The organism is Pseudogracilibacillus auburnensis, assembly GCF_003201975.1.
Classification (GTDB): Bacteria; Bacillota; Bacilli; order Bacillales; family Amphibacillaceae; genus Pseudogracilibacillus; species Pseudogracilibacillus auburnensis.
The window spans coordinates 1-57671 of the sequence record NZ_QJJQ01000003.1 but is presented as its reverse complement, the minus strand read 5'-3'; the positions used below and the strand labels follow the sequence as shown (position 1 = coordinate 57671).

Sequence of the window (57671 nt, the reverse complement as noted above, 5' to 3'; positions counted from 1 at the left end):
TGGCAAAATCGCCATCCCTAATCCACGCATCATAAACTGTTTACACGTCTCAATTTGGTCGACACTTATTTTTTGAATCGGATTTATCTCATCTTGATGATAAAATAACCAATGGTTCATTAAATCATGGAGGTCATCATCACTTTTAAAAGAGATAAGCGGTCTTTCTTTTATCTCACCTTTTTCAAATGGTTCCGTATCAAAAATATATAACGGATCTTTAAACAACAGGATAGATGTATTATCTTTCATTTTTTCTCCACGAACGATCGTAATATGGTATTTATTATTTTCGCGTTTAATGTTTTCACTCATTCCTGTTACTAAGTCGATCGAAACGAGCGGAAATCGTTTCGTGAATTTTGCTAAAATAGATGGTAAATAGCGCTGACTAATGACAGAAGAACATGCGATTGATAATGTCCCACGAACTTCGATACTGGATGCTGCAAGCGTATTTTTAATATCAATTTCCCGTTCGACTACTTCTTTTGCATGTTTTAAAATAATTTCCCCACTTGGTGTTAATTTAAGTCGTTTTGATGTTCGAATAAAAATTTGTTCACCAAAATATTCTTCAATAAATTTTAATCGTTGAGAAACAGCTGGTTGCGAGATTAAAACTGCTTTCGCTGTCCCGCGTACCGTACCAATTTTTTCTAACTGGAGTAATAATTCATAATCTTCAATTTTCATAGTAAATCCCTTTGCCTTATAAGTATTTTTAATCACTATTTATTATATAATAAAATCTTACTTATTTCATTAAATAATAATGATTGCAAGATATTATCTTTATAATTGATTCACTATTTACTATTTCTCTACAGTTTTTTAATGTGTTATGTTAATTTCTATTTACTCAGCAAAATTGACCTGCGTAGAATTAAGTGGGATGAAGATACAGCGTTCAAGTTGACTTTGGATTAACTGATTGCTCTATGCATTCTGATCACATCTAGACTCCATTTCTCTTTTTGTTAAGTTTGTTGCTATTATCACGCATTTGAAATAAACTGCGACATAACATTTTAGCCGGCCGCTACGGAAATACACTCCGCCTTTTGAGACCACTGAAAAGGTTATAAAAAAAATTGGGGATAGATTCGTATACTACCGCATCCTGAATATGCTTCGCTTTCCGTGGGCGGCTGTTGAGCCTCCTCACTCGCTTTTCTCGTTGTGGGGTCTCATCTAGGCCTTTCCTCCCACAGGAGTCTACGCATATTCAGGCTGCTATAAATGTGCTTAATCATTATTTTTCCGATAAATCACTTCTCAGTTGCCCCCGTTATCCGATGGGAGTCTCCGTGTATTTCCTTCGCTGGGATGTGTTAATAGTACGAGACATTTGTTTTCACTATTCTGGTGGTTGTTTGGAGCGAAGGACCATTGACTCCTGTGGGAAAAGCGCGTGTCCGAAGACCCCGCAGAGTGATTTTCTCGAGGAGGCTGAGGCCGTGCCACGGAAAGCAATGGTCTGTAGCGGAAAACAACTTAGCAGTTACTGCGCAGTTTATATCTTATATGCAAAAAACAAAAAAATATTTGGTAGGAGAAGTATTCGCGGTCCCAATCTTTTGGAAAATGGTTTATAGTACCAAGATTGTCAAGGATGTAACGGGGGTCTGTAAAGTGCAGATCGATATTAATTAGAAATTGATCATTTTGATATATATATTTTAAGACTAAAGGTACCAGTCAAGTGCAGCACTTTTATACTCTTAGGGGAAATAAATCCTTCTTAAAACATTGGCATAAGAGCGAAGAACATGAAATCATTTGGATATAGAGGATTTAATGATTATCTTAACCCTGTAATGCTTATAGGAACTTTACTCCTAAACACCATGAGAAAAGTAGAGATGAATTTAATCATTTTATACTCTACTTTACTATTGGTTGCCCACGAAAAAGAGATACTTGGGATCATAATTGTAATCGAGTCATCTACACCGAAAGTGAAAAAACTTTATCCAACTCCTAAAAGAAGAGTTTTTATTGCATGCTTTGCGAACTTTTAAGACAGATCCCTTTCATCACCTTTAGAAAAAATGTAACAACAAACTCGAGTCCATCATTTTACAATTGATTGCGCCATGCAAGCAATGTTTCACGTTCTTTCTCGGTAATTTCTTTATCGTGTACGAGCACATCTAATAAATTGTCAAAGCTTGTAATTGTTTGTAAAGCAATATTTTCATTGTGAAAACGTTCAAAAGCTTTTTCCAAGCCATATGTAAATATTGCAAATACGGCAACTACTTCAATACCCTCTTCCTCCAAAACTTTTGCTGTTTCTAAAGAAGACCCTCCTGTTGAAATCAAATCTTCGATGACGAGTACTTTTTGATCTTTTTCAATTAGTCCTTCAATTTGGTTGCCTTTTCCATGCCCCTTAGGTTTAGAGCGCACATAAATCATCGGAATATCTAATTCACTAGCAAGCCAAGCTGCATGTGGAATTCCAGCTGTTGCACATCCAGCTATGACATCTGGTTTTATTTGTAGTTCTTTTACCTTTTGCGCGAACGATTTCGTTATTTTTTTTCGTAAATTTGGATAAGACATCGTGAGCCGGTTATCACAATAAATGGGAGACTGAATACCCGATGTCCAAGTAAAATATCCGTCTGTTTTAATTTGAACTGCTTTAATGTTTAATAAGTCTCTTGCTATTTCATTTTGAAGTTCCATTTTTCCACTCCTCCTGCGCTTGTTGATATGCTTCTAACGGGTTGTTTGCTTTCGTAATACTTCTGCCGATTACGATCGAATCTGTCCCTATTCGTCGTGCTAAAGATGGAGTAGCAACTCTTTTTTGATCATTTTCTTTGCTTGATGGTAAACGAATTCCAGGTGTTACCGTTAAAAAAGAGGTTCCACAATGTTGCTTAATCATTTCTACTTCATGAACAGAGCAAACAACTCCGTCTGCTCCACCATTTTTAGCTACTTTTGCTAAATGGGTCACATGTTGTTCGATCGAACCTTGTAGTTGTAAATCATTATTCATCGTCTGCTCATCCATTGAAGTTAAAATAGTCACAGCAATTAATTTCGTTTCATGTTGCTTGTTTATCGAAGCTAATCCTTCTTTCGCCCTTTTAATCATTTCGCTTCCACCTAATGCATGGACATTGACAATATCTACTTCTAAAGTAGCTAAATTTCGCATCGCCCGCATAACGGTTGTTGGAATATCATGAAGTTTTAAATCTAAAAATATCGGATGATTTCTATTTTTCAGCTGCTCAATGACATAGGCCCCTTCACGATAAAATAATTCCATACCAACTTTCACTGGAACTTCTTTTAATTGATGATCGTCTAAAAACTGTTTAGACTCTTCCCACGTTGGAAAATCAAGTGCTAAATAAATATGATTCATTGATGTGCGCCTCCTGTTGCTTCTTTCACAGATGTAAACCCATATTTTTTGAGTACTGCTGGTAATTGTTCAATAATGTCGGGACAAACAAAAGGATTGAGAAAGTTCGCAGTTCCGATAGCAACGGCATCTGCTCCAGCAAGTAAAAATTCAAGTACATCTTCTGCCGTTTCAATACCTCCCATTCCGATAATCGGAATGGTAACATGTTGTTTTACTTCATAAATCATCCGAATTGCAATTGGTTTAATGGCTGGTCCTGATAGTCCACCCGTTTTGTTGGCGATCAATGGAGCTTTACTAGGTAAATGGATTTGCATACCAGTTAATGTATTAATCATGGATAAACCATCCGCACCGGCTGCTTCGATCGCTTTAGCCATATCAACGATATTCGTTACATTTGGGGACAATTTCACATAAACAGGAACACGGGTCCTCTTTTTCACTTTTTCCGTCACCGTTGCAGCCATTTCAGGGTCGATTCCAAATTGAATACCACCCTCTTTCACATTCGGACAAGATATATTTAATTCAATTGCAGCCAAGTCGGTTGACTCATTTAAAACGGTAACGACTTTTTCATATTCTTCGATCGTGCTCCCTGCGACATTAGCGATAATTGGAATATGGAATTGACTTAAAAACGGAATTTCTGTTTCCACAATTTTTTCGACACCTGGATTTTGTAGCCCAATTGCATTAAGCATTCCAGAAGCAGTTTCCGCAACACGTGGCGTTTTGTTTCCAAGTCTTGCTTCCCCAGTTGCTGCCTTCATAATGACTGCTCCTAGCTTTCCTAAATCATAAAACTGACTATATTCGCGACCAAACCCAAAGCAACCTGAAGCAGGCATAATTGGATTTTGTAAGTTCAAACCTGGTAAGGTAACAGACAAATCGATCATAGAATCACCTCATTTGCCCGAAACACAGGCCCATCTTGACATATTTTCTTATATCCTGCCTCATCCTCTGTTGGAATCACACATGCATAACAAGCTCCAACCCCACAGCCCATTCGTTCTTCAAACGATAAATACCCCTCGTTACCTCGTAAATTGTCGCTTACTGCCCGTAGCATCGGTAATGGTCCACAAGAATAATAGCGATCAAATCGGGAAGTTTTATCTAACACATCTGTCACAAATCCTTTATATCCATAAGATCCATCGTTTGTGACGACAAACGTTTCGCCTAAAGCTTGAAATTCATTTTCATAAAAAACATAGTCCCTTGACTGGAATCCGATAATTGATTGCACTTGGATACCGAACTTTTTTAGTTGGGTACCTAAAAAATAGATCGGCGGGACCCCGATACCTCCACCGATTAACAGGACAGTAGCCGGCTTTTGTCCAGTTTGAACGGGAAAGCCATTCCCGTTTGGTCCTAACACATCAATCGTCTCTCCAACTTGATACGTAGCTAATGTCTCTGTTCCTGAACCTATTATTTTAAAAAGGATGGTAACCGTCCTTGCCTTCGAGTCAACTGCTGCGATCGAAAGTGGTCTTCTTAAAGTATGTCCCGTTATAGCGATATGCAAAAATTGACCAGGTGTCGCATGATTACTTATATACTCATTTTCCAGCACCATTTCAACCGTATCTGTGGCAATTTGTTTGGATGAGATGATTTTCATCGCTTCTTTTTTTATCATGCTCGTAATGCTCCTTTATTTATCATCGCATTTGCACTAAACGTTGTTGAATCAATTACATTAACGATCGCTTCGGCAGTATCTAAATTTGTTAAACTAATGATGCCATGTTCGACCGCTTCCCTGCGAATTCTAAACCCATCGGAACGTGGTTGTTTACCAGAAGTTAATGTATTAATAACGAATTGAACTTCTCCATTCGTTATTAATGACAGGACATTTTGTTCATTTTCTCCTCTGCCGATTTTTCCTACTGCCGTAACAGGTAACTCTTTTTTCGCTAAATAATTGGCAGTTCCTTCTGTTGCATATAATTGAAATCCTAATGTAACAAACCGTTCTGCTATTTTAGATGCTTCTTCTTTATCTTTATCCGCGACCGTAAGTAATACAGAACCTTCATAAGGGATCGTAATTCCTGATGCGATTAACCCTTTATATAATGCCTTCTCAAGCGTTTGATCATAACCGATCGCTTCCCCAGTCGATTTCATTTCTGGTCCTAATGTCGTGTCAACACTTCGTAGTTTTTCAAAAGAAAAAACAGGTAATTTCACATACACATTTTCACATTCTTCGTAAATCTCTGTTTTAAACCCTTTATGCGCTAATTTTTCTCCTAAAATACATTTCGTTGCAATATTCGCCATCGTAATACCCGTTATTTTACTTAAAAAAGGAATTGTCCTACTCGCTCTTGGATTGACTTCGATCACATACACATCGTCATGTTGAATGATAAATTGAATATTGATTAGACCAATTACTTCTAAAGCTTTGGCAATCTTATCCGTTGCGTGTAAGCATTTTTGTTTTACTGCTTCACTTAGGCGTTGTGGCGGATAAACAGCGATGGAATCACCTGAATGGACTCCGGCTCGTTCAATATGTTCCATTATTCCAGGGACAAAAGTTGTCTCCCCATCACTGATCGCATCGATATCAACCTCTATTCCGGTAATATATTGATCGATTAATAACGGTTTTTCTGGATTAATGGATGATATTTTCTGTAAGTAGATCGATAATTCCTGTTCATGATGAACAATCTCCATTTGACTGCCACCAATTACGTACGATGGACGAACTAATACAGGATAGCCAATTTTTTCAGCGGCTGGAAGTACATCTTCTTTTTTTGATACTGCTTTTCCATTCGGTCTTTTTAAATCAAGCTGTTCCAACAATTGTTCAAATTTATGTCGATCCTCTGCCCGGTCAATTGCTGCTAAACTCGTCCCTAAAATAGATACTCCACGTTTTTCTAATCCTGCTGCTAAATTAATCGCAGTTTGTCCTCCAAATTGAACGATAACGCCAATTGGTTTTTCTAATTGAACGACGTGCATGACATCCTCGAGCGTTAGCGGCTCAAAATATAATTTATCGGAAATAGAAAAATCAGTTGAAACTGTTTCAGGGTTATTATTCATAATGATTGCTTCATAGCCCATTTCTTTGATCGCTAAAACAGAATGTACAGTCGCATAATCAAATTCAATTCCTTGGCCTATTCGAATGGGCCCAGATCCTAATACAAGTACTTTTTTGCGGTCGGAAGTGATCGATTCATTTTCTTGTTCATACGTACTGTAAAAATATGGTGCAGTTGAATCATAAACCCCCGCACAAGTATCAACCATTTTATACACTGGAAACATTGCCTCTTTCATACGAAGCTCATATATTTCTTCTTCCGACATTTCCCATAAACGAGCAATTTGCGTATCTGAAATGCCGAATTGCTTTCCTACTTGTAACATTTCGATATTCAATCGATTTTCGGCAATATCTTTTTCCAGTTCGATGATATGTTGTATTTTTCTTAAGAAAAGTAGATCGATTTTTGTATAGTGATGAATGTCATCGATCATCATTCCCCGCCTGAACAATTCAGCAAGGACAAAAATTCGTTCATCATCTGCTTTCACTAACCTTTCGATTAGTTTTTCTTTCTCTATCGATACTAAACTAGGTAAATAAAAATCTCCATTGCCAATTTCAAGAGATCGAATGCCTTTTAGTAGCGACTCTTCTACATTTCTCCCAATTGCCATTATTTCTCCGGTCGCCTTCATTTGTGTGCCTAAAGTGCGGTCTCCCGATGTAAATTTATCAAATGGAAAACGTGGAAATTTTGTCACAACATAGTCTAAGGCAGGCTCAAAACAGGCATAGGTCGTTTCAGTAATTGGGTTCCTGATTTCATCTAATGTTAAGCCAACAGCAATTTTAGCAGCAATTTTGGCGATCGGAAACCCTGTCGCTTTTGATGCAAGTGCTGATGAGCGACTTACCCGTGGATTTACTTCAATAATATAATAATTAAAACTATCCGGATCAAGGGCTAACTGGACATTACAACCACCTTCAATTTGAAGAGCACGAATAAGTTTTAACGATACTCGCCGAAGCAATTGATATTCTCTATCTGATAATGTGACAGATGGTGCAACAACGATCGAATCACCTGTATGAATCCCAACTGGATCAATGTTTTCCATATTACAAACGACGATCGCTTGGTCTTTTTTATCTCGAATCACTTCGTATTCGATTTCTTTATACCCTGCAATACTTTTTTCGATCAAACATTGATGAACTGGTGAAAGAGCTAAACCATTTTTTACGATATGTTCAAGTTCTTCTTTCGTCTCGCACATTCCTCCACCCGTTCCTCCTAATGTGAAGGCAGGTCGGACAATGACAGGATACCCTATATCTTCAGCGAAATGAACGGCATCTTTTACAGTCGTGACGATCTCACTTGGAGGCACTGGCTCATTTAATTCATCCATTAAAACCCGAAATTTTTCCCGATCCTCCGCTTTTTCAATTGCATCTAACGATGTACCAAGTAATTGTACATTACATTCTTTTAAAATGCCTGATTGATCTAATGCAACTGCAAGGTTTAAACCTGTTTGTCCTCCTAATGTTGGCAGGATGGCACACGGTCTTTCTTTACGAATGATTTTACTTAAAAATTCAACCGTTAAAGGCTCCATATATACTTTATCCGCTACAGTATGGTCAGTCATAATGGTTGCTGGATTGGAGTTCGCTAAGATAACAGTATAACCTTCTTCTTTTAAAGAATGACAAGCTTGTGTGCCAGAATAATCAAATTCAGCTGCTTGCCCAATAACAATTGGACCAGAACCGATCACTAAAATTTTTTCAATCTCTTTATTTTTTGGCATGGTGATTCACTCCATTTTTGTCCCTTTTTTCTTCAATCATTTGCAAAAAAGTACGAAAAACATAATTTGTTTCATTCGATCCTGGTGCACCTTCGGGATGAAACTGTACAGTGAAGGCCGGGTATTTATTATGTTGGAGGCCTTCAATCGTTCCATCATTTAAAGAACGGAACGATATGTGTAAATCAGTGTTTTGAACAGATGTTTCTTCAACACAGTACTGACAACTTTTCGTCGTGATCCATGTTTTATCTGTTTGTACATCTTTAACGGGAAAGTTGTTTCCATAATTACCCACATGCATTTTCTTTGTTTTCCCTCCACAAGCGAGCGCAAACAGTTGATGCCCAAGTCCAATTCCAAATAACGGTATTTTTCCGAGTAGATGTTTAATGGTGTTAATTGTTTCAGTAATTTCCTCTGGATTTCCCGGTCCATTTGAAATGAGGACACCATCTGGTTTAAATCGTAAAATATCTTCTACAGAGTAATTGTAAGGAACGACCGTTATATGACATTGTAGTCTCGTTAATTCATGTAAAATACTTTGCTTCATGCCGAGGTCAACAACGACGATTCTCAGACCCCGTCCTGGAACGATGTACGCTTTCGTAATCGAGGTTGCTTGCACAGGAAGTGTCATGTTATCTGTCTTTAATTCTTCCAGCACATGATGAGGCGCCTCCGTCATATTCGTCATCATTGCACGCATCGTTCCTTTTTTTCGGAGTAGACGGGTTAACATTCTTGTATCGATTCCCGAAATGCCTGGGATACCAGATTTTTTTAAAAAATCATCTAATGTCTCTTCCCTTCTAAAATTAGATGGTTCATGACATACTTCTTTGACGACAATTCCGTGAAGAAATGGAGTGATCGCCTCCATATCATCTCGATTTATTCCATACGTGCCAATCGAAGGATAAGTCATCACTGCAATTTTTCCAGCGTAAGTTGGATCAGAAATTACTTCTTGATAGCCAGTCATTCCAGTATGAAAAATGATTTCACCAGTCTTTTTTTCTTCACTTCCAAATGCTTTCCCGATAAATACAGTTCCATCCTCTAATACGAGCTGTCTATTATTCATGGTCATCATCCCTATATGCAACTTTTCCAGCGGCAATAGTCAGTACAGGTATTCCTGATACGTTCCATCCATGAAAAGGTGTGTTTTTTCCTTTTGAGTAAAAGGTATGTTTATCAATGTTCATTTCTTTTTCTAAATCGACAAGCGTTATATCGGCAATTTCACCTTCTGCTAAAACACCATACGGTAATTGGAATGTTTCGGCAGGCTTTATCGTAAACACATCGACTAATTGTTGTAAGGTCATTTTCTTTGTCAATACGAGATGTGTATAAAGTAACGGAAAGGCTGTTTCTAATCCAACAATCCCAAATGGCGCTTTTACTATTCCAAGCGCTTTTTCCACTTGCGCATGTGGAGCATGATCAGTTGCAACAAAATCAATCGTTCCGTCTAATAATCCTTCTAATAATGCTTCACGATCTGCTCTACTTCTGAGTGGTGGATTCATTTTAAAATCCGCATCATCATCGACAATATCATCTTCGGTTAAAAGTAAATGATGTGGGCTCACTTCCGCTGTGACATGGATTCCAGCTCTTTTGGCATCACGAATGACACGAACAGATTCTTTCGTACTTACATGACAAACATGGTAATGACAATTCGCTTCCTCGGCTAATAGCACATCACGAGCAATTTGGACGGACTCGCATGCACTTAAAATTCCTGGCAATCCAAGACGATCACTAACATTTCCTTGATGAACGACTCCACCGTATAAAATCGAATTATCTTCACAGTGTGCGACAATTGCTTTCCCGTTTGCTGCTGCTTCTTTCATCGCTTCAAGCATTTGGCCTGCTGTTTGAATCCCAACGCCATCATCAGTAAAAGCAAATATATTTGTTTTACTTAATTCAGTAATATTGGTTCTTTCTTCTCCTTGTAACCCTTTTGTAATAGCAGCATATGGTAGCACTCTTACAACTGCATCTTCCTTTATTTTTTGCAGTAACTTTTCGACTTCTTCTACATGATCTGGTACTGGGTTCGTATTCGGCATCGAACAAACTGTCGTGAACCCTCCACGTGCAGCTGCTTCTGTACCTGTTTTAATCGTTTCTTTATGCTCTCCTCCTGGTTCACGTAAATGAATATGGACATCAATAAAGCCAGGAAGGACTAATTTACCTTTACAATCAATTACTTGATCTGCTTGCTCTTCGATTGATGGAGCGATTTTTTGAATCTTTTCCTCATTAATTAACAAATCGCATGTTTCTAATTCGTTGTTCTGGATAAGTCTCTGTGCATTTTTTAATATGATTTTCATTGATAATCCCCCAGTTTAATAATTGTGTTGTTAAAACAGCCATTCTGACATATACTCCATTAGACATTTGCTCAAAGATTCTTGAACGTTCACATTCGACAAGGGTGGAGTCAATTTCAACACCACGGTTTACAGGTCCTGGATGGAGAATGATCGCTCGATCCTTCATTTTCTTTTCTCTTGCTACGGTTAAGCCGAAATGATCATTATAATGAACAGTTGCACTTGAAAACTGATCATGACGTTCATGTTGAATGCGTAACAGCATAAGCACATCACAAATTTCTACCGCTTCATCGATTGATATATGTGGAAATGGAAGTGTTTCATCCATAAACTCTGGGGCACCAGAAAAATAGACATTTGCTCCAAGTTTACTTAACATTTCAGCGTTAGAGCGAGCAACTCGGCTATGTTTTATGTCTCCAGCGATAACGATATTTAATCCATTAAAGGTAGTAAACTCTTGATAAATCGTATAGGCATCTAACAAGCTTTGGGTTGGGTGCGCCTTTTTTCCTGCTCCGGCGTTAATAATCGGAATCGACATATGCTCACTCAATTCATTTGCCCATTCATCATGTTCATGACGAATGACAAGTACATTTGCTCCAATTGCTTCAAATGTTTTAGCTGTATCATATAATGACTCTCCTTTTTTCATGCTGGACATTTCCTGATGAAATTCTAATGATTCCATGCCTAATTTTTTCTCCGCGACAATAAAGCTCATTTTCGTTCTCGTACTCGGTTCAAAAAATAAATTGGCACTAAATAGTTGTTTTGTTAATTTATACTCATCAAGATGAAATTTGTTGGCCATTTCTAGTAATGCGACCATGTCATTTACAGCCATATCTTGGACAGTTAAAAAATGTTTCATGATTTGACACCTCTCCATCTCTTCTCTATTAGTTTAATCACTACTTGAAGGTGTTTCTAGACGAAGCATCCAATAAAAAAACCTCTTTGCAAAAGGTCGCAAAGAGGCATACGTATCCTAAAAAAACGTATGGTTCTAATCTTAGCTACCTTTTAAACCTCTCTGGATTTAATTAAAGGAACTAACTTCTTTTTTCAAATATACTAACTTCATCCAAATCATCTTGTTCCGTTAATTCAACTACGATTAACTCTTCATTTGAGGTCGGAATATTTTTACCGACATAATCTGCACGAATCGGTAATTCTCGGTGACCACGATCAATTAATACTGCTAATTGAATTTGCGCAGGTCGTTCAATATCCATCACTGCATCCATTGCTGCTCGGACTGTTCTACCAGTATATAATACATCGTCAACGAGTATCACTGTTTTGTTCTTAATTTCTACTTCAATATTTGTTGCGATTAATTCTGGCTCCGGTGATTTCTTTTGTAAATCATCCCGGTATAACGTAATATCTAATTCACCGATTGGGACAGTGACTTCTTCAATTCTCTTTATCTTTTCTTGTAGTCGTTTAGCAAGTGGGACTCCTCTTGTTTTAATCCCTACTAAGATGAGGTCATCTCCACCTTTGTTTCTTTCTACTATTTCATGAGCAATTCTAGTTAAAGCCCGGTTCATTGCTGAATGATCAAGTACAATTGTTTTCTTTTTCACTCCCCAACCTCCTACCATATTAGAAACTTGACATTCGCCAACCATTTAGCGAATGCTATAGTTGCGCTTATGTAGAAAGAAAGGATTTATTCTTTCTTATCTACCAAAAAAACCTTCTACACTCCGAGAGGTAAAAGGTTTTTGGACAGACGTCTCTAAATTTCCGTTCCCTTTTTAGCCTCACGGGACTATGTTAAAGGATTACTTATTTAACTATCCATTATTATTCCAAAAACGTCTTTCAAAGTCAAGACATATTCTGAAGTTTTTTTAATAGATGCTTAAATTGTGGCGGTTGTTCGACAGTAAATGTCATCCATTCGTTTGTTTTAGGATGAATGAACCTTAATTGTTTAGCAAAAAGTGCCTGCCCCTTTATGAGCGGAGATTTTTTTCGGCAGTATACTTCATCCCCAACAATTGGATGTTGAATATATTTCATATGCACTCTAATTTGATGGGTTCTCCCTGTTTTTAATTCACATTGTACATGTGTATATTGCTGAAATCGTTTTATCACTCGAAAATGTGTTTCTGCCTCTTTACCACCGGAAACAACAGCCATTTCTAATCTATTTTTCGGATTTCTTCCAATAGGTGCTTTGATTACTCCTTTATCATGTGCCATGACGCCAAAGACAACTGCTTCATAAATACGAATAACCGATTTATTTTTAAATTGATTTTTTAAATGTGCATGTGTTTCATTGTCTTTTGCAATAACGAGAGCTCCACTCGTATCTTGATCAAGTCGATGAACGATACCAGGTCTTTCTTCCCCACCCAAATCAGATAAATGGGTCGTATGAAATTTTAATGCATTTACTAACGTATTGGACTTAACGGTTTGTGTTGGATGTACTAACATCCCTTTTGGCTTATTAATAACGATTACATCATCATCTTCATACAAAATATCAAGTGGTATTTTTTCAGGTTCTACCTTTTCTTGCTTCACTTCTTGTATATGCCACTCGATGAGATCATTTTGTTTACAACGATAATTTGCTTTTTGAGGTTGATTGTTCACTGTTACATCTTTATTTTTTATCCATGTTTGTACTTGATGCCTTGAATAAGATTCATTCACACTAGCTAACAGTTTATCTAACCGAACACCTTCATCTTCTTCGGTAATCTTGTATTGGTTCTTATTCATGAAGCTTTCCCTTTCTTCTTTCTTTCATCGATAATCGTAGCAATTAAGAAAAGAAATACGCCAACACAAAGGCTAGAGTCTGCCACATTAAAAATAGGGAAATCATATGTAAAAATAATAAAATCTAAAAAATCGACAACTTCTTTTCGAAAAAGTCGATCAATAAAATTACCGATTGCTCCACCTAAGATCAAGCTTAATGCGATTGCAACTAACATACTATCTCTTGCATGTTTTTGCATAAAATAAATAATCCCAATGACGACGATGACGGTAATAATATAGAAAAACATCATTTGGTCTGGTAAAATTCCCCAAGCTGCACCTTTATTCCGGTGTGACGTAATCGCAAAGAAACGATCGATGATTGGGATACTTTCATATAGCTCCATTTTTTTAACAATAAGCCATTTTGTCCATTGGTCTAGTATAATGACGAGAAATGCTAATCCATAATAGCGATACATACTTATTCCCTCCGAAATACATAAGCGTTTTATAAACATCTATTTAAGAATACCATTATTATCATTTTTGTACACGAATAAACGTATGCATTTTAAAAAAAGATGAGCTCAACCTTCGCACCAATAAAATGCGTATAAATACTTCGCATAGTTAAGATTAGTATACTAATATTCCTTGACAATTTAGCAACAAAGCCATTTTTAAAAGACTGGGCTACTAGCTGGGATACTGCCCTTATAAAAAAGATAAACTGTGCAGTAAAATAGTGAATATACCATCGCTACAGAAATGCACTCCGCTTTCACCACAGGGCATAAGAGCGACATCTATTCAACCTGCGCTATCGCTTGCTTTCACAGTGTCTCCTTTACCGTGGGCGGCTGTTAAGCCTCCTCACTCGTAATTAAAGGAAGGCCAACTAAAACCGGCCTTTGCGGCCAACGTCGGCATACCCCTTGCCGGGGCAGGGTCTTATCTAGGCCTATCCTCCCACAGGAGTCTCCGTGCATTTCCTTCGCTGGTAGTGTGCTAATAAACAGTACGATACACGTACTTCTACTATTTCGGTGGTTGTTTGGAGCGAAGGACCATTATTGACTCCTGTGGGAAAAGCGCGTGTCCGAAGACCCCGCAGAATGATTTTCTCGAGGAGGCTGAGGCCGTGCCCACGGAAAGCAATGGTCTGTAGCGGAAAACAACTTAGCAGTTACTGCACAGTATTGTTCAACTGCACGATAATAGAAACAATCTAAATGAAAATAGTAGGTGGAGTCTAGATGATACATACTGCTCCTAACCAAGCAGTTAATGCATTGTCAACCCAGGTAGATCTCCATGCTACTTCATTGTACAAAGATTGTTATATCAAATTTATTATATGAAAGTTGAGCTGATTAACTCTCCGTTTATGTTAGTAGTGCAAAACTCATTGCAATACATTAGCGAATGGGCATCATATTTTCATCAGCCATAAAATAAAACCCTCCAAAAGAGGGTTTTATTTTATACTAAATCACTATAGTGCTCTTCGACAACTTCGGCACAACGTGTACAAATGGTCGGATGTTTTTCGTTTTCACCGACTGTGTCGGAATGAATCCAACAACGTTCACATTTTTCACCTGGATGTTTTTCCACATGAATGTTAACGTATTTATATTCTTTCGCTTGACTATGCTTTTCGTTAATAATTGCTTCTGAGACAATTAATAGTTGATGAATATGTGGGATCGATTGTAAAACTTCTTTTGTATAATCATCTTTTGCCTCAATTGTTATTTTTGCTTCTAAAGGTTTACCGATTATTTTTTCATTACGAGCTTCTTCAAGTGCTTTTAATACGTCAGTTCTCACTTTCATAAAGTGATCCCATTTTTCCTGGTCTTCCTTCGTAAAGTTAGCAATTTCTCGTACATTCGGCATATCTGTTAATTGAACATATTCTGCTTCTACTCCATTAATATATTCCCAAACTTCTTCCGTCGTATGAGGAATAATTGGACTTAATAACTGGACAATAGAAACCAATGTTTCATAATAAACCGTTTGGATACTGCGACGTCGATGATTATCTTCGGCCTCAATATATAAAATATCTTTAGCGAAGTCTAAATAAAATGAACTTAAGTCAATCGCAATATAATTATGGATATTTTGTGAAACGCTTGAAAAATCATATTCGTCATAACTAGCTTTTACATTTGTAATTAGTTGTTGTAAACGGTGCAACATATAGCGGTCTACTTCTTCTAACTTGTCTTCCGCTATTCTATCCTCATTCGGATTAAAGTCAGCTAAATTTGCGAGCATAAACCGGAATGTGTTTCTAATTTTACGATAGTTTTCCGATACTTGCTTTAAAATATCTTGAGAAATTCTAAAATCTGCTTGATAATCAACAGATGAAACCCAAAGTCTTAAAATGTCGGCTCCAAGTTGCTTTAAAATATTTGCTGGATCAATGGAATTTCCTAATGACTTACTCATTTTTCGACCTTCTCCATCAAGAGAAAACCCGTGACTGATTACGCTTTTATATGGGGATTTACCAGTAATTGCAACAGATGTCGATAATGATGAGTTAAACCAACCACGATATTGGTCACTACCTTCTAAATAAACATCTGCTGGACGTTGGTGATCTTCGCGCTGCATTAACACTGCTTCATGTGATGAACCAGAGTCAAACCAGACGTCCATTATATCTGTTTCTTTTGTAAAATTGCCATTTGGACTATGTTCAGAAGTAAATCCTTCAGGTAATAAATCCTTCGCTTCCCACTCAAACCAAATATTTGATCCATGTTCGCGGAATAAATCGGAAACATGATTGATCGTTTCATTGGTAATAATCGGCTCATTATTTTCCGCATAAAATACAGGAATTGGCACACCCCATGTCCGTTGCCTTGAAATACACCAGTCTTCACGGTCACGAACCATATTATATAGTCTTGTTTCTCCCCAATGTGGGTGCCACTCTACTTCTTTAATTTCTTCTAAAAGAGTATGTCGAAAGTCTTTTATCGATGCGAACCATTGGGCAGTCGCTCTAAAAATAGTTGGCTTTTTCGTACGCCAATCATGCGGATACGAGTGAGTAATAAATTTTAATGAAAGTAAAGCGCCAACCTCTTCCAATTTTTCGGATACGACTTTATTGGCATCATCGTAAAATAACCCTTCAAACCCCGGTGCTTCCGCAGTAAAAAAGCCTTTATCATCTACAGGACATAACGCTTCAATCCCATACTTTTCTGCCACATAAAAGTCATCTTCCCCATGACCTGGCGCAGTATGGACACAACCTGTTCCAGCTTCAGTCGTTACATGTGTTCCTAACATAACGATTACATCGCGATCATAAAACGGATGTTTTGCCACAATTTTATCCGCATGTCGCCCCATAAATGTCTTGATTACTTTGGCATCTTCCCATTTCAGTTCTTCTTCTATTGATTCTAATAAATCATGTGCGACGACATATTTTTCGTCTTCTACTTGGACGACAACATATTCTAAGTCTGGATGTAAACTAATACCAAGGCTAGCTGGGATCGTCCACGGTGTCGTTGTCCAAATGATAAATTTCGTCCCTTTATCTAGTAGTTCGTTGCCATCGACAACTTCATAAGCAACATAAATGGAAGGAGAACGTTTATCTTTGTATTCAATTTCCGCTTCAGCAAGTGCCGATTCGGATGAAGGCGACCAATACACAGGTTTTAACCCTTTGTAAATATAGCCTTTTTTAGCCATTTCACCAAAAACTTTAATTTGCGCTGCTTCATAATCTTTCGTTAATGTTATATAGGGATTATCCCAATCTCCACGTACACCTAGTTGCTTAAACTGTTTTCTTTGATTTTCAATCTGTTCCATTGCATAATCAGCACACATTTGTCTGAATTCAGCAATGGATAATTTTTTACGATCGATCTTTTTTTGTTTTGTTAAAGCTGTTTCAATCGGTAATCCGTGTGTATCCCATCCTGGAACATACGGAGCATTGTAACCATTCATCGATTTATAACGAATAATGAAATCCTTTAAAATCTTATTTAATGCATGCCCGATATGCAAATCCCCATTTGCATACGGTGGACCATCGTGTAAAATAAAGGTCGGTCTTCCTTTCGTGCGTGCTTGAACTTTTTCATATATTTTATTTTCTTCCCATTCCTCTCTGCGAATCGGCTCTTTATTCGGTAAATTACCTCGCATTGGGAATTTTGTTTTCGGCATTCGTAATGTATCTTTATATTCCATTTTAAACATGATCCTCCTCAAGCGATCTTTTTCATCGATCTTCTTTCCATTCAATATAAAAAAATCCTCATATCCCTAAAGGGACGAGGAAACCCGCGGTACCACCCTTATAAATGTTAACTTCACATTACACATTCACTTATGATTCGTAACGTGAATAATCCGTCCAATTCTACTATTTTCAAATGGATACTCCAGAATGATTTTCTAAAAGAATAACTGTATTAGGCTTCCACCATTTCCCAATTCGCTTCGTCAGTTCATATCTTCTATACTATTTCTTTCATCGTATTTATTATAAATATGTAGTTTAATTGTAAGATGTGCCACTATTATAGCACAACACCAACGTTTTCATACAATAAAAAGTATCACAGTTTTGACATTATTCAGCAAGAATTTCTGATTCCTCTTCCGCCGTATCTAAAAAGTCTTCCCAATCTTCGTTATTAACCATATCGAGCTGTGCCTCAATTAACATTTTTAGTCTTGTACGAAATACTTTAGCCTGACGCTTGATTTCTTCCATTTCAATAGCGATTTTACGAGATTGACCAAGTGCCTCATTAATAATCCGATCTGCGTTCTTCTCGGCCTCTTTAATAATTAACTTCGATTCTTTTCTCGCATTGGCTTTCAGTTCTTCTGCCGTTTCTTGTGCGATAACGATCGACTTATTTAATGTATCTTCAATATTGATGAAATGGCTTACTTTTTCATTTAATTTTTCTACTTCTTTTTCCAAATCTTTCTTTTCTCTAATTGTAATTTCATAATCCTTAATAATTTGATCTAAAAATTCATTTACTTCATCTTCATTATATCCTCTAAATCCTCTTGTAAACTCTTTATTATGAATATCAACTGGTGAAAGTACCAAAAAAACACCTCCTAAAATATCGTTGGTTCAATTTTGCTTCATTTTATCATCTATTTCACTATTATAATACATAATGTGAGTTTCAACATCTTTTTTCATCATTTTAAGCTTTTAATCTTGCTGTCATAATTCTAAATTTATCTTTTCTCGTCTTCCCCTTTATTTCCACTAGCTTGCTCCTGCCATGTCCACGGACAGATAGTAAATCATGAGCAAGCAATGGAACAGATGGATCATCAATATCGGTAAAATTTACTTTGACCCGGTTTCCTTTTATGTAATGAACGGCATCTTTTCTCGACATTTGATAAATTTCTTTGACTACTACGTCTAATCGTAGTGATGAAACCGTATGGTGTTGATGAACCCATTCATCTTTCTTTTCCAAAATTCGAGATTTTGGCCTTTCCTTTAATTCAATATGTACATTATTTACTTTCGTGAAATTCATCATGATATATGGAGCAAGCTCGCTTGTGATTACTAGTTGAAACATATCGTCTGTAACGATAATATCGCCAATTTTTTTCCGATCGATTCCAAGTGACATAAATGCTCCCAATATGTCACGATGTTGAATCTTCACAAAACGCTCGGGAAAAGAACCTTCTAATAGTGTAAGATCAAAGTCTTGGTCACGTATATCTTCATAATATGGTGCAATGATTGCTCGTTTTCTTTCTGTATGGTTTCCCCCACCGAAAAAAGAAAATTGAATTTCCTCATTTGTCGTACCAATTAAAGTCGTTACGATTTGTTGTTCCCGTGGATCTAAAAAATCAGTCAAATAATATGAATAAGTTCGCTCTACTTGTTCTTTCCATGATAATACTTGATCGACAAATGGGTGTTCATGTTTTCGGAAATGTTGATATATACTCAAAGTTTTTCTACCAACCAATCATTAAAAATAGCTGATTTAATCCTATGCGAGCAAGCTGTAGTGTAAAAATTGCCGCAATTGGGGAAATATCAATCATTCCAATTGGGGGTATAAATTTTCTAAATTGTTCCAAATAAGGTTCACATAACCGTCCTAAAAAATAACCAAATTGTGATTCCCTAGCACCTGGGAACCAAGACATTAAAATATAAATGATTAGTGCATAACTATAAATCGTAAATGCGCCGTTTAACAAAGTAAAAAGTATACTCATCAGTTGTTACCATCCCTTTTCCAATTCAGCCTCGTCAATAATAGTTTGAGTAATCGTTCCGGAAACATCCACATTATCAGGCGTACATAAAAAGGTAGCTAAACCTAATTTTTGAATATCTCCCTTTATTGCATACACGGTACCACTTAAAAAATCGACAATTCTTTTTGCTTGTGTGTGATCAACCCGTTGTAAATTAATGACGACAGCCCTTTTGTTTAGTAAATTATCAGCTATTTCTTGGACTTCATTATATGATTTTGGTTCACATAAAATAACTTTTGAACTTGGTTGTTGGATAGCTGATAAACTAACGACATTTTGATTGCTTTTCTGCTTCAAATGGGAATTGTCTGGTTCTTCTTTTTGGACTTCTTCAATATACTCATATTCATCATCTGTATTAAAAAAGTTTTTAAATTTTTCTTTTAAACTCATAAGAACCACCTCATTTTTAAGATCCTACTAATTTCGATCCAATTCGGATATGTGTTGCACCTTCTTCAATAGCAATATGATAATCGTTGCTCATTCCCATCGACAAATAGTTGCAAGGGGCATGAGCAAATTTTTGTTCTACAACAGACTCTTTTATTTTTCGTAATTGTCGGAAGATAGATCTTAGTTCCTCTTCATTATCGACATGTGGGGCCATCGTCATTAATCCGACAACATGTACTTTTTCAAATTGTTGCAGTTCGTTAATAAATGGAATAACATCTTCTTCTCTCAGTCCGTGTTTCGTTTCTTCGCCACTAATATTAACTTGGATAAAGCAATCGATTGGTTCGTCTGAGCGATTATTTATTTGTTTCGCAACAGATAAACGGTCTAATGAATGAATTGCAGAAACTTTATCGACAATATCTTTTACTTTTCGTGATTGAAGTGTACCGATAAAATGCCAATTCGCCTTCTTTGCAATTGTTTCATATTTATGTAACAGTTCCTCTGTGCGATTTTCGCCAACATTTGTAATCCCAGCGGCAATTAACTCTTCCGTTCGTTCTATTGTAACATATTTTGTCACTCCTATAACCGTTATTTCATCCAATTGGCGATTTACTTTTCGACATGCTTGTTCCATCTTTTCTCGTATTATTGCTAAATTTTCTGTCACACTCATTATAGCATTCTCTCCTGTTATCTATTTTATAATAAATTATTTGTGATAAAAATGGAAACGACAACATTTCCAACTCTTATTTTACCATAATATAAAAATTCTTCATTAAATCACTCTGAAGTTGGAATTTCAGTCGGTTGTTTTTGCACCTCTTCCCATTCACTTACTAAAATAATATCTGCTCCAATTGTAACAATTTGATCCCAAGAAATACTTCTTTCTGTCGGTTTTTGAAAGAATGATCCTCTCATTTGTCGTTCAACAATAATGATCGCTGTGATGAGTCCACTTTTTTCGTCAATTTCTAAATCATCAATAAATCCGAGTCTTTTCCCGTTATGCATCATAATTACTTCTTTCATTTGCAATTCGGATAATGTTACCATTGTTTTCACCACCTTATTATATATGTATATGTAATGACAATCTATACTTTCTAGAAAAACAAAAAAAGAAACAGGATTAGTTCCCGTCCCTTTTTTAGCAGATAAGAAAGATAAAAACTTTCTTACTGCATAAGTGCAACTTAGTTCTCGCCATAATAGCTTAGTAAATAAGTATATATTTATTTACATAAGTAAAGCATCACCTAGTCACCGCCTTGTCGGCTTGCCGATCGGTGTATTTTCTTTCGTCATAAACTAGCTACCGCTAGTTTTCTTACATAAGCGCAACATCACCTAGTCACCGCCTTGTTGGCTTGCCAATCGGTGTGTTTTCTTTAGCGATAAGCCGAGTTTTCTTATGATAGTAGCATTATTCAAACATATCGCTATTCATTTGTTCAATGGCTGCTTTTTCGAGTCTTGATACTTGCGCTTGGGAGATTCCGATTTCATCAGCCACTTCCATTTGTGTTTTTCCTTGAAAAAAACGTTTATTTAAGATTGATTTTTCTCTTTCATTCAATTGATACAATCCTTCTTTTAATGACAAATGATCGTCCCATTTTTCATCAGACTCTTTATCATCACTAATTTGATCCATCACAAAAATTGGATCCCCACCATCATTATAAATAGGTTCAAATAAAGACACTGGATCTTGAATGGCATCAATTGCAAAAACAACATCTTCGTGAGGAACTCCCATCTCCTTGGCAATCTGAATTGGAGTTGGTTCTTCCTGTGTTTTATTAATTAATTTCTCTCTTACTTGTAAAGCTTTATAAGCAGTATCACGTAATGATCGTGAAACCCTAATTGGATTATTATCTCGTAAGTACCTTTTTATTTCACCGATTATCATCGGTACGGCATATGTTGAAAAACGAACATTATGTTTTAAATCAAAATTATCTATAGATTTCATAAGCCCAATACATCCGACTTGAAATAAATCATCTACGTTTTCACCACGGTTATTAAATCGTTTAATGACACTAAGTACTAACCGTAAATTACCGTTAATTAATGTTTCCCTTGCGGTTGCACTATCTTCATTTCGTTCAATTTGTTTAAAAAGTATCCGCATCTCCTCATTTTTTAGTACTGGTAATTTGGATGTATCGACGCCACAAATTTCTACTTTATGTCTAAGCATTCTCTTTTACCCTCCCAGTTTGTCATACTGCTCAAGAGTCAGTATCTCCTGAAGGGTCATTTTTTATGCAAAGACATTTTAAGTAAAAAAAATATTTCCTTTTACAATAACTAGACCATTTTCTTAAATTCTTTTTGCAATCTTTTTATAATTTTTTTCTCTAAACGGGAAATGTAAGACTGAGAAATTCCTAGCATATCTGCTACATCTTTTTGTGTTTTTTCCTCTTTTCCAATCAACCCAAAGCGAAGTTCCATGATTTTCTTCTCACGCATATTTAAAGTCGATAATGCATTAATCAATAATTGTTTATCGACTTTCGTTTCCAAATTCTTCGTAATAATATCTATTTCTGTTCCAAGAACATCTGATAATAATAATTCATTACCGTCCCAATCAACATTCAATGGTTCATCAAATGAAACTTCTGTTTTAATCCGATTATTTTTTCGTAAATACATTAAAATTTCATTTTCGATACAGCGTGAAGCGTATGTAGCAAGCTTAATATTTTTTTCCGGATTAAATGTATTCACCGCCTTAATTAAGCCAATCGAACCAATACTAACTAAATCCTCTATATTGATACCTGTGTTTTCAAATTTTCTTGCAATATAAACAACAAGTCGTAAATTATGCTCAATTAATGTTGCACGTGCAGTTTTATCCCCTTTAGGTAGACGGTCAAGTAACTGTTTTTCTTCTGTTTTATCTAATGGGGCCGGTAAAGCAGTTTTGCCACCAATATAATATATTTCATCTTTTTTTATTCCTACTTTAATTAATAGTTTATTCCACCATATACGTAATCGAAATTTCCACACAGTAAATTCTCCTTATCAACTTATTATGCAGTTTTTACCGCACTAAAATGAATAATTTGTGGATGTAATAAGCAATGATAACTATTATCTACCGTTAAACTGTTAAGTTGAATCCCAATAAGTACATTTGTCGTTTCAATGAGCTCATTATTATAATGGACGATAAGTTTGTCTGGTTTAATCGTATATAAGTAGTTATTATTTCCTCCAACCCCTTGAAAAGGGACGATAAATAGTCTTTTCTCCATCGATTCAGGAAAGTCAGTTAACTTATTTAGAGCGATACTTTGATACAACTTATTCCAATCAGCCTTTGCAAAAAACTGCTGTAAAAATAGTTCATCACATAAGACAACAGGTCGATTTGTCAGTGGGTCAACTAGATGATTCCCACTATCAATATATCCAATCGTTTGATGGCGGAATCCATTCATTTCAATAGTGACATCATACATTTGGTCATATTTAATTTTATCCTTTACATGCCTGTCCATACGTGATTTAGTAAACAACCAGACGAGAGGAAATCCTACTAAAATAATGAGTAAACTCATTTGATCCCCATACACATTGTTCACATACAAAAGTAGTTTATTTGACTTGGAACTAAATGAGTCTTGAACAAGGTAATGAATCCCGAATAAACCACCTCCTATAGAAAAAGAGATAAAGTAAAACAAAAATAGTTTTTTGAACATTTGCTGCATACTTTTGAAGCCGAATGTACAAAAAATAATGAATAAAGAATATATACCTTTTCCTATAAGTGAATTAAAAAACGAAAATGGAAAATAAACTATTAATGGAACAAGTGCAGTTGCAATAATCGTTCCAAATAATAGACGATGTATATTCACATTGACCTTTGCTAAATATTTCGTTAATGATAAGATAAGCAAATTACAAAACAAGTTGAAAAGTAATATAATATCCAAATAAATAATCATCGGATTCTTTCCTTTTTCAGATATTCGTTTTGTACCATTTGTTAGTACTAGTATAGTGGAAGCCCTAAAAAAACGATGTCAATTCTTGTATGCATAAAAAGGCTAGTTATTAGATATTTTGTCTAAACGAAAACGCAAACACTCCTGCAAATGAAAAGTGGGGTTTGATTCTATCGCTCGCTCGTTGACTACTAGTGAATATAGCTTTTCGCCGCTGTTAAATTACTTTGCATTTTAGGATAATGGGTGAGGGTTTAACGTGACCAATAAGGGGCTTTTTGAAATTTTAATGTAACGAAAAGAGGTTAAGCATCGTTACTTGCACATCATTTATGTATATCAGTTCTCTAAAATGTTGCCCTAGAAGGAAATGATCTTATTGTACAAATAAAAAACGAGTAGGTTATCTCCTACTCGTTTTCTTTAACTCATATTTAGCGATTCTTATTACGGTTTCTTAAAAATGTTGGAATATCAAGTGTGTCTTCATCATGGTTAAATGATTCCTCAATCGGTTGTTCAACACGACGTTGCTCTTTTTCCTGTGTCGCTGCATGTTGTTTAAATGTATTCGTCGGTCTAGGAATAGACTGTTTTTTCTTTTTTTCCGTTTCATCGAATCCTGTTGCAATGACAGTTACAATTACTTCTTCTTTTAGATTTTCATTTATGACATTTCCAAAAATAACATTTACTTCATCGTCAGCAGCTGATGTTACTAAATCAGCCGCTTCTTGTACTTCAAATAAACTTAGAGAAGGACCGCCAGATATGTTCATTAAAATACCTTGTGCTCCATCGATCGATGTTTCAAGTAATGGGGAAGAAATGGCCTTTTTAGCTGCTTCAACCGCACGATTTTCTCCCGTCGCTACACCAATCCCCATTAACGCAGAACCTTTATCATACATAATTGTTTTCACATCAGCAAAGTCAACATTAATAAGACCCGGCTTAGCTATAAGATCAGATATCCCTTGTACCCCTTGACGAAGTACATTATCAGCTTCTCTAAATGCCTCTAACATTGGTGTGTTTTTATCGACTATTTCGAGGATTCGATCATTAGGAATAACGATTAATGTGTCCACACTAGCTTTTAGTGCATCGATCCCTGCATTAGCTTGCTTTTGGCGTCTAATTCCTTCAAAAGAAAATGGTCGTGTAACTACACCAACAGTGAGCGCTCCTAAATCTTTAGCAATTTGCGCAATCACTGGTGCAGCACCTGTCCCAGTTCCGCCTCCTTTACCTGCTGTCACAAAAATCATATCTGCACCTTGTAACACATCTTCAATTTGTTCACGACTTTCTTCCGCCGCTTTTTTACCTACTTCTGGATTTGCTCCAGCACCTAGTCCACGTGTTAATTTTTCACCTATTTGTAATTTAATTTCCGCTTTTGATAAATTTAACGCTTGGGCGTCTGTATTTACTGCGATAAATTCGACACCTTCCACTCCTTGGTCAATCATTCGATTTACTGCATTATTTCCACCACCGCCGACACCAATTACTTTTATAGTCGCGAGTTGGTCCGTATTTGTCTCAAATTCTAACATGGTTTGTCCTCCTAATGTAAAGATCACTAGATTTTAGAAACTTACTAATTTCGAAAGCGATGTAAGCAAAGCTCGAATTTTATTTCTATATGAAAACATCTATTTTATGTATGAACTACATATTTTTTATTCAAAAAAGGATTTGAAAAAGTTAGCCACCTTTGATTGCTTTGGCTCTTCATCTGCAATTTGTTGCTGTTTATTACTTTTTCTTTGCTTAGGTATTTGTTGCTCATTTACAATTAAAGAAGGAAATAAATCTTTTCCTTGTATTTTTGCATTTCGATAAGCGAATTGGATCGTACCTACGCCAACAGTATATTGTGGTTCTCTAACACCAATATAATCGGGTATCGCAATTCTAGCATTTGATTTAAATACGTCTTGAGCTAATTCTAGCACACCTTGCATTTTCATCGTTCCGCCAGTTAGCACGTATCCACCACGTAAATCATGAAATCCTAATCTGTTAATCTCTTTTTCCGTTAATTCAAAAATTTCTTCTAGTCTTGCTTCAATCATATCAGAAATTTGTAACTGATTGTATATTTCTTTATGATTACTTCCAATAATAGTCGCTTCAAATGTTTCATCTTCTAACGCACTTTCAAAATAAGCATGTCCATAATTAAGTTTAATATCTTCTGCCTCTTCTGTCGTCGTGCGCAATCCAATCGAAATATCTTTCGTAATATTGTCGCCACCAAGTGGAATGACAGATGTTGCAAGAAGATGATCATTTTCATAAATGGATATTGTTGTACATCCCCCACCAATATCGATCAGTGCAACACCAAGATTTCTTTCATCTCTTGATAATGCTACTGAGCCAGCAGCGATCGGCTGTAAACAAATATCTGTTATGTTTAAATTTGCTCTCTCTACACATTTTAAAATATTATGTAAGACCGTTTTAGAGCAAGTAATAATGGTTCCTTCCATCTCTAAACGAACACCAATCATCCCCCTAGGATCGGTGATTTCATCGAGACCATCCACAATAAATTGTTTTGGTATGACATCAATAATTTCTCGTTCAGGTGGGATCGACATCACTTGTGCCCCGTCTAAGACTCGTGCAACATCTTCATCGCCTATTTCACGATCTTCACTTTGGACAGCTACTACACCATGACAGGAATGTAATTGAACATGGTTTCCATTTACCGCTACAATAACACGGTCAATACTCATATCAACCATATGTTCAGCTTGTTCAATCGCATTTTTGATTGAATGAACAGTTTCATCAATATCTACGATTGCCCCTTTTCTCATTCCTTGTGATTTTGCGGTACCCACACCTATAATATTTAATGAATCTTTTAGTACTTCCCCTATGATTACTTTTATTTCAGATGTTCCTATATCTAAACTTACTAATACTTCGCCATTACTCATTTATTTAGGCACCTCCACTATCCACAATTCATTTTTCAAGTTTTTCAAAATAAGTTCCTACACCCATATGTACAATACCTTTTTCCCCTTCATCGAGTTGAGCTATTATCGAAGGATAGGTTTTCATTTTACTAGCAAAATTTCTTAATGTTGCATGGACAATAAATCCATCATTCATATATAAAACTACTTTATATTTATTTTTTTCCGTAGGCTCCCAAGAAATTTCCGAAATTAAATTAAAGATATGATCCGGAATCTCCCCCAATTCTTTAGCCATACGTTTTAAATACTCTTCATCATCAAAATTAATGAGTAAAGGACCATCACCCTTGTTCGAAATGTTATGCTTATTTATAATCATACCACTTTCTAAAACAGGATGATATTCTAATTCACTTTTTACATATCCTACAATTTTATGTTCTGATATTTGGATCTGTACGGATTGTGGTAATTTTCTTTTCACTTTAATTTCTTTAATAAGCGGGTTTTTCTCAATGGATTGTTTCAGTTGCTTATGATTTATTACCCAAATATTTGTCTCTGGAGATAAACCGCTTAATTGAATAATTTCTTCGTCAGAGATTATTTTATTACCCGTTACTTCAATATGCTTAATATTACTTAATGGAGATTGTAAATAAATAATTGCCGCTATTAATAAAAAGAATATAGAAAGATAAAATAAGAGTCTTCGATTTGCTTTCTTTTTCCTTGCCTCTTTTAACTTTGGAATTCGATCCTCTATCGAAACAATCTTCTTTTCTTCCATCTTGTTCTTCCTTTACAACATATTAAAGTTGAAATGAGTAGAAATACTTATAATATATGAATTATACCACTTGACGTTTGTAAAGTATAGTATTTAATTATTACAGAATCAATACGAGTAAAGGGTTTGTAATGATTTGTAACGGGAATATTATATAGATGCTTTTTTAAAGAAATATATTTAAAACTATTCATTTGAGGGAGTTTTTTGGGGAAAAGTATTTAAAATAATGTGTGGGTAGTTGTTAAATAATGTTATTTACAGATCGCGTTTACAGCGGTCTTTTTTATTGTTGCCAACTTTTTCTAATACGCTAATAAAGAGCGAACGTTCTATGCGAAAAGGGCAAAACTGTAAAATATGTAATCCTTATCTGTAAATACCATGTAACGTACTGCCGTTTTCTACTCCCTCATCTATTTGCATTTTAACAATACCTTATGTCAAATAGAAAAGATAAACGGGAAGTTATCATGACCATGAATCGAGTTTATTGTATATAAACGGACTTTTCTGAACAAAATGTAAATGAAAAAGTATCATTATTTAGAGGTGTTTTATTACCATGATAGGAAAGAGCGTACCTAGAAAAGAAAGTGAAAATAAAGTCACTGGAACTGCGAAATATACAGATGATTTTACAACTGCGGGGCTGTTGTATGCGAAGATATTAACTAGTCCACATGCCCATGCTAACATTACATCCATTGATAGTACAAAAGCAGAAAAACTACCTGGTGTTCGTACAATAATTACTGGACAGGACTATCCTATTTTGACTGGGTCCGCTATTGAAGACCGTCCAATACTTGCTATTGATAAGATCCGCTATTTCGGTGAACCAATAGCAATAGTAGTTGCTGATAGTGAATACGAAGCACAAGAAGCGTGTAAGTATATTGATGTTCGTTATGAATTATTACCTGTTATTCATACAGTTCATGAAGCGTTAGCTGGCATTAAGCCCTTCATTCACGAAAATTTGCTTCAGTATTATCAAGTAAAGAAAATGGCGCCTAATCCTAAACAGAATACAGCTAATCATATAAAAATTAGAAAAGGGAATATTGACAAAGGAAGAAAGTTGAGTGAAGTTACGGTGAATGTAGATGTATCTTTACCTCCCTCCGATCATGCTGCAATGGAAACCCGTTCTGTACGGGCGGAAATTGTAGCTAACGGGCAGGTACACATTCATTCTTCCAGTCAAGCACCATTTGCAATTAAACAAAATATATGCAAATATTTTATGCTTAATGAATCGGATGTCATTGTTCATTGTCCTTTGGTAGGCGGTGGATTTGGCGGAAAAGCAGCAGTACAACTAGAGCTACTAGCCTATGTGGCATCGAAAGCTGTTGGTGGTAGATTAGTAAGCCTCACCAACACACGAGAAGATGATTTTGTGACATCCCCGGTTCATATAGGTATGAGTGCAAATGTGAAATTAGGTGCAACAAAAACAGGGAAATTTAAAATGTGTGAGATAAAATTCCTATTTGATGCAGGTGCTTACGTTGATGAATCATCTGATATTACAACAACAGCAGCAACAAATTGTACAGGTCCATATAACATTGATCATGTATGGTGTGATTCTTTATGCGTGTACACGAATCATACCTACGCAACTTCTTTTAGGGGTTATGGTCATGGCGAATTAACGTTTGCTATTGAGCGTGCAATAGATACTCTCGCTAATAAATTACAAATAGATTCAATTGAACTTAGGAAATTGAATGCGATTAAGACAGGTGATACAACCCCAACTCAAGCACCACTTACTAAAAGCAATATCGGTAATACATTAAAATGTATACAAAGGGTCAAAGAACTAATAGATTGGAAACAAGGAGAAATTATCCATCTATCAGACAGAATTGTTCGTGCAAAAGGAATAAGTTGTCTATGGAAGACATCTTTATCCCCAACTGATGCAACTTCTGGTGCTATTATAACCTTTAATCAAGATGGAAGCATTAATCTTCATGTCGGATTGGTTGAAATTGGTCAAGGAACGAAAACCGTCTTAGCACAAATCTTGGCGGAGAGTATGAAGGTTGATATTAGTAAAATACATGTGAAAATGGAAGTGGATACATCCGTTAGTCCAAACCATTGGAAAACTGTGGCAAGCACGGGAATCTATATGGTCGGGAATGCAGTATTGGATGCGGCAGAAAATGCGAAAAAACAATTGAAAGTCACTGCTTCTTATGCCTTAAGATGTAGTCCTGACCAGCTGGAAGTTGGAAATTCACAAATTTATGTGAAACACGATCCGAAAAGATTTATAAATCTAGGCACAGCAGCTTTTGGTTATAAATATTCAAATGGAAATGCTATCGGGGGTGAGGTTATCGGACAAGGCAGTTTTATCATGCATCATTTAACCGAGATTGATTCACATACAGGAAAGGGAATAGGTGGCCCTGAATGGACGGTAGGAGCACAAGCAGTAGAAGTGGAATTGGATCGAAAAACGTTCTCTTATAAAATTAAAAAAGCTATTTCTGTTATAGATGCTGGAAAAATACTCAACCCTAAAGCAGCACGTGGACAAGTAACAGGCGCCATGTCGATGGGATTGAGTTGGGCGAGTAGAGAGGGTTTTATTTATGATGATAATGGAAAGGTAGAAAACAATCAATTTCGAACGTATAAGACATTCATTTTTGATGAACAACCAGAGTACATTGTAGAATTCATTTCGACACCTCAACTTGACGCACCGTATGGGGCCAGACCACTTGGGGAACATGGAATTATAGGTATGCCTGCCGCGCTTGCCAATAGTCTATCCAAAGCCGCAGGGGTGTCTCTTAATCAATTACCACTTTTTCCGGAAACCATTTGGAAACATGCACGAGGTGAGGCGATTGATTACAAATAATTTTGAATATCATCAACCATTTACAGCCGCAAAAGCGATAGAATTATTTCAACAATTAGATAAAGAAGGAAAATCGCCTGTTTATTTTAATGGTGGAACTGAAATAATTACGATGCTACGTATAAACGCTTTTTATAATAATACTCAAGCAGTAATAAATATAAGGAATATTCCGGAATGTAATGCCATTGGTTTTCAAGGTGACCACTTTATCATAGGCGGTTCAATTACACTGGCACATTTAGAAGAAAGAGAAGAGTTTCCTTTATTAAGGAAAAATTGCGGACGAATTGCTGATCATACATCAAGGGAGAAAATCACAATTGCCGGAAATATTTGTGGGAGCATTATGTATAAGGAAGCAATATTACCATTATTATTAACGGATGCAACACTTTTAATTATGAGCGAATTAGGAATTAGAGAAGTGCCTATACATGAAATATTTGATAACAAAATAAATTTGGATCATGGAACATTCATTGTACAAATTGCGATTAAGAAATCATATTTAAACTTGCAATTTGTATCAAAAAAAATAACAAAGATAGGTCGAATAGGATACCCAGTTTTGACTGTTAATGGGTTACAAACGGAAGAAAAGGTACGGTTTGCATTTAGCGGACTTTGCGCATTTCCTTTTCGTTCCTATGCTATTGAAAAAATATTAAATAGTGTAGCCGACAGCTTTGAAGAAAAACTAAGTGCAGTTATTAAAGCACTTCCTGCACCTATTTTAGATGATGCACATGGTTCATCGGCATATAGAGAATTTGTACTTCGATATCTATTAGAAGAATCTTTAACTAAATTAAAAGTGAGGTAATATATTTGTTACAATCGATAGAATTAACGGTAAATCATGAGAAAAGACGTATTTATGTTAGGCCAGCAGACACACTTTTACATACACTGCGTGAAAATCTTGGTTTAACTGGTGCAAAACCAGGTTGTGAGAATGGAGATTGTGGTGCATGCACAGTTCTTTTTGATCAAAGACCGATGAAATCTTGTCTTGTGCTCGCAATGGAATCAGAAAATCATGAGATTATAACAATTGAAGGACTTCATCAAACCTCTATTCAAAAAGCATTCATTGATGAATTTGCGTTTCAATGTGGGTATTGTACATCGGGTTTCATTATGAATTGTTATGCTTTGGCTGCACATCATCCTAATCCTGATGACTATCAAATTAAAAATTGGCTACAATCAAATATTTGCCGTTGCACTGGATATGAAGAAATTAAACATGCTATTACTAAGGTGTTAAAACAACAATAAAACAAGGCGATTACTCTTCATAACTAGGGGCTGAAAATTATCCATACAAAATTAAGTAAAGATAGAAAAAATATTGCTTTGCGTTATTTATCGATTTTGCCATCAAGAAATTCGGAAGTAGATTAAATTTCACATAATCCCCTCCTATTATAAGCTTAAAAATATAATAGAGTTGTATTGTAATTAAAATTTAATTTTTTGTATATGCGCTAATATTTAACAAAATACCAATCGAACAAAGTGTTAAAGTAAGCGAAGAACCCCCGTAACTTAAAAAAGGTAAAGTAATCCCTGTTACTGGAATTAAACCGATCACTACACTAATATTGATCATTACTTGAATCGTAATCATTGCGATAATCCCAAATGCAACATAGCGTCCAAAGGAATCTACAGCATGTAATGCAACTCGAATTCCACGCCAACAAAGAATAAAAAATAAGATGATGATAATCGTTGCACCGATAAAGCCGAACTCTTCTCCAATAATAGCAAAAATAAAATCTGTTTGAGGTTCCGGCAAATAAAAGTACTTTTGTAAACTATTCCCGAACCCGACACCCATTAGCTTACCAGGTCCAATAGCATATAAAGATTGAATAATTTGGAACCCGTCCCCTAATGGATCGTCCCACGGATTTAAGTATGCAGTGATACGACTAATGCGATATGGTGCGGATAAAATTAATAATGTAAATCCAACAGCACCTAGTAGTGCTAAATAAATAAAATATGTTAAACGTGTCCCAGCGATAAAGATCATCAGGACACAAGTTGATACTAAAACAACTCCAGTACCAAAATCGGGCTGTAGCATAATAAAACCAAAAACGATAAAAATGAGGACGATAGGAAAGAAAAAACCTTTAGTAAAAGAGGTAATTGCTTTTTTTTGGGTTGTCAAATAACTTGATAAATATAAAATTAAGCCTAATTTCATAAATTCAGAAGGTTGAATACTAAATGCGCCAACTCCGATCCAACTTTGTGCGCCTCCTCTTACAATTCCAATCCCTGGTACAAGTACGAGTAATAAAAATAAAAAGCAAATAAATAAAATGACATGTACGTATTTTTTCCACGTATGATAAGGGATTAAATAAAGAAAGAACATCCCTAATATGCCAACACTTGCAAATAAAAACTGCCGTTTCACAAAGAAGAATGCATCATCATATTTGTATACAGCCCAAATATGAGAAGAGCTATATACCATAACTAGTCCAATCAAAAGTAAAAGTAAGACTATAAATAACAAGGTAAGATCCGGTAACCTTTTTTGATCATTCGTAAATTTAAACATAAAAAAGCCCCCTTTTAAAAAACAAAGGGGGATATCGTCATATGAAGTTGGCCAAACATGGTGAAAGTATTTATCCCCCTATGCTAATATATGCACAGCATGGATAAACATGTCCCCTCTTTCTTCAAATGTTTTATATTGATCCCAACTAGCACAAGCTGGTGATAATAAAATAACATCTCCTTCATCAGAAAGTTTGTAAGCAACCTCTGTTGCTTCACCAACATTTTCTACTACTTCAATATGTTTAATGTTCGCTTGTTCCGCCGTTCTTTTTAATTTCTCTTTCGTTTCACCAAATAACACCATTGCTTTTACGTGTTTTAATGATGGAATTAAATCTTCATACGTATCTCCTCGATCTAGTCCTCCAGCAAGCAATATAGTTGGTCGCTGAAAAGCTTGTAATGCTTTTTCTGTTGCTAACATATTCGTCGCTTTGGAATCATTATAAAATAGGCGTCCATGAATGGTTGCTACATATTGTAATCGATGCTTTACACCGATAAATTCTGTAAGAACCTTCTTAATTCCTGCTATGGTAGCCCCAGATAGTATCGCAACACTAATTGCTGCAAGTATATTTTGGAGATTATGTTCCCCTACTAAAACGATATCTTCTTGTGCAATAATCGGTTCCTCATGAAAGTAAATATAACCATTATTGACCCATGCACCTTTAATATGCTTTTGCCTTACTGAGAACGGAATTAGTTTTGCTTTTGCTTGTTTCACTGCTCTTGTTACCTTTTCGTCATCCAAATTAAAAATAAGATAATCACTTGCTGCTTGGTTACGAAAAATATTCATTTTTGCCTGCTCATAATTTTGAACGGTACCGTGGTAATCTATATGAGCTTCAAATAAATTTAATAGGACAGCGATATGAGGACGAAACGAATGTACGCCCATTAATTGAAATGATGATAATTCTAATAATAATGTATCGTTTGTTTCTAAGCTTTCAGCAACCTCTGTCGCAACAATCCCAATATTGCCTGCAAGCTTAACTGGTTGATTACTTTTGTTTAACATTTCCGCCACTAATGTAGTTGTCGTCGTTTTACCATTTGATCCTGTAATCCCGATTATTTCACTTTCAGTAGCAAGGTTCGCTGCCAATTCTATTTCTGTTATAATTGGGATATTTCTATTTTCTGCTTCGATTAAAATCGGGTTACTATATGGGATGCCAGGGTTTTTAACGATTAATTCCACCTCATCTAAAATAGAAATAGGATGCGACCCTACGATGACGTTCGCACCCTTTGCGTGTAATTCTTTGACAATTTCCGCATCTTCTTTAGCATGATGGTCGTTCACAATGACGTTGATGCCACTATTTAATAAAACTCTCGCAGCCGCTGTACCACTTTTGGCTAATCCGAGTACTAGTACATGTTCATATGGGAAGTTTTCTAATGTTTTCAAGATAAAGCCACCTCTATATAGATTCCAACTGTTGCAAAGATAATTGCGAACAGCCAAAAAGTAGTTACTACTCTCCACTCTGACCATCCTAATAATTCATAGTGGTGATGTAGTGGACTCATTTTAAACACTCTTTTTCCTGTCGTTTTAAAGGAAATAACTTGGATGATCACAGAAAGTGTTTCAATCACGAAAACACCGCCGATAATTACTAAAATAATTTCCAATTTCGTTAAGATCGCTACCGCTGCAATGGCTCCGCCGAGGGCAAGAGAACCCGTATCTCCCATAAATACTTTCGCTGGATGTGCATTAAATACTAAAAATCCAATTAACGAGCCGACCACTGCTAATGAAAAGATCGTCACAATTTCAAATTCTGGATAATGATAGGAAGCGAGCAGTGCAAATGCGCCAAAAGCAATCGTTGCCGTACCTGCTAATAGTCCATCTAAACCGTCCGTTAAATTGACAGCATTCGATGAACCGACAAGCATAAATACAATTAATAATGCATACGCCCAACCTAATTCCCACTGAATGTCCGTTCCAGGTAATTGAATATATGTCGGAAATTCATTCATTCGTAAAGTAATATAAAAGATAATTGCAATGACTAATTGACCAACTAATTTCTGTTTCGACGTTAACCCTAAGTTGCGTTTCATTGCAACTTTAATAAAATCATCCAAAAATCCTAATAAACCATAGCCAATTAATACAAATATTAATAACCAAAATTCATACCCGACTGATCCGTCTAACAATTTATAAACGATAATGGACGAAGTAATCGTAATACTTATGACGATCATCACTCCACCCATTGTCGGTGTTCCTGATTTTTTCATATGTGATTCTGGTCCCTCTTCCCGGATGCTCTGTCCGAACTTCAATCTCCTTAGAAATGGGATGAAAATTGGACTCAATAGGACGGTAATTAAAAAGCTTATTGCTAATGCCATCATCACTATGTATAGACTCATTGATTTCTCCTCCTTTTATAAACCGCCCATATCATTACACTATTTCATGAATGAATTGTTCAAATGCCATTCCTCTTGAAGCTTTAAATAAAATTAATGTATCTTTTTGTATATAATTTTCTAACCCTTTTAATAAAGCCTCTTTTGTGTCAAAATGATTACTTCTAATACCGCTTTTTGTTCTCTTCACTTCATCTGAAATTATTTTAGCATGATTCCCGTAAGTAAATAACACATCGATCGGTTGATCAATAACCTCAGCAACCGAACGATGAAGCGTTTTAGCATACTCTCCTAGCTCTAATATATCACCAAGCACAACAATTTTTTGGTTAAATCCATCCATTTGCTTCATTACCATTATTGCAGCTTTCATCGATGTAGCAGATGCATTATATGCGTCGTTAATAATAGACACACCATTTTTCCCTTTTAATAACTCAAAACGCATATGACTATGTTCAAGTGCTTGTAACCCCAGCTTTATATTATCGATGGAGATCCCGAGTTTTTTTGCAATGGTGATAACATAACTTGCGTTTTTAGCTTGATGGTTTCCTAGCAATGGGATGGAATAATATTCATTATTTCCAATTTGGAAAGTCGTTTGATCATGGGTTAATTGCACATTCGAAATGACCGTATCATTCTCCATTCCAAATCCACAAGTAATGACTTGTTTATCATTTGCGAACGACTTAAGTAATGCTTCATCACCATCTAAAATTAATAGTCCATCCGCTTGTAGACCATTCTTTATTTCAAGTTTTGCTTTTGCTATTCCTTCACGTGAGCCAAGATGTTCAATATGGGATTCACCTATATTGGTAATAACGGCAAAATTAGGCTCAGCAATTTTTGTTAGAAGATCAATTTCATGAAAATGGTTCATTCCCATTTCAAGGATTAACATTTCTGTATCTCGCTTCATTTGTAAAATAGTTAACGGTAAACCAATATGATTATTAAAATTACCGACTGTTGCACAAGTATTAAATGTTGTCTTTAACACCGCTGCCATTAAATCCTTTGTCGTCGTTTTTCCGTTTGAACCAGTAATACCAATGATCGTTGGATTTATTTCCTTCTTATAAAATTTTGCTAATTGTTGTAATGCATTTATCGTATCATCTACGATAAAAAATACGAAAGAAGAAGATATATTTTCTGGTATTTCTACTGATTTTTCCCAAAGTGCAGCAACTGCTCCTTGTTCAATCGCATCGTGAATAAAATCATGACCATTAAAATTTTCTCCAACGATTGGAATAAATAAAGCGTCCTCTTGCTTCATTCTACTATCTGTCATTATTTGCTTTATTTCAAGCTCTTCCTCTAGTAGCCCTGAAACACTGGGAAAAATAGCCTGTAAATAACGTAACGTAAATAACATCACTCAATATCCCTTCTGTTTAATCGCTTCTTTTGCAATGACACGATCATCAAAATCATATCTTATCCCATTAATTTCTTGATATGTTTCATGACCTTTACCTGCTATTAAAATAATATCTCCATCATTAGCAAGTTGAACGGCATGATGAATCGCTTCTTTACGGTTTTCAATTACTTGATAATTTTTTGCTGTTAGTCCAGAAGTCATATCATTTAAGATCGCTAATGGCTCTTCTGTTCGCGGGTTATCCGATGTAAAAATAGCTACATCACTATATTTAGTCGCAACATTTGCCATGAGTGGACGTTTCGTACGATCACGATCTCCTCCAGTACCGACGACAACATATACTTTCTGTTCTGCAAACTCTTTAATCGTTTGGAGCACGTTTTCTAATGAATCTGGTGTATGTGCATAGTCAACGATCACAGCAAATTTTTGCCCTACTGTTACTTGCTCAAAGCGGCCATCAACACCTGCAATAGTTTCTAACGCCTCTTTTATTGTTTTTAGTGGTACTTTTAGTAAGATAGCAACTGAAACGGCAGCTAATATATTATAAATATTAAATGTGCCGATTAATTGACTCGTAATGTTCGTTTCTCCAATTGGTGTTTCTAAAGTAAAAGTTGTACTTTTTAGATGGTAGTGAATATTTGTTGCCATCACATCTGCTTTTTCGTTTACACCATACGTTACAATAGGCTGTGCAGTACTTTTTTTAATATATTCACTGTTAGGATCATCTATATTTAGTACGGCATATTTCTTTTTATCCTCATATCTATTTCCAAGCCCAGTAAAAAGCAATGTTTTAGCTCGTAAATAATCGTCCATATCTTGATGATAATCTAAATGGTCTTGTGATAGGTTCGTAAATACCGCAATATCGAAGTCACATCCATAGACACGACCTAAGTCAAGCGCATGAGAAGATACTTCCATCATAGCAATATCCACTTTTTCTTCTACCATTTGATTAAAAAGTCGTTGTAAATGAAGTGCATCAGGTGTTGTATTTTTTATGTCATATGTATCATGACCAATTTTCACTTGAATCGTACCAATAAGACCGGTTTTTTTGTTATGTTTTTGACATATTTCTTCTAGCAAATATGTAGTTGTCGTTTTTCCATTCGTCCCAGTGATACCAATCAGTGGAATTTGATTCGTTGGATATTGATAATATTTTGTAGCAAGTAAAGCGAGTGCCCTCGTCGTATCAGGCACTATAATGATTATTGCACCTGATACGTCTAACTCCTTTTCTGCAATAATGACATTGGCGCCATTGTCAATCGCCTGCTGAGCAAAACGATGTCCATCGACTGTAAAACCTTTTATACAAACAAAAATATCCCCCGCTTTAATATCACGGTGATCCATTTTCATTCCATTTACCTGTATATTTTCGACTGATTGTTTTGTTTTATAAAATGGTAAGGCGAAAAGAATTTCTTCAAGTTGCATCATTAAAATCCTTTCTTATCAATTGAATTTGGCTCTTTTCGTATAGATTATTATTTACGTAGTCCGCGACCAAAGGCGTTGCGTTGCCTAACCGCCCTGCTTAACTCCGGTGTCTTTCAGCATACATAGGATGTATTGGTGCACTTTTTACGGTGGGACGAGTATGCACGTCTCAGGTCGCAGCGAACTTAGTTTCCATTCCTTAAAGACTAGCTCTCGCGGGAGTCTACGGTATTCACGTCGCTTTAGTACATGTAATTAAGCCTTCATTAAAAAGCACAATCTATGAGAAGACAGCCTTCATCTTTATTATTTTCTCAAACTAATTTTAACAATAACCCTATTTATTATAGCAGATATTAATTATTTTCACGATCAATTTTATTAGATAAATAGATTCTTATGGTTGCACCTTCATCCATTTTAATTCCTGCTTCGGGTGACTGGTCAATGATATAATCGCCATCGCCATGTACTTCAATATCAAAATTAGACATATCATGTAAAAGATCTTCTCTTGTTAGACCGATTAAATCAGGTACTTCCACTTTCGGTTGGTCTGGCCATGTATATTTCTTATCTAAACCGTCTTTACGGATCGGAACATTCATTACCCTAAGGCTATCTTCAATCATTGTACCTACAATAGGGGCAGCTACAACCCCGCCAAATTGGACCGTGTTTTTAGGATTATCAATCGCGACAAGGACGACGATTTGTGGGTCATCGGCAGGAGCAAATCCGATAAAAGAAACAACATGATTATTCGCCATATACCTGCCATCTGGTCCTACCTTTTGCGCTGTTCCGGTTTTGCCACCAACTCGATACCCGTCTACATAAGCAGGTCTTCCTGTTCCGTTTGCTACAACACTTTCAAGTGCTTCACGCATTTGCTTAGATGTTGATTCAGATATTACTCGTTCTTTTAAGTTCGGTTCAATTTGTTCGACGACTTCATTTGTCAATGGGTCAATCCATTCTTTTGCAATATATGGTTCATATAAATACCCTCCATTGATCGTTGCAGCAACTGCCATCACTTGTTGAATTGGTGTAACAGAGACCCCTTGGCCAAAAGAAGTAGTAGCAAGTTCAACTGGTCCAACTTGTTCAGGCTTAAATAATATACCTGACCCTTCCCCTTGCAAATCAATCCCTGTTTTAGAGCCAAAACCAAATTTACGAATATAGGGAAATAATTTTTTATCTCCTAATTTTTGTCCGATATGAACAAATCCCGGGTTACATGAATTTTCCACGACTTCCAACATCGTTTGACTTCCATGTCCCCCTGCTTTCCAACATCTCAGTTTAGCGCCACCGACCTTTATGTATCCTGGATCAAAAAACGTATCATTTTTTAAGTCGATTTGCTTTTCTTCCAATGCGGCTGCTAACGTAATAATTTTAAATGTAGAACCAGGTTCAAACGTACTCCAAATAGGTAGATTACGGTCAAAAATATGTGCATCCACTTTTTTATATTTATCTGGGTGAAAATTCGGACGAGAAGACATCGCTAACACACCGCCAGTTTTCGGGTCGACTGCTATTGCGATTGCCCCATCAGGATTATATTTAATTTGAGCTAAATTAAGTTCTCTTTCCATTATTGTTTGTATATTTAAATCGATTGTCGTTTTTAAATGTAATCCGTCTTTTGGAGGGATATAAACATTAGAGGAATCCGTTATTTTTTTACCCTTTGCATCAGAGTAATAAGAAAGACTTCCATTTGTTCCTTTTAACTTTTCATCATACTCCATTTCAAGTCCCATCAGTCCTTGATTATCAATTCCTGTGAAGCCAAGGACATGGGATAGGTAATCATCATATGGATAAAATCGTTTAGAATCTTTCGCTAAATAAACACCATTCAAATTTAATTCCACTAATTGTTCTTCTTGTTCTTTTGTTATTTTTCTTCCCTTTGGATGGATGCGAACACTAGAAGCATTTTTTGTTACATACTCATATGCATCTTTTACTGGCATTTGTAATATACTCGCTAAATGTTCCGAAACTTGCTGTTTATCATTAATTTGTCTCGGGATAACGATAACAGAAGGGGCCGAGATGTTTTCGGTTAATGGATTCCCATGAACATCTAATATATTTCCACGATCAGCTTGGAAAGTAATGTCGCGAAGCCATGACTCCGTAGCTTTTTCTGTAATATCTTGTCCAATAACGAATTGTACATATCCCAATCTACCAATAATGACGGTAATGACAAAAGCAAATAATGATAATGCGATGATCATTCTTTTTTTAATCACAATAGTCGATACATGCTTCATTAAAATACTCCCCTTACATAATAAGCTTGTATCTACTATATGATTTTCAAAAAATGAATAGAACGGTAATCCCTATCTTATGATGAAAGCCGATAGAGTTACCGTCCCATAATTATGGTGTGGAAGTTAGTTCAACCGATAATTTCATGTTTTTATCTAGCTTTGTACCTTCTTTAATCGATTGCTTTTTCACAAACCCATTGCCTTTTACTTCAACTTCTATTTCTAGCATATCCGCTAAACTTAGTATATCACGTCCTGACCATCCTTTTACATTCGGCATTTCTGGTTTATCAGTCAAAACGATAATTCGTTGATTAGAAGAAATCGTGCTCCCTTCCTCTATGTTTGCACTAACCACTTTTTTTCCTTTTCCTATGACTGTATAGTCCGTACCAATTTCTTTTAACAGTTTCTCAGTAGAAGCAATATCTTTATCGATAATGGCTGGGAACTGAATCGTCTCTATTTGCTGAATTGACTTTTCTTTATCCGGTTCAATATTTAAATAATGTAACCCATTTTCCATTACGTTTTTAAAAATAAACGCAACGGGAGTTGATCCTGATTCTGTCGATTTCAATTTTGGTTGTTTTACCGAAACGTGCATCATTAATTGTGGATCATCTTTAGGGGCCATTCCTAAAAATGAAAACACATTATTTTCTCTGCCTTGCATATAACCGCCCCCTTTAGGGTTTGGTATTTGCGCTGTTCCCGTTTTACCGATAACTGAATAGTCATCCAATCGATACGGTTTTCCTGTACCATTCTCTCCGTTCACGACTGAATCTAAAAGTTCTATCATCTGTTTAGCTGTATCTTCAGAAATGGGCTCACCAACTATTTTCGGTTCATTTTCCTCTATAACGGAGCCATCTGCGCTGTTTTCAATTTTTTTGATGACATAAGGTTGCACCATTTTCCCGTTATTAGCGATAGCTGAAGCGGCTTTTAACTGTTGAATCGGTGTTACTGTACTACTTTGCCCAAAAGCCGTTCGTAATTTATCTGAAGGCCAGTCAAAAGAAATTTGCCCTGAAACTTCATTAGGTAAATCAATATCTGTCTTTTCATCAAAGCCAAACTCTATTAAATAATCTAGATACGTGTCCGTTCCGAGTTTTTCCCAAACAAGTTTTGATGCGGCAACGTTCGATGAACGGCGAAAGCCTTCATCATATGTAATGGATCCCCAACCCGCACCCTTATTATGATCATTGATCGGATCAATTTTTTTATTGACGACATATTTACCTGATTGGAAGTATTCATCCCCCTTATACACTCCTTCTTCGATAGCAGCAGCCCAAGTAAATATCTTTGCGGTTGACCCTGGTTCGAATGGAGTCGAAATGACGTCGTTATACCAATTTTCCACATTATCAGGATTATTAGGGTTAAAGCTTGGACGATTACTCATCGCAATAATTTCACCCGTTTTAGGATTCATGACTACTGCGGTAATTCGTTCTGGTTCGTATTTATCGTCTACTTGGGAAAGAACATCCTCTAACAAGGTTTGTATTTTTTGATCGGTTGTTAAATAAATGTTATTTCCGTCTTCTGGTTTTTGAATCACTTCATTTGGGTTTAATAATTTTTTATCATATTTGTCTCGTTGATATTGAATATATCCGTCTGTTCCACTTAATAATTCGTTTCTTTCCTTTTCAATTCCAGAGATCCCGATTTGTTCCTCCGTATCCTCGTCATTACGGGCAAACCCTAAGATATGGGAGGCAAACATTCCATTCGGGTAATAGCGAATCGAATCCTCAATAAAGTTTATTCCTGGAAGTTGTAAGTCCTTAATTTCTTCCATTTTTTGTTGAGATAAATTTTTCCCATTCCTGCCAAACTCCACTTGGAATTTTTCTTGTTCTATCCCTTTCTCTAAAACATCTAATATTTCTTTCGGCTTCATCTTAATCAGGGGTGCTAATTTTTCAGCTGTATCTTCTACATCTATTACGTGTTTGGGACTCTTCTGATTTTTGGAATATTCGGGATTAAGAATGGCGTATACTCGATACGTTGGTCGATTATACGCTAAGGTCATTCCATTATGATCATAAATTTCTCCTCGTTCTGCATGTAAAACGATGGTTGTTTCCCGCTTTTCATTTGCCCATTCAATTAATGAAACATCATTTGTTTCACCAGTAGCTTGAATATAAATAAACCTGCCTGATAAGACTAAAAAAAGCGCTAGAAAAATAATCATTAAGAAACTTGCTATTATGTTCGTCTTTTTATTTTTTTTCATCCCAACCATCCTGACTAACTTAATCGTTTGAGTGAATTGCCCGTTTTACTTTTGTATCTTGAATTTTCAACCCATTTTCTTTCGCAATTTTCGTAATTCGCTCTGGTTTACTAAGTTCGCTCACTTCAAACATTAAGCTTTCATTCTCAAGTTTCTTCTGTTGCACTTGTTGTTCCATGTTTTGTAAATTACGATTTAACGTGTCTGTTGTGGATGAGAAAGAAACAATATATAAGCCTACCATAATTAATATCAAACTAAAAAAAGCATAAATCATTTTCTCGCCTTTTGTTAACCAGCTATTTTTCCTTACCTTTACGACAATCTTTTTTTGTTGTTGCCTTTCAGGTTGTACATTGTCTCGTTGCCAGTTCCTCGCTTGATTAGTATTCATTATCTTCTCCATCCTTCCTCATACGTAAATTCGTTATTCCATTCTTTAACTTTTTCTACTACTCGTAATTTTGCTGATCGCGCTCGTCGATTATATGCTATCTCTTGTTTTGATGGGATGATTGGCTTTTTTGTAATCCGCCTAAATGGTGCTTCAAATTCTTTCGGAATGATCGGTAAACCCCTCGGAACTTGTTTTTCAGTGCTCCATTTTTGGAAAGCTAGTTTACATAATCGATCCTCTAGTGAGTGAAATGTGATAACAGCAATTCGACCACCTGTTGCGATTATTTCTGCTGCTTGATGTAATGCATCATTGAAACTCTTAAGTTCATCATTAACTGTAATTCGTAATGCTTGAAAGACACGCTTAGCAGGATGGCCGCCTGTTCTCCTTGCTGGCGCTGGAATTGCTTCCTTAATTATTTCTACTAAGTCATGTGTCGTTTCAATTTCCGCTATTTTCCGTTTCGCTTCAATATTTCTAGCAATTTGCTTGGAAAACTTTTCTTCCCCATATGTAAAAAATATTTTCACTAATTGTTCATATGACCATGTGTTGACAATGTCATAGGCTGTTAGTGACTCTCTTTGATCCATTCGCATATCAAGCTTTGCATCATGGTTATAACTAAACCCGCGTTCCCCTTGATCTAGTTGCGGAGAAGATACACCTAGATCAAATAAAATTCCATCTATTTTTGTAATATTTCTTTTCTTTAGCTCTTGCTTTAAATGACGAAAATTTGCATGTATTAAGATGGAGTGAAATGGTTGTAATTGATCCTTTGCAGACTCGATTGCTTCTATATCTTGATCAAATCCGATTAGTAATCCATCTTCATTTAAATGGGATGCAATTTTTTTCGCATGCCCTGCCCGTCCTAATGTACAGTCGACATATACTCCGTCTTCTTTTATGGCAAGACTTTCGATTACTTCTTCTCTTAAAACACTCTCATGTTCCTTCATTAACATTGCCCACCTACTTTTAAATATCAAAGTCCATTAAATTCTCTGCTATTTCTGCAAAAGACTCTTCTGATTGTGTAAAATAATCTTCCCAAATTTCTTTAGACCATACTTCAACTCGGCTAGATACTCCGATAACGACACATTCTTTTTCTAAATTGGAATACGTTCGTAATGTTTGTGGGATGTTAATTCTTCCTTGTTTATCGACCTCGCATTCTACCGCGCCTGAAAAGAAGAAGCGGGTAAAGCTGCGGGCGTCTTTTTTGGTAAGTGGTAGCTTTTTAAGCTTTTCTTCCAGCAATCTCCATTCATCCATTGGATAAGCAAATAAACATTTATCAAGACCCCGTGTTAAAACAAAGCTTTCTCCAAGCCCTTCACGGAATTTTGACGGGACAATCATTCTTCCTTTTACATCTATATTATGCTGATATTCCCCCATAAACATGTTCATTCACCACTTCCATGTTATTATATTACCACATTCCCCCACAATCCTCCACTTGTTTTTCATGGAAAAATTTACTTTTTATAAAAATGATTCTTTTTACCTAATTAAATGACATAAAAATACCTTTTCTAGTATCTTTTATTTACTAATACTAGAAAAGGTATGATTCGTTCCCAATATTCTCATGTAAAGAAAATGACATAATGGTTATTTTGTAACGATAGATTCGGTATTTGAATAACATTTTTTATGAAATCAAAACCATTTTCATTGACAAATGGAAGTGGACTCCACATTCGTTCTTGTAAAACTTGGTTTGGTCTTAAGGCATGATTAATTTCATCGAACTGCCCCAGTTGGCGTTCATATTTATCAGATAGCTTTCTCCATGCTTTTTGCTCCAAATAGGTAATATGTTCATGTAAGTATTCCAAGTTTTTCTGAGCTTCATCACTAAAGTCTGCACTTATTGTTTGAGCTAAGTGCCTTAAAGGACGATGAACTTCGGTTATACTCTGTTTTACTTCGCTAAAAAGCTGTTGAACAGGTGGGGTTTGCTGCGACATTAACCAGTTCACTTTTACATCTTCTATTCCATCGTTAATGACATCTTCTAGTTCGATGACACGTGTTTCCAATAACTTTTCTATTCTACTCGTAATAAATGTAAATGATAAGCGTGGAACGACAGGCGGCATATTCAGATCAAAGAGTTGAAAAGCATTTCTTAATGCAGCCCAATAAGCTATTTCTCCATCCCCTCCCACAAATGCTAAGGAGGGGAAAAGTAACTCTTGCATAATTGGTCTTGTAACGACATTATTACTTAACCGTGTCGGGTAGTATTCTGCAATTTCCATCATTTGTTCTGTTGTTAAATCAACTTCATCATTTTTCCCAACCCAAATTTCTTCAAGACGCTTTAGTAAAATTCGTTCATTATTTTCATCGTGATAAAAAAGATTCGCATCATCTTCTTCCACTTCTAATGGAATACTGTATCCTTTTTGCTGTAACGTTTGAACAGTATCATAAATTGACTTTGCCAGTAATTTTTGCTTTTGAATAAATTGTTTAAAATAACTACTTTCAAAGTTGCGGATAAGTGGATGAGCTGAATCGATTAAAACGACACCTTCGTCTGGGAATAGCTGATAAATGAGCCTTGCAAAAAAATCAACATAGCTGTTTGATTGTTCTAAACAAGAGACAATTTGATCAAATATCGTTTTTGAAAAAGTTGTTTCTTTCAAGTCGCGAAACGCTCGTTCCACCCAAACGAATGTTTTCTCTTTATCTATTTCAAGATGTGATATTGACTTTTTCGACATTACCGCTTGTTTCGTCGTATGTTTATATATTTTTTGATCTTTTAATGAAAAAATATGATTTATTTCATCAAAATCATGGTCTTCACCGGCAATCCAAAAGACGGGAATGACTGGAATTTGTAACTTATTTTCTTGTTCTTTTGCCAATTTTATAATTGAAATAATTTTGTTTAATGTATACATTGGTCCCGTTAATAATCCCGCTTGTTGACCACCAATAATAACAACACTATTTTCGTCTTTTAACCGATCTATTTGTTGTAAGGTGGATGAAGGTGCATCCCAACCGTTATTCATTTCAAGTAAAATACTCGTTAACTTTCCCCGATTAAATGTCCGATTCTTTAAATCTGTTACTCGTTTATCAAAGTCTTCAAATGGGTGATAATGAAAAAAATCTTTAATTTGTTCTTTTTGTGCTCGATAATCATTTATTAATTGATTTGAGTTTTGTAATTGGATAGGCTTGATCCGCATTGATTCAGAAACTCCTTTACCTTTTATCTCCCATTATTGTACTCGAAACAAAGTATCATTTCATGTAATCTGTTTCAATTTGCATAATTTATATAAATGAGTTGAAATAATTCATATGAGATAAGTACCATATATGTTACTGCAAATAGTAAAAAACAAATTCTCCATAAAACCCTTAAACCATTTAATAAAATAACCTCCGTATTATTTTTCCATTGAATAATTAAAATGACTGCTAAAGTGACAATAAGTCCGATTAAAATATAACCGATAATATTTTGTTCAATAAGCTTTTCTAATAAAATTGTTACAGCAATAATATAAAAAACAGCTGTCCATTGAACCGATAAATGGATTGCTTTCCAACGATGCTTAAAAATAAAAAAGCTTATTTGATACAAGGTAAGTGTTGCAATTAATGGCATAATAATAAAGATAAATGGTAAATTATGTATGATTTCTTCTTTCATCTATCTATTTCTCCTTCTTTTGTTCCAAAGCTAATATAGCATGATATGCAAACGATGTATACGGGAGCTCTTCATTCGTTTGATGTAAAATATAACCAGATATTGCTTCGATTTCGGTAGGGCGCTTGTGGATTAAATCTGCTCGCATCGAAGAAATGTTTTCCCTTGTTATTGTAGCAGTAGTTAAAACTTTTTCCCACGCAATTTTTTGATCTAGTTGTAAAACGGCCGCTGCTTCATTACAAATCATTTTTGCTAAAAAATGAAGATGATTATTCGTAATAATTGACCCATTAGGCACATCAAAAAGAGCAGTTAATGGATTAATAACCGCATTGATGATTAACTTATTTTTTAATAATACGTTCCAATTATTAGCGTGAGCAAATGGGAAATGGTTGTCGTTTAATTGATTCAGCATAGAGCGCAATTGCTTTTCATCGCCAGTAACAGATGAAAGCGTGATTTCCCCTTGTCCTAAATGGTTAACCGTGTAATCATTCTCACGATGGGCGCCATGTGAAACGACGCCAACATAGGAAGGATTGGGTAGCTCTTCTAGATATTTAATATGTCCCATTCCGTTCTGTAAAAAAATTAGTGGAGTCGCCTTATTTATTTTTGCAAAGTGAGAAATAACTTGCTCAATCTCCGGTTGTTTCACACAAACGAATATACAATCCTTCTGTTGTAATTCGGTTATCCGTCTTGTTGACACTTCGGCAGTCTTTTCTTTGACCGATCCTTTTAATAAACGAATAGCGTTTAATTCGATTTGTTTTTGTTGTGCTTTTCGATTTACATACAATGTAATCTTATGTTTGTCTGCTAAATAACTAGTTAATAATAATCCGATGGAACCTCCGCCAATAACACCTATCTCCATCTATTCCACCTCCATTTAGACAATATTGCTTAACTTTTGCTCCATGAATATGAGTTTACGTGTTCCGTATAGTTAAGATCAGTATGCTACTAATGATTTCCTTGACTACTCATTTATAAAGCCCTTTGTAACACATTGGGGCTACAAGCTGCGAATACGTATCATTCTAAAAATAGTTTGTTGTTACATATATAAGATAAATTGCGCAGTAACTGCTAGGTTGTTTTCCTCTACGGACCATTGCTTTCCGTGGGCACGGCCTCAGCCTCCTCGAGAAAACCACTCTGCGGGGTCTTCGGACACGCGCTTTTCCCACAGGAGTCAATGGTCCTTCGCTCCAAACAACCACCAGAATAGTGAAAACAAATGTCTCGTACTATTAACACATCCCAGCGAAGGAAATACACAGAAACTCCTATTGGATAGCAAGGAGACCACTGCAAAGTGATTATCGGAAAAATAATGATTAAGCACATTTATAGCAGCCTGAATATGCGTAGACTCCTGTGGAAGGAAAGGCCTAGATGAGACCCCACAACGAGCAAAGCGAGTGAGGAGGCTCAACAGCCGCCCACGGAAAGCGAAGCATATTCAGGTTGCGGTAGTATACGAATCTATCCCCAATTTTTTTATAACCTTTTCCGTGGCGATGGGCATTCACTATTTCGAAGTTACTGCAAAGTTTCGTTCCACTGTACAATGATGAAGCACTAGGTACTGAATCTATAGCCTACTTCTTGGATCTCGAAACTAAAACAATCGTAACATCTTAGTTATAAATAAATTATATATGTTTGTATAGGAAAATACGATCAGTTTAACATGTTGTGACATTACAATATACATTTATTTATACTATAATAAATAAAAGAGATAAACAATATAGAAGTGGAAAGGAAAGGATCTTATGGCAGGTGTAAAAGTAGAGAGACTTTTAGTCAATTATAAGACTTTAGAGGATTTTAAGCGGTTCCAAGCTTATGGAAATCAAGAATTGTCTATGCTTGAAGATTTACAAAATGAAATTGTTGAAAACGATAGTAAATCACCATTCTATGGGATCTACTATGGAAACAATTTAGTAGCGAGAATGAGTCTTTATGAAAGATCTAAAAAGTATGATCATTACTTCAATCCACCGCAAGATTATTTAGTATTATTCAAACTGGAAGTATTACCAGATTATCGTAAAAAAGGATACGGTAAAATGCTTGTTGATTATGCTAAAAGCTACAATGTACCTATTAAAACGAATCCTATTATTGATTCGCATCATTTTTGGGAACATATGGGTTTTGAAATGGCATCTTATAATTTAGAAAGGGACTTGGGAGAAAATCCTTTCATCTGGATGCCTTCTGGAGTAAAAGAAGCTATTCAGCCTCCACACAATACTTCAGTAAATAATAGCGAAAAAAAAGTGAAAGAAAAACAAAAGTAAATAGGTGATAGATAAAATGAACATTAATAAAAATTAATGTTCATTTTTTTCAATCCAATCCCATATATTTTTCATTTCAGTCCAAGCATCTTGGTATCGTTTAATTTCATTTTCTAAGCGACTGTTTTCGGCTTGTAAATGTTGCAATAACTTCTCCAATTCTTCATTTTTTCCGCTTTGATTTCTTGCTACATGTTCTTTCACTTTTTCCAACATCGATATGGCCGATTCAATCGTATCATGTTCTTCTTTATTAATCGTTGAAACCTTTTCTATTAACGATTGTTTCCGATTGTTTTTCGCCATATTAATCGCTTCTGTGTGCTTCTTTCTAATGGTGGCATTCCATCTAAAACCACAAGCGGCTGCTGTTCGTGACAATGCCTCTCCCGCCTGTTTAAACGCTTCTAGCTGTGTTCTACCATTACGAATATACTTTAGAACGATTTCTGCTAATAAAACATCCTCATCCTTCGTCCACGCATCTTGTCTCGGTCTACTCATGTTTCTCCTCCTAGATCATTTCTATCAATGTATGCAACATTTGCCACTGATAGAATAAAAGGAGTGAAAAGATTTCTATTTTATTTATTAAGGAATTGTTGAACGACTAATTGATGTTCCTCAGACTCCCACAGACTAGCACAACGGCTGGACTCTTTCTCCATTTTTTCCAGTAAAGTTGGTATGGATAATGCTTCTACATATTGACTCTTTAAATATTTCATTTGTTCAATAGACTTTTTACTATATTGATGTACTATTTTTTGTTCATTTGCCCATTCGTTTGTTTGGATGACTTCATGAATCCAACCTTTACGTTGCAAAAAGAGAGCATCATACATTTTCCCTTCTGTTAGCCATTGAAGAGCAAAACTAGTATGCACTTTCTCATATAATAAAGCACCACCACCCCATCCTGGTAAGATGCCTAAATTTGATTGGACAAAGCCGAATCTTGTATTTTCTTTTGCAAATCGGATATCACAAGCTGTTGCAAGTTCACATCCGCCTCCTAATGCATTGCCTTGTAATAAACAAATCGTCGGAACAGGAAATGTGACTAATTTGAATAATACTTCTTTCATCGTGTGGAGTGTTTCATAAGCTTGTTCTTCATTTAATTGCTCATGGAAGTCATTTAAATCGCCGCCTGCACAAAAAGCCTCTGTACCAGCACTCTTGAGAAGAAGAAATTTAATTGGATGATTCTTTATATGATCTAAAAGTGCTGACAATTGCTCAGCCATCTCAACTGAAATTGCATTTCTTTTTTCGGCTCGATTGATAAAAATAGTACCGTAATCATTTTCCTCGTATGTAATTAGTTTACACAAATTGAATCTCCTCTTTTATTCATTCATTTACTATTATCATACCATATTCTAACTGAATACACGCCCAGCATCTATGGTTTAGGTAGTTTTTTAATAAAAATAAAACAGATCACTTTTGTGATCTGCCCTGATTTTACTTATCAAATTAGCTTTCTGCTACTTCTTTTCCATCATAATGTCCACAAGCTTTGCAAACATAGTGAGGTTTTGTTAATTCTCCACAATTTGAACATTCAATTAAACCTGGTACATGTAATTTTTTATGAGTACGACGTTGGTTCGTTACTTTTTTAGAAGTTCTTCTTTTAGGTACTGCCATGACGAACACCTCCTTTTCATAGCGATTTAGCCTTTCGTTGCACTAATGCGGTAAGAAAGTATTGTATCTTTCTTACCTACCAATTAATCGGAAAATCAAATTATTTGTTTGATTTTCCTTCTTCGTCATTATTTAATAATTTTTGTAATTTTGCTAAACGGGGATCGATAGTTTCTTGCTTTTCTTTTTGATGCTCGTCTTCTATATAAAACGCCCATCCCTCACCTTTTTCGAGTCCTTTTTCATCAGAAAATACTCGGTAAGGAGCTTCTAATACAATATTTTCTTTGATATACGGTTTCAAGTCAAGTGTTTCTTCAAAAATTTGATGTACACCATTTTCCTCATCTTCTTCATCGATATGTTCAGAAGTTGTAAAGACTTCCGTCACATTAAAATGAAAAGAATAAGGAACATCTACTAATGTTCGTGCACATGGTAAGATCATCTTTCCGATAATAGAGAATGAGAAGATCAATTCATCTTTATCGACCGTACACATTCCTTTTACTTGAACAGGATCGATATGCTTTATATCATTATTTTTTAATGTTTCTAGTTCCGACACATCAACTATTTGTTCAAAATAAAAAGGCCCATCAAATGATTTATTCTTAATCTCCGCTGTTGAAAATTTCATAAAATATCACCTCTAGGCAACAAGAGTAATTTTAAAAGGAAATTCATTATTTGTCAACCATTTCGCAAAGATGAATTGCATTTTTCCATTTTTTTTTGCTACAATGATACTAATGATAGGATAGGAGTGTTCCAATGAAAGCTTGTGGAGTCATTGTTGAATATAATCCATTTCATAATGGCCATTTATACCATGTGCAAAAAGCGAAAGAGCTGTCAAATGCAAACTGTATGATTGCGATTATGAGTGGTTCCTTCTTACAAAGAGGAGAACCAGCCATTATTGATAAATTTCACCGTACAAAAGCAGCCCTAGCATCTGGTATTGACCTTGTCATCGAACTGCCTTACGCGTATGCGGTCCAAAGTAGTGCGTTTTTTGCAAGTGGTGCTGTTCGCTCTTTACATCATTTAGGTGTATCCTCCATTTGTTTTGGGAGTGAGTCGGGCAATATCGATCAATTTGTACAAGGTATTGTGTTTTTACGACAACATGAAGCGTTATTCGATCAAAAGATTCGCCAATTCTTGAAGGAAGGTTATTCTTTTCCGAAAGCTAGTAGTATGGCATATGAAGCCATCGGCCTAAACGATATCAATTTAATTCAACCGAATAATATTCTTGGCTTTAGTTATGTCAAATCGATCATGGAAGATAACTTACCGATGAAAGCAATGACAATAAAACGAGTACAAAATGATTACCATGATGAGGCAATCTCAAACAAAATTGCCAGTGCAACAAGTATACGTAAAGAAGTAATGGCTTATGGCATATCGGATAAAATAATGAACGCATTACCTAAAGCTAGTTTACACCAATTTGAACAATATAAAAGGAAAGCGACTTTATGGCATCATTGGGAACAATACTTTCCATTCCTTCTCTATAAAGTAATGACGATGAATGCTGCGGAACTTGCCAAAATCCATGGTGTAGATGAAGGTTTAGAGCATCGCTTAAAAAAAACAGCAACGAATGCACTATCTTTTCATGATTGGATCGAAAAGATAAAAACAAAACGTTATACCCAAGTAAGAATCCAAAGGGCATTCGTTCATCTATTAACAAATACGACAAAAAAAGCAATGAAACAGTTTTTACATGCAAAAGAAATACCGTATATTCGTCTTTTAGGCATGAACGAAATTGGACAAGCTTATTTGAATGAACGAAAAAAAGTGCTTGAAATCCCTCTCATCACAAATCTGAATAGAAATACTAGCGAGCTTTTACAGATCGATGAAAGAGCAACAAACGCATATTATTCGATTTTACCAGCTAAACAACGAGTCATGTTAAGAAGACAAGAATTTCAATTACCAATTATTATTTAGGGTCAAGTTTTTCTAAATAAGTTAACGCATCGTCAAAGGAATCAACGGGAACAATCTCCATATCTGTCCCTATTTGTTCGGCAGTTTGTTTCGCAGTAATATAATTGGAGTTTTCACTACCATTTTCATTCGGAGCAAAAAATATTTCGATTCCTTTGCGATCTGCGGCTACGACTTTTTTATCGATGCCCCCTATTCTATGTACGTTGCCGTCAAAATCAATTTCCCCCGTTCCAGCAATATGATATCCTTTTGTAATGTCTTCTGTCATTAATTGGTTATACATTTCAAGTGCAAACATTAAACCTGCACTTGGTCCGCCGATTTTTCCGCTTTTAATTTCCACCTCTGGATGTACGGTTATTTTTTGATCTGTAACTAATTGGATACCGATCCCTACTTTTTCTTTATCATCTGGAAATGTTTGTACTTCAATTGTTTTCGTTCTCTTTTCTCCGTCACGATCAATAACTACTTCAATTGACTCACCTGACTTTTTCTCTTGTACATAATGGACTAATTCATTTGCTTCTTTTATATCTTTTCCATCCACATTGATGATTCTATCGCCCATTTCAATGATACCCTCTGCAGGCATATTTTCCACGACACTCATGACATAAATACCATTAAAGTCAATATGTACTTCTTTATTTGCAGCTTCATAAGCGACTACCATCGAAGAATGCTGTGACCCCTCCATTAGCATTAGTTGATAGTGCATATATTCTTCATCTGTGATTCCCTCTGGTCTAGCTTCTTCAATCGGAACCATTTCATGATATGGCAATATTTTTGCAGCAATATATTGAATTGGTGTCACTTGTCCGCCACTAACTGTTACTAAGTGCAAATCACCTTTACTAGTATAACCATGCTCCACTGCAACGATATCATCTAAATTGTCCGCTTGACCGGGTTTATACACATAATACGGAAGATCATATGTAGCCATAAAAAAAACAAACAGAGTAATGATAAATGTAATTAATATCGTTCTTTTTGATATTCGCATAACGTCACCTTCCGTTTTCATCATCCACACTTCTAAAAATGTATCATAATCAAGTATGGTACATGCGTATAGTTAATAAGACAAGTTTTTATATTGCTGGAATCACTCTACTTCCTGAGGAGGTAATTAATTGAACCAAAAAATAAAATCAATCTTTTTAGCTCTTATTACTTTATTTATTACACTATCTTTAATTGTATTCCCAGAGGAATCACTTCATGCCAGTATCCGTGGACTCCATACTTGGTGGGAAACCGTTTTTCCATCTTTACTACCATTTTTCATCACAGCAGAGCTATTAATTAGCTTTGGTGTTGTTCAATTCCTTGGTGTCCTATTTGAACCGGTAATGCGCCCGTTATTTAATGTCCCAGGAGTCGGCAGCTTTGCATGGATGGTAGGGATGGCAAGCGGTTACCCATCAGGGGCGAAGATCAGTGTCCTATTACGGGAAAAAAACGAAATATCCCGCATCGAAGCGGAAAGACTCGTCTCTTTTTCGAACGCTTCCAGTCCATTATTTATCTTTGGTGCGATCGCAGTCGGTTTTTTTCATCATGCACAACTTGGTTTATTAATAGCCGTTAGTCATTATCTTGGCAATGTTATTGTTGGGATATGCATGCGTTTTTACGGGAGGGACTCGAAAAAAAATTATCAAGATCAATATAATGGTAACTTGCTTGTAAGAGCATTTACAAAAATGCATCGCACACGAATGAAAGATCGCCGTCCATTTGGTCAAATTATTGGCGATTCCGTCATTTCATCCATTCAAACGTTAATTATGATAGGTGGGTTTATTATTTTATTTTCGGTCTTTACAACTTTATTAAATTTATTGAACATTATTGATATCTTTCGCTTGGTACTAACACCTTTTATGTATGTGTTCCACATCCCTAGTGAAATAACCGTCCCTTTATTTACTGGAATATTTGAAATAACGATGGGAGCCGAAATGACCTCAAATCTTGAAGTTCCATTAGTTATTCAACTTGCTGTCGTTAGTTTTATTCTAGGTTTTAATGGTTTTTCTATCCAAGCTCAAGTAGCTAGTATTATCGCTAGAACTGATATAAGGTTTTATCCTTACTTTTTTGCTCGTATTTTACATGCGATCATTGCCACTATTTTAACCATCATTTTGTATAAAAGTTATTTCGAGCAGAAGTTTACTTTAAAGCAAAATTATACACCAGTATTACACCAACATAGTTATTCCTATCACTTACTAGAATATTTTTATCAGATCGGTCCAATTGTTACGATCGTAAGTATTTTTTTAGCTGTTTGTATCTTATTTGCTAGAAAAATTAAAAATTCACGTTAAATTCCTTGTAGGAATGTCTAATAAATTAGCGGAGTCCATTTCATCATTCAATGAAGCAAGGATTACTCCAAACAAGATACATGTAATAAAACTGTTGCTTTCCGCTATAGGTGAACACTTTCCTACGGTCTGCTTGAGCCTCCTTGCCCGCCTTTGCTCACTGTGGAGTCTCTGACGTACAGGACGTGCTAGTGCAAATTTATACGGTGGGACAAGTGATCGCAGTCCTTGATAGTTTTCGACGGGACGAGCGTACGCGCAGTCCCAGGACGTGGCGCACTAAGTCTGCATTCCCTCTCTTGCTTTTCCCATAGGAGTCATCGCCTTTCGCTACAAAGCAACGTATTTAGCATTTTTATTCACGGAAAAGTGAACATAAAGTAAGTGTCATCGTTCGGATAAATCATTTATTATAATTATGCTATTGATGAAATTGACTCAGCTATTTGAAGCCGTATAACAAAACATTTAATATAAAATTGTGATTACTGAAATTTTTCTCTTAAAGCTTCCTCTACGACTTTCGGTACTAAACAGCTAATTTTCCCATTGTATTTGGCAACTTCTTTCACAATACTTGAACTTAAAAAAGAATATTGATTATTCGTCATCATAAAAAATGTTTCGATATGCGGCTCCAACTTTTTATTCATCGATGTAATTTGCATCTCATATTCGAAATCACTTACCGCTCGAAGTCCCCTTAATATTGCATGAGCATTCCGGTTGCTTGCATAATCAACTAATAACCCATCAGATACATCAACGGAAACATTTGGTAGATCTTTCGTTGCTTGCTCAATTAAATGAATCCTTTCTTGTACGGTAAAAAGTGGTGTTTTCGACTGATTGTTAAAAATAGCGACAATTACTTCATCAAAAATTTTGGCACCCCGACTTATAATATCTAAATGACCATTTGTAATTGGATCAAAACTGCCTGGGCAAATTGCTAATTTCTTTTCCACTATGTATTCCCCCTAAGATAGTCCTTACGTTTATTAGATTGCTTGTAGAATCGTAATGCAAGTTGTTGTACTATATTTTTTCTCTGTAACCATTTTAAAATAGTTGTTATTAAATGGTATTTCTTCTTCTGGACGATGTTCGAGATAAATCATACAATTATCATTGGCTAAATGTTGCTTCTCAAGTTCATTAAGTAATTTTCCATAATTCATTTTATCGTAAGGTGGATCTAATAAAATGAGATCGAAGCCAATGTTTCTTTTTCCCATCAACTGGATTGCACGCAAAGCATCATTTCTGTATACTTCACATTGTTGTTCAATTTGCAATAGTTGAATATTTTTATGTATCGTTCGAATTGCACTATTAGTATGATCAACAAAGATTGCCTTGTCCATTCCACGACTAATCGCTTCCATTCCTAATGATCCACTACCAGCAAATAAATCTAAACAAGAACCACCTTCAAAAAAAGGACCAATTCGATGAAAAACGGCTTCTTTAATTTTATCTCCCGTCGGTCTTGTCGATGAACCAGAAACTGCTTTTAAATGTCTACCTTTAAATTTGCCAGCAATGATACGCATGTTGCCACCTCGGATATTTTAGATACTACCTATTTTAGAAAAGAATGAACAATTTATCAATTTTTATCTTTCCAAAGTAAGCTAACTTTGTTTCCTTTTCCTGATAAGTTAGCTTTCGCAGAGGGAATCGACAATAAAACCTTCGAATAGACTGTATCGGGATAAAGATTCAATGCTCAAGTTGACTTGGAAGGAACTACTTATCCTTTCGTTACGTTTGTTTCTCTTAATACGTATTTGAAATAAACTGCGACATAACATTTTAGCCGACCGCTACGGAAATACACTCCGCCTTTTGAGACCACTGAAAAGGTTATAAAAAAATTGGGGATAGATTCGTATACTACCGCATCCTGAATATGCTTCGCTTTCCGCGGGCGGCTGTTGAGCCTCCTCACTCGCTTTGCTCGTTGTGTGGCCTCATCTAGGCCTTTCCTCCCACAGGAGTCTACGCATATTCAGGCTGCTATAAATGTGCTTAATCATTATTTTTCCGATAATCACTTTGCAGTGGTCTCCTTGCTATCCAATAGGAA

General features: G+C 35.7%; 52 protein-coding genes and 1 other annotated feature (1 of these 53 running past the window's edge). Of the genes, 7 read left to right on the top strand and 45 right to left on the bottom strand.

From position 1 onward, the window contains the following. On the bottom strand, positions 1–696 hold the 5' portion of the coding sequence (locus DFR56_RS05230; protein ID WP_110394389.1) for a LysR family transcriptional regulator. The gene continues 165 nt to the left of window position 1, outside the view; only the first 696 of its 861 coding nucleotides appear in the window; its start codon is at positions 694–696; its stop codon lies off the left edge, out of view. 1076 nt (positions 697–1772) lie between these two features. On the opposite strand from DFR56_RS05230, the gene DFR56_RS05220 reads away from it, so the two are divergent. Further along, a complete protein-coding gene (locus DFR56_RS05220) occupies positions 1773–2024 on the top strand; it encodes a hypothetical protein (RefSeq protein ID WP_110394387.1) in 252 nt (83 codons plus the stop codon). Between the two features lie 58 nt (positions 2025–2082). Here the strand turns inward: DFR56_RS05220 and pyrE are convergent, their stop codons facing one another. The 24 genes from pyrE to DFR56_RS05100 form a co-directional block, all read right to left on the bottom strand. Next, positions 2083–2697, bottom strand: a complete 615-nt coding sequence (pyrE, locus tag DFR56_RS05215; protein WP_110394386.1) for an orotate phosphoribosyltransferase — start codon at positions 2695–2697, stop codon at positions 2083–2085. Continuing rightward, a complete protein-coding gene (pyrF, locus tag DFR56_RS05210; RefSeq protein WP_110394385.1) occupies positions 2681–3391 on the bottom strand; it encodes an orotidine-5'-phosphate decarboxylase in 711 nt (236 codons plus the stop codon). The genes pyrE and pyrF overlap by 17 nt, the downstream gene beginning before the upstream one ends. Further along, positions 3388–4296 carry a dihydroorotate dehydrogenase gene (locus tag DFR56_RS05205; protein WP_110394675.1) on the bottom strand — a complete coding sequence of 303 codons (909 nt, stop codon included), beginning with the start codon at positions 4294–4296 and terminating at the stop codon, positions 3388–3390. The genes pyrF and DFR56_RS05205 overlap by 4 nt, the downstream gene beginning before the upstream one ends. Further along, a complete protein-coding gene (locus DFR56_RS05200; protein WP_110394384.1) occupies positions 4296–5054 on the bottom strand; it encodes a dihydroorotate dehydrogenase electron transfer subunit in 759 nt (252 codons plus the stop codon). The genes DFR56_RS05205 and DFR56_RS05200 overlap by 1 nt, the downstream gene beginning before the upstream one ends. Next, complete coding sequence (gene carB, locus DFR56_RS05195; RefSeq protein ID WP_110394383.1) at positions 5051–8257, bottom strand: carbamoyl-phosphate synthase large subunit; 3207 nt, start codon at positions 8255–8257, stop codon at positions 5051–5053. Before carB ends, DFR56_RS05200 begins: the two co-directional genes overlap by 4 nt. Further along, positions 8244–9347, bottom strand: coding sequence for a carbamoyl phosphate synthase small subunit (locus tag DFR56_RS05190; protein WP_110394382.1), 1104 nt, complete (start codon positions 9345–9347; stop codon positions 8244–8246). The genes carB and DFR56_RS05190 overlap by 14 nt, the downstream gene beginning before the upstream one ends. Beyond that, entirely contained in the window at positions 9340–10623 is a 1284-nt protein-coding gene (locus tag DFR56_RS05185) for a dihydroorotase (protein ID WP_110394381.1), read from the bottom strand. The genes DFR56_RS05190 and DFR56_RS05185 overlap by 8 nt, the downstream gene beginning before the upstream one ends. After that, positions 10550–11506 carry an aspartate carbamoyltransferase catalytic subunit gene (locus DFR56_RS05180; RefSeq protein ID WP_110394380.1) on the bottom strand — a complete coding sequence of 319 codons (957 nt, stop codon included), beginning with the start codon at positions 11504–11506 and terminating at the stop codon, positions 10550–10552. Before DFR56_RS05180 ends, DFR56_RS05185 begins: the two co-directional genes overlap by 74 nt. Positions 11507–11687: 181 nt before the next feature. Continuing rightward, positions 11688–12194: a bifunctional pyr operon transcriptional regulator/uracil phosphoribosyltransferase PyrR gene (gene pyrR, locus DFR56_RS05175; protein ID WP_244916440.1), complete on the bottom strand. Its 507-nt coding sequence runs from the start codon at positions 12192–12194 to the stop codon at positions 11688–11690. 283 nt (positions 12195–12477) lie between these two features. Continuing rightward, positions 12478–13389 (bottom strand): RluA family pseudouridine synthase, encoded by a 912-nt coding sequence (locus DFR56_RS05170; protein WP_110394379.1) that lies wholly within the window; start codon positions 13387–13389, stop codon positions 12478–12480. Next, the gene (lspA, locus tag DFR56_RS05165) at positions 13386–13856 is read right to left on the bottom strand and encodes a signal peptidase II (protein ID WP_110394378.1); all 471 of its coding nucleotides are present in this window, start codon (positions 13854–13856) and stop codon (positions 13386–13388) included. The genes DFR56_RS05170 and lspA overlap by 4 nt, the downstream gene beginning before the upstream one ends. A 1003-nt stretch (positions 13857–14859) precedes the next feature. Next, positions 14860–17625 (bottom strand): isoleucine--tRNA ligase, encoded by a 2766-nt coding sequence (gene ileS, locus DFR56_RS05160; protein ID WP_110394673.1) that lies wholly within the window; start codon positions 17623–17625, stop codon positions 14860–14862. Between the two features lie 76 nt (positions 17626–17701). Beyond that, positions 17702–17921, bottom strand: a binding site (T-box leader). Positions 17922–18010: 89 nt separating this feature from the next. Next, entirely contained in the window at positions 18011–18505 is a 495-nt protein-coding gene (locus tag DFR56_RS05155) for a DivIVA domain-containing protein (protein WP_110394377.1), read from the bottom strand. 103 nt (positions 18506–18608) lie between these two features. Next, on the bottom strand, positions 18609–19388 hold the full coding sequence (locus tag DFR56_RS05150; RefSeq protein ID WP_110394376.1) for a YlmH family RNA-binding protein: 780 nt from the start codon (positions 19386–19388) through the stop codon (positions 18609–18611). A gap of 7 nt (positions 19389–19395) precedes the next feature. Beyond that, complete coding sequence (locus tag DFR56_RS05145) at positions 19396–19662, bottom strand: YggT family protein (RefSeq protein WP_110394375.1); 267 nt, start codon at positions 19660–19662, stop codon at positions 19396–19398. A gap of 6 nt (positions 19663–19668) precedes the next feature. After that, positions 19669–20100 carry a cell division protein SepF gene (locus DFR56_RS05140; protein ID WP_110394374.1) on the bottom strand — a complete coding sequence of 144 codons (432 nt, stop codon included), beginning with the start codon at positions 20098–20100 and terminating at the stop codon, positions 19669–19671. A gap of 16 nt (positions 20101–20116) precedes the next feature. Next, a complete protein-coding gene (locus tag DFR56_RS05135) occupies positions 20117–20788 on the bottom strand; it encodes a YggS family pyridoxal phosphate-dependent enzyme (protein ID WP_110394373.1) in 672 nt (223 codons plus the stop codon). A gap of 110 nt (positions 20789–20898) precedes the next feature. Then, entirely contained in the window at positions 20899–21174 is a 276-nt protein-coding gene (locus DFR56_RS05130) for a YlmC/YmxH family sporulation protein (RefSeq protein ID WP_110394372.1), read from the bottom strand. Positions 21175–21544: 370 nt separating this feature from the next. Continuing rightward, on the bottom strand, positions 21545–22330 hold the full coding sequence (gene sigG, locus DFR56_RS05125) for an RNA polymerase sporulation sigma factor SigG (protein ID WP_110394371.1): 786 nt from the start codon (positions 22328–22330) through the stop codon (positions 21545–21547). 110 nt (positions 22331–22440) lie between these two features. Further along, positions 22441–23154: an RNA polymerase sporulation sigma factor SigE gene (gene sigE, locus DFR56_RS05120; protein ID WP_110394370.1), complete on the bottom strand. Its 714-nt coding sequence runs from the start codon at positions 23152–23154 to the stop codon at positions 22441–22443. A gap of 23 nt (positions 23155–23177) precedes the next feature. Further along, positions 23178–24101 carry a sigma-E processing peptidase SpoIIGA gene (spoIIGA, locus tag DFR56_RS05115; RefSeq protein ID WP_110394369.1) on the bottom strand — a complete coding sequence of 308 codons (924 nt, stop codon included), beginning with the start codon at positions 24099–24101 and terminating at the stop codon, positions 23178–23180. A 434-nt stretch (positions 24102–24535) separates the two neighbouring features. Next, complete coding sequence (gene ftsZ, locus DFR56_RS05110) at positions 24536–25663, bottom strand: cell division protein FtsZ (protein WP_110394368.1); 1128 nt, start codon at positions 25661–25663, stop codon at positions 24536–24538. A gap of 126 nt (positions 25664–25789) precedes the next feature. Beyond that, positions 25790–27064: a cell division protein FtsA gene (gene ftsA / locus DFR56_RS05105; protein ID WP_110394367.1), complete on the bottom strand. Its 1275-nt coding sequence runs from the start codon at positions 27062–27064 to the stop codon at positions 25790–25792. A 28-nt stretch (positions 27065–27092) separates the two neighbouring features. Continuing rightward, positions 27093–27839, bottom strand: a complete 747-nt coding sequence (locus DFR56_RS05100) for a cell division protein FtsQ/DivIB (RefSeq protein WP_110394366.1) — start codon at positions 27837–27839, stop codon at positions 27093–27095. 565 nt (positions 27840–28404) lie between these two features. Between DFR56_RS05100 and DFR56_RS05095 the strand changes: the two genes are divergently transcribed. The 3 genes from DFR56_RS05095 to DFR56_RS05085 are packed head-to-tail and all read left to right on the top strand — an operon-like array spanning position 28405 to position 32016. Further along, positions 28405–30732, top strand: a complete 2328-nt coding sequence (locus DFR56_RS05095) for a xanthine dehydrogenase family protein molybdopterin-binding subunit (RefSeq protein ID WP_110394365.1) — start codon at positions 28405–28407, stop codon at positions 30730–30732. Continuing rightward, positions 30719–31558: an FAD binding domain-containing protein gene (locus DFR56_RS05090; RefSeq protein ID WP_158525506.1), complete on the top strand. Its 840-nt coding sequence runs from the start codon at positions 30719–30721 to the stop codon at positions 31556–31558. Before DFR56_RS05095 ends, DFR56_RS05090 begins: the two co-directional genes overlap by 14 nt. Before the next feature lie 5 nt (positions 31559–31563). Next, positions 31564–32016 (top strand): (2Fe-2S)-binding protein, encoded by a 453-nt coding sequence (locus DFR56_RS05085; RefSeq protein WP_110394363.1) that lies wholly within the window; start codon positions 31564–31566, stop codon positions 32014–32016. Between the two features lie 190 nt (positions 32017–32206). Here the strand turns inward: DFR56_RS05085 and spoVE are convergent, their stop codons facing one another. From spoVE to DFR56_RS05020, 13 genes are all read right to left on the bottom strand, one after another. Beyond that, positions 32207–33319 (bottom strand): stage V sporulation protein E, encoded by a 1113-nt coding sequence (spoVE, locus tag DFR56_RS05080; RefSeq protein ID WP_110394362.1) that lies wholly within the window; start codon positions 33317–33319, stop codon positions 32207–32209. 78 nt (positions 33320–33397) lie between these two features. Beyond that, positions 33398–34750 carry a UDP-N-acetylmuramoyl-L-alanine--D-glutamate ligase gene (gene murD / locus DFR56_RS05075; RefSeq protein WP_110394361.1) on the bottom strand — a complete coding sequence of 451 codons (1353 nt, stop codon included), beginning with the start codon at positions 34748–34750 and terminating at the stop codon, positions 33398–33400. Then, the gene (gene mraY, locus DFR56_RS05070) at positions 34747–35736 is read right to left on the bottom strand and encodes a phospho-N-acetylmuramoyl-pentapeptide-transferase (protein WP_110394360.1); all 990 of its coding nucleotides are present in this window, start codon (positions 35734–35736) and stop codon (positions 34747–34749) included. The genes murD and mraY overlap by 4 nt, the downstream gene beginning before the upstream one ends. Positions 35737–35770: 34 nt before the next feature. Next, complete coding sequence (locus DFR56_RS05065) at positions 35771–37129, bottom strand: UDP-N-acetylmuramoyl-tripeptide--D-alanyl-D-alanine ligase (protein ID WP_110394672.1); 1359 nt, start codon at positions 37127–37129, stop codon at positions 35771–35773. A 3-nt stretch (positions 37130–37132) separates the two neighbouring features. After that, positions 37133–38602 (bottom strand): UDP-N-acetylmuramoyl-L-alanyl-D-glutamate--2,6-diaminopimelate ligase, encoded by a 1470-nt coding sequence (locus DFR56_RS05060; RefSeq protein WP_110394359.1) that lies wholly within the window; start codon positions 38600–38602, stop codon positions 37133–37135. Between the two features lie 359 nt (positions 38603–38961). Continuing rightward, positions 38962–40905 (bottom strand): stage V sporulation protein D, encoded by a 1944-nt coding sequence (locus DFR56_RS05055; protein WP_110394358.1) that lies wholly within the window; start codon positions 40903–40905, stop codon positions 38962–38964. 112 nt (positions 40906–41017) lie between these two features. Further along, a complete protein-coding gene (locus DFR56_RS05050) occupies positions 41018–43174 on the bottom strand; it encodes a penicillin-binding protein (RefSeq protein ID WP_110394357.1) in 2157 nt (718 codons plus the stop codon). A 19-nt stretch (positions 43175–43193) separates the two neighbouring features. Beyond that, on the bottom strand, positions 43194–43568 hold the full coding sequence (gene ftsL / locus DFR56_RS05045) for a cell division protein FtsL (RefSeq protein WP_110394356.1): 375 nt from the start codon (positions 43566–43568) through the stop codon (positions 43194–43196). Continuing rightward, complete coding sequence (gene rsmH / locus DFR56_RS05040) at positions 43568–44539, bottom strand: 16S rRNA (cytosine(1402)-N(4))-methyltransferase RsmH (RefSeq protein WP_110394355.1); 972 nt, start codon at positions 44537–44539, stop codon at positions 43568–43570. Before rsmH ends, ftsL begins: the two co-directional genes overlap by 1 nt. Positions 44540–44558: 19 nt before the next feature. After that, the gene (gene mraZ / locus DFR56_RS05035; protein ID WP_110394671.1) at positions 44559–44990 is read right to left on the bottom strand and encodes a division/cell wall cluster transcriptional repressor MraZ; all 432 of its coding nucleotides are present in this window, start codon (positions 44988–44990) and stop codon (positions 44559–44561) included. A 185-nt stretch (positions 44991–45175) separates the two neighbouring features. Continuing rightward, positions 45176–46801: a bacillithiol biosynthesis cysteine-adding enzyme BshC gene (bshC, locus tag DFR56_RS05030; RefSeq protein ID WP_110394354.1), complete on the bottom strand. Its 1626-nt coding sequence runs from the start codon at positions 46799–46801 to the stop codon at positions 45176–45178. Positions 46802–46875: 74 nt separating this feature from the next. Then, positions 46876–47271, bottom strand: a complete 396-nt coding sequence (locus DFR56_RS05025; RefSeq protein WP_110394353.1) for a DUF3397 family protein — start codon at positions 47269–47271, stop codon at positions 46876–46878. Between the two features lie 4 nt (positions 47272–47275). Beyond that, positions 47276–48157, bottom strand: a complete 882-nt coding sequence (locus tag DFR56_RS05020; RefSeq protein ID WP_110394352.1) for a ketopantoate reductase family protein — start codon at positions 48155–48157, stop codon at positions 47276–47278. Between the two features lie 907 nt (positions 48158–49064). Here DFR56_RS05020 and DFR56_RS05015 point away from each other — a divergent pair. Beyond that, positions 49065–49598 carry an N-acetyltransferase gene (locus DFR56_RS05015; protein WP_110394351.1) on the top strand — a complete coding sequence of 178 codons (534 nt, stop codon included), beginning with the start codon at positions 49065–49067 and terminating at the stop codon, positions 49596–49598. Between the two features lie 33 nt (positions 49599–49631). On the opposite strand, the gene DFR56_RS05010 is transcribed toward DFR56_RS05015, so the two are convergent. The 4 genes from DFR56_RS05010 to DFR56_RS04995 all read right to left on the bottom strand — a co-directional run bounded on the left by DFR56_RS05010 (position 49632) and on the right by DFR56_RS04995 (position 51894). Beyond that, positions 49632–50102, bottom strand: coding sequence for an RsfA family transcriptional regulator (locus DFR56_RS05010; RefSeq protein WP_110394350.1), 471 nt, complete (start codon positions 50100–50102; stop codon positions 49632–49634). Positions 50103–50182: 80 nt separating this feature from the next. Further along, entirely contained in the window at positions 50183–50935 is a 753-nt protein-coding gene (locus DFR56_RS05005) for an enoyl-CoA hydratase/isomerase family protein (RefSeq protein WP_110394349.1), read from the bottom strand. A gap of 145 nt (positions 50936–51080) precedes the next feature. Beyond that, positions 51081–51254 (bottom strand): 50S ribosomal protein L32, encoded by a 174-nt coding sequence (gene rpmF, locus DFR56_RS05000; protein WP_110394348.1) that lies wholly within the window; start codon positions 51252–51254, stop codon positions 51081–51083. Between the two features lie 100 nt (positions 51255–51354). Continuing rightward, positions 51355–51894, bottom strand: a complete 540-nt coding sequence (locus DFR56_RS04995) for a YceD family protein (protein ID WP_110394347.1) — start codon at positions 51892–51894, stop codon at positions 51355–51357. A gap of 134 nt (positions 51895–52028) precedes the next feature. On the opposite strand from DFR56_RS04995, the gene DFR56_RS04990 reads away from it, so the two are divergent. Continuing rightward, entirely contained in the window at positions 52029–53231 is a 1203-nt protein-coding gene (locus tag DFR56_RS04990) for a nucleotidyltransferase (protein ID WP_110394346.1), read from the top strand. Here the strand turns inward: DFR56_RS04990 and DFR56_RS04985 are convergent. After that, positions 53224–54246: a SepM family pheromone-processing serine protease gene (locus DFR56_RS04985; protein WP_110394670.1), complete on the bottom strand. Its 1023-nt coding sequence runs from the start codon at positions 54244–54246 to the stop codon at positions 53224–53226. The two genes, DFR56_RS04990 and DFR56_RS04985, sit on opposite strands and share 8 nt — an antisense overlap. Positions 54247–54376: 130 nt before the next feature. Here DFR56_RS04985 and ylbJ point away from each other — a divergent pair, with 130 nt between their 5' ends. Continuing rightward, positions 54377–55579, top strand: coding sequence for a sporulation integral membrane protein YlbJ (ylbJ, locus tag DFR56_RS04980; protein WP_110394345.1), 1203 nt, complete (start codon positions 54377–54379; stop codon positions 55577–55579). Between the two features lie 485 nt (positions 55580–56064). Here ylbJ and coaD read toward each other — a convergent pair whose 3' ends face one another. Together coaD and rsmD are read right to left on the bottom strand one after the other, a co-directional pair. Continuing rightward, positions 56065–56547, bottom strand: a complete 483-nt coding sequence (gene coaD / locus DFR56_RS04975; RefSeq protein WP_110394344.1) for a pantetheine-phosphate adenylyltransferase — start codon at positions 56545–56547, stop codon at positions 56065–56067. Positions 56548–56580: 33 nt separating this feature from the next. Continuing rightward, entirely contained in the window at positions 56581–57135 is a 555-nt protein-coding gene (gene rsmD / locus DFR56_RS04970) for a 16S rRNA (guanine(966)-N(2))-methyltransferase RsmD (RefSeq protein WP_110394343.1), read from the bottom strand. Between the last annotated feature and the right edge of the window lie 536 nt (positions 57136–57671).

What these genes read in the sequence shown, in the direction of transcription:
- carB (WP_110394383.1), bottom strand. Translation starts at nt 8,257, where the DNA reads ATGCCAAAAAATAAAGAGATTGAAAAAATTTTAGTGATCGGTTCTGGT.
- DFR56_RS05180 (WP_110394380.1), bottom strand. Translation starts at nt 11,506, where the DNA reads ATGAAACATTTTTTAACTGTCCAAGATATGGCTGTAAATGACATGGTC.
- DFR56_RS05130 (WP_110394372.1), bottom strand. Translation starts at nt 21,174, where the DNA reads ATGGTAACATTATCCGAATTGCAAATGAAAGAAGTAATTATGATGCAT.
- DFR56_RS04995 (WP_110394347.1), bottom strand. Translation starts at nt 51,894, where the DNA reads ATGAAATTTTCAACAGCGGAGATTAAGAATAAATCATTTGATGGGCCT.
- mraZ (WP_110394671.1), bottom strand. Translation starts at nt 44,990, where the DNA reads ATGTTTATGGGGGAATATCAGCATAATATAGATGTAAAAGGAAGAATG.
- DFR56_RS05095 (WP_110394365.1), top strand. Translation starts at nt 28,405, where the DNA reads ATGATAGGAAAGAGCGTACCTAGAAAAGAAAGTGAAAATAAAGTCACT.
- DFR56_RS04990 (WP_110394346.1), top strand. Translation starts at nt 52,029, where the DNA reads ATGAAAGCTTGTGGAGTCATTGTTGAATATAATCCATTTCATAATGGC.
- DFR56_RS05060 (WP_110394359.1), bottom strand. Translation starts at nt 38,602, where the DNA reads ATGCAACTTGAAGAAATTCTTTTCGCCTTACCATTTTATAAAACAAAA.
- DFR56_RS05010 (WP_110394350.1), bottom strand. Translation starts at nt 50,102, where the DNA reads ATGAGTAGACCGAGACAAGATGCGTGGACGAAGGATGAGGATGTTTTA.
- DFR56_RS05190 (WP_110394382.1), bottom strand. Translation starts at nt 9,347, where the DNA reads ATGAATAATAGACAGCTCGTATTAGAGGATGGAACTGTATTTATCGGG.
- DFR56_RS05015 (WP_110394351.1), top strand. Translation starts at nt 49,065, where the DNA reads ATGGCAGGTGTAAAAGTAGAGAGACTTTTAGTCAATTATAAGACTTTA.
- DFR56_RS05170 (WP_110394379.1), bottom strand. Translation starts at nt 13,389, where the DNA reads ATGAATAAGAACCAATACAAGATTACCGAAGAAGATGAAGGTGTTCGG.
- ileS (WP_110394673.1), bottom strand. Translation starts at nt 17,625, where the DNA reads ATGGAATATAAAGATACATTACGAATGCCGAAAACAAAATTCCCAATG.
- bshC (WP_110394354.1), bottom strand. Translation starts at nt 46,801, where the DNA reads ATGCGGATCAAGCCTATCCAATTACAAAACTCAAATCAATTAATAAAT.
- mraY (WP_110394360.1), bottom strand. Translation starts at nt 35,736, where the DNA reads ATGAGTCTATACATAGTGATGATGGCATTAGCAATAAGCTTTTTAATT.
- lspA (WP_110394378.1), bottom strand. Translation starts at nt 13,856, where the DNA reads ATGTATCGCTATTATGGATTAGCATTTCTCGTCATTATACTAGACCAA.
- ftsZ (WP_110394368.1), bottom strand. Translation starts at nt 25,663, where the DNA reads ATGTTAGAATTTGAGACAAATACGGACCAACTCGCGACTATAAAAGTA.
- ftsL (WP_110394356.1), bottom strand. Translation starts at nt 43,568, where the DNA reads ATGAATACTAATCAAGCGAGGAACTGGCAACGAGACAATGTACAACCT.
- DFR56_RS05185 (WP_110394381.1), bottom strand. Translation starts at nt 10,623, where the DNA reads ATGAAAATCATATTAAAAAATGCACAGAGACTTATCCAGAACAACGAA.
- pyrR (WP_244916440.1), bottom strand. Translation starts at nt 12,194, where the DNA reads ATGAACCGGGCTTTAACTAGAATTGCTCATGAAATAGTAGAAAGAAAC.
- rpmF (WP_110394348.1), bottom strand. Translation starts at nt 51,254, where the DNA reads ATGGCAGTACCTAAAAGAAGAACTTCTAAAAAAGTAACGAACCAACGT.
- DFR56_RS05025 (WP_110394353.1), bottom strand. Translation starts at nt 47,271, where the DNA reads ATGAAAGAAGAAATCATACATAATTTACCATTTATCTTTATTATTATG.
- pyrF (WP_110394385.1), bottom strand. Translation starts at nt 3,391, where the DNA reads ATGAATCATATTTATTTAGCACTTGATTTTCCAACGTGGGAAGAGTCT.
- DFR56_RS05055 (WP_110394358.1), bottom strand. Translation starts at nt 40,905, where the DNA reads ATGAAGCATGTATCGACTATTGTGATTAAAAAAAGAATGATCATCGCA.
- DFR56_RS05140 (WP_110394374.1), bottom strand. Translation starts at nt 20,100, where the DNA reads ATGAGTTTAAAAGAAAAATTTAAAAACTTTTTTAATACAGATGATGAA.
- ftsA (WP_110394367.1), bottom strand. Translation starts at nt 27,064, where the DNA reads ATGAGTAATGGCGAAGTATTAGTAAGTTTAGATATAGGAACATCTGAA.
- DFR56_RS05145 (WP_110394375.1), bottom strand. Translation starts at nt 19,662, where the DNA reads ATGAGTATACTTTTTACTTTGTTAAACGGCGCATTTACGATTTATAGT.
- pyrE (WP_110394386.1), bottom strand. Translation starts at nt 2,697, where the DNA reads ATGGAACTTCAAAATGAAATAGCAAGAGACTTATTAAACATTAAAGCA.
- rsmH (WP_110394355.1), bottom strand. Translation starts at nt 44,539, where the DNA reads ATGAAGGAACATGAGAGTGTTTTAAGAGAAGAAGTAATCGAAAGTCTT.
- spoIIGA (WP_110394369.1), bottom strand. Translation starts at nt 24,101, where the DNA reads ATGATTATTTATTTGGATATTATATTACTTTTCAACTTGTTTTGTAAT.
- DFR56_RS05220 (WP_110394387.1), top strand. Translation starts at nt 1,773, where the DNA reads ATGAAATCATTTGGATATAGAGGATTTAATGATTATCTTAACCCTGTA.
- spoVE (WP_110394362.1), bottom strand. Translation starts at nt 33,319, where the DNA reads ATGTTTAAATTTACGAATGATCAAAAAAGGTTACCGGATCTTACCTTG.
- DFR56_RS05050 (WP_110394357.1), bottom strand. Translation starts at nt 43,174, where the DNA reads ATGAAAAAAAATAAAAAGACGAACATAATAGCAAGTTTCTTAATGATT.
- DFR56_RS05200 (WP_110394384.1), bottom strand. Translation starts at nt 5,054, where the DNA reads ATGATAAAAAAAGAAGCGATGAAAATCATCTCATCCAAACAAATTGCC.
- DFR56_RS05065 (WP_110394672.1), bottom strand. Translation starts at nt 37,129, where the DNA reads ATGTTATTTACGTTACGTTATTTACAGGCTATTTTTCCCAGTGTTTCA.
- DFR56_RS05100 (WP_110394366.1), bottom strand. Translation starts at nt 27,839, where the DNA reads ATGGAAGAAAAGAAGATTGTTTCGATAGAGGATCGAATTCCAAAGTTA.
- DFR56_RS05020 (WP_110394352.1), bottom strand. Translation starts at nt 48,157, where the DNA reads ATGGAGATAGGTGTTATTGGCGGAGGTTCCATCGGATTATTATTAACT.
- rsmD (WP_110394343.1), bottom strand. Translation starts at nt 57,135, where the DNA reads ATGCGTATCATTGCTGGCAAATTTAAAGGTAGACATTTAAAAGCAGTT.
- DFR56_RS04985 (WP_110394670.1), bottom strand. Translation starts at nt 54,246, where the DNA reads ATGCGAATATCAAAAAGAACGATATTAATTACATTTATCATTACTCTG.
- DFR56_RS05135 (WP_110394373.1), bottom strand. Translation starts at nt 20,788, where the DNA reads ATGAGTGTGACAGAAAATTTAGCAATAATACGAGAAAAGATGGAACAA.
- sigG (WP_110394371.1), bottom strand. Translation starts at nt 22,330, where the DNA reads ATGCTTAGACATAAAGTAGAAATTTGTGGCGTCGATACATCCAAATTA.